The sequence below is a fragment of the Methylobacterium sp. J-059 genome (assembly GCF_022829485.1).
Taxonomy (GTDB): Bacteria; Pseudomonadota; Alphaproteobacteria; order Rhizobiales; family Beijerinckiaceae; genus Methylobacterium.
In genome coordinates this window covers 55,064-107,898 of sequence record NZ_JAKSYA010000101.1, presented here as the reverse complement: position 1 = coordinate 107,898, position 52,835 = coordinate 55,064, and the positions used below count along the sequence as shown (strand labels likewise).

Annotated in this window: 61 protein-coding genes (2 of these 61 running past the window's edge); 28 read left to right on the top strand and 33 right to left on the bottom strand. The window is 72.2% G+C overall.

Translation table 11 applies throughout. The features are described from left to right. On the bottom strand, window positions 1–116 hold the 5' portion of the coding sequence (locus MKK55_RS12150) for a GyrI-like domain-containing protein (protein ID WP_147844140.1). The gene continues 688 nt to the left of window position 1, outside the view; the window shows 116 of its 804 coding nt (coding positions 1–116); its start codon is at window positions 114–116; the stop codon falls past the left edge of the window. Between the two features lie 290 nt (window positions 117–406). On the opposite strand from MKK55_RS12150, the gene dapF reads away from it, so the two are divergent. Both dapF and mtaB read left to right on the top strand, forming a co-directional pair. Further along, a complete protein-coding gene (gene dapF / locus MKK55_RS12145; RefSeq protein WP_147844141.1) occupies window positions 407–1,297 on the top strand; it encodes a diaminopimelate epimerase in 891 nt (296 codons plus the stop codon). Next, on the top strand, window positions 1,297–2,535 hold the full coding sequence (gene mtaB, locus MKK55_RS12140) for a tRNA (N(6)-L-threonylcarbamoyladenosine(37)-C(2))-methylthiotransferase MtaB (protein ID WP_147862866.1): 1,239 nt from the start codon (window positions 1,297–1,299) through the stop codon (window positions 2,533–2,535). The genes dapF and mtaB overlap by 1 nt, the downstream gene beginning before the upstream one ends. 31 nt (window positions 2,536–2,566) lie before the next feature. Here mtaB and MKK55_RS12135 read toward each other — a convergent pair whose 3' ends face one another. Further along, window positions 2,567–3,265: an RluA family pseudouridine synthase gene (locus MKK55_RS12135; RefSeq protein WP_147844766.1), complete on the bottom strand. Its 699-nt coding sequence runs from the start codon at window positions 3,263–3,265 to the stop codon at window positions 2,567–2,569. 42 nt (window positions 3,266–3,307) lie between these two features. Between MKK55_RS12135 and ftsY the strand changes: the two genes are divergently transcribed. Continuing rightward, window positions 3,308–4,690: a signal recognition particle-docking protein FtsY gene (gene ftsY / locus MKK55_RS12130; RefSeq protein WP_243934906.1), complete on the top strand. Its 1,383-nt coding sequence runs from the start codon at window positions 3,308–3,310 to the stop codon at window positions 4,688–4,690. Window positions 4,691–4,797: 107 nt separating this feature from the next. Then, complete coding sequence (locus tag MKK55_RS12125) at window positions 4,798–5,406, top strand: septation protein A (protein ID WP_147842500.1); 609 nt, start codon at window positions 4,798–4,800, stop codon at window positions 5,404–5,406. 72 nt (window positions 5,407–5,478) lie between these two features. Here the strand turns inward: MKK55_RS12125 and MKK55_RS12120 are convergent, their stop codons facing one another. The 9 genes from MKK55_RS12120 to MKK55_RS12080 form a co-directional block, all read right to left on the bottom strand. Next, complete coding sequence (locus MKK55_RS12120) at window positions 5,479–6,072, bottom strand: DsbE family thiol:disulfide interchange protein (RefSeq protein ID WP_243934904.1); 594 nt, start codon at window positions 6,070–6,072, stop codon at window positions 5,479–5,481. Beyond that, window positions 6,069–6,221, bottom strand: coding sequence for a heme exporter protein CcmD (gene ccmD / locus MKK55_RS12115; protein ID WP_243934902.1), 153 nt, complete (start codon window positions 6,219–6,221; stop codon window positions 6,069–6,071). The genes MKK55_RS12120 and ccmD overlap by 4 nt, the downstream gene beginning before the upstream one ends. Before the next feature lie 24 nt (window positions 6,222–6,245). Then, window positions 6,246–6,722, bottom strand: coding sequence for a VOC family protein (locus MKK55_RS12110; RefSeq protein WP_243934900.1), 477 nt, complete (start codon window positions 6,720–6,722; stop codon window positions 6,246–6,248). A gap of 55 nt (window positions 6,723–6,777) precedes the next feature. Then, complete coding sequence (locus MKK55_RS12105) at window positions 6,778–7,578, bottom strand: heme ABC transporter permease (RefSeq protein ID WP_147842502.1); 801 nt, start codon at window positions 7,576–7,578, stop codon at window positions 6,778–6,780. A 214-nt stretch (window positions 7,579–7,792) separates the two neighbouring features. After that, entirely contained in the window at window positions 7,793–8,140 is a 348-nt protein-coding gene (locus MKK55_RS12100) for a DUF4189 domain-containing protein (protein ID WP_147728617.1), read from the bottom strand. 130 nt (window positions 8,141–8,270) lie between these two features. Next, window positions 8,271–8,939: a heme exporter protein CcmB gene (gene ccmB / locus MKK55_RS12095; RefSeq protein ID WP_243934898.1), complete on the bottom strand. Its 669-nt coding sequence runs from the start codon at window positions 8,937–8,939 to the stop codon at window positions 8,271–8,273. Further along, window positions 8,936–9,583: a heme ABC exporter ATP-binding protein CcmA gene (gene ccmA / locus MKK55_RS12090; RefSeq protein ID WP_147842504.1), complete on the bottom strand. Its 648-nt coding sequence runs from the start codon at window positions 9,581–9,583 to the stop codon at window positions 8,936–8,938. Before ccmA ends, ccmB begins: the two co-directional genes overlap by 4 nt. A gap of 35 nt (window positions 9,584–9,618) precedes the next feature. After that, entirely contained in the window at window positions 9,619–9,888 is a 270-nt protein-coding gene (locus tag MKK55_RS12085; RefSeq protein ID WP_243934897.1) for a type II toxin-antitoxin system RelE family toxin, read from the bottom strand. Then, window positions 9,872–10,096: a TraY domain-containing protein gene (locus MKK55_RS12080; RefSeq protein ID WP_147842505.1), complete on the bottom strand. Its 225-nt coding sequence runs from the start codon at window positions 10,094–10,096 to the stop codon at window positions 9,872–9,874. The genes MKK55_RS12085 and MKK55_RS12080 overlap by 17 nt, the downstream gene beginning before the upstream one ends. A 211-nt stretch (window positions 10,097–10,307) precedes the next feature. Between MKK55_RS12080 and MKK55_RS12075 the strand changes: the two genes are divergently transcribed. Next, window positions 10,308–10,514: a hypothetical protein gene (locus MKK55_RS12075; RefSeq protein ID WP_147727329.1), complete on the top strand. Its 207-nt coding sequence runs from the start codon at window positions 10,308–10,310 to the stop codon at window positions 10,512–10,514. Window positions 10,515–10,781: 267 nt separating this feature from the next. Next, window positions 10,782–13,493, top strand: coding sequence for an aconitate hydratase AcnA (gene acnA, locus MKK55_RS12070; protein ID WP_243934896.1), 2,712 nt, complete (start codon window positions 10,782–10,784; stop codon window positions 13,491–13,493). Window positions 13,494–13,599: 106 nt separating this feature from the next. Here acnA and MKK55_RS12065 read toward each other — a convergent pair whose 3' ends face one another. Continuing rightward, window positions 13,600–14,202 carry a glutathione S-transferase family protein gene (locus MKK55_RS12065; protein ID WP_243934895.1) on the bottom strand — a complete coding sequence of 201 codons (603 nt, stop codon included), beginning with the start codon at window positions 14,200–14,202 and terminating at the stop codon, window positions 13,600–13,602. 73 nt (window positions 14,203–14,275) lie between these two features. On the opposite strand from MKK55_RS12065, the gene MKK55_RS12060 reads away from it, so the two are divergent. Both MKK55_RS12060 and MKK55_RS12055 read left to right on the top strand, forming a co-directional pair. Next, window positions 14,276–14,962, top strand: coding sequence for a helix-turn-helix transcriptional regulator (locus tag MKK55_RS12060; protein ID WP_243934894.1), 687 nt, complete (start codon window positions 14,276–14,278; stop codon window positions 14,960–14,962). A gap of 138 nt (window positions 14,963–15,100) precedes the next feature. Further along, window positions 15,101–15,784, top strand: coding sequence for a metal ABC transporter permease (locus tag MKK55_RS12055; protein WP_147727324.1), 684 nt, complete (start codon window positions 15,101–15,103; stop codon window positions 15,782–15,784). Between the two features lie 95 nt (window positions 15,785–15,879). Here the strand turns inward: MKK55_RS12055 and MKK55_RS12050 are convergent, their stop codons facing one another. Then, window positions 15,880–16,983 (bottom strand): AI-2E family transporter, encoded by a 1,104-nt coding sequence (locus tag MKK55_RS12050; protein ID WP_243934893.1) that lies wholly within the window; start codon window positions 16,981–16,983, stop codon window positions 15,880–15,882. A gap of 241 nt (window positions 16,984–17,224) precedes the next feature. Between MKK55_RS12050 and MKK55_RS12045 the strand changes: the two genes are divergently transcribed. From MKK55_RS12045 to MKK55_RS12035, 3 genes are all read left to right on the top strand, one after another. Then, window positions 17,225–17,533, top strand: a complete 309-nt coding sequence (locus MKK55_RS12045) for an acyl carrier protein (RefSeq protein WP_147727326.1) — start codon at window positions 17,225–17,227, stop codon at window positions 17,531–17,533. A 94-nt stretch (window positions 17,534–17,627) separates the two neighbouring features. Then, the gene (locus MKK55_RS12040; protein WP_147727327.1) at window positions 17,628–18,119 is read left to right on the top strand and encodes a 3-hydroxyacyl-ACP dehydratase FabZ family protein; all 492 of its coding nucleotides are present in this window, start codon (window positions 17,628–17,630) and stop codon (window positions 18,117–18,119) included. Beyond that, window positions 18,116–19,243, top strand: a complete 1,128-nt coding sequence (locus MKK55_RS12035; RefSeq protein ID WP_243934891.1) for a beta-ketoacyl-ACP synthase — start codon at window positions 18,116–18,118, stop codon at window positions 19,241–19,243. The genes MKK55_RS12040 and MKK55_RS12035 overlap by 4 nt, the downstream gene beginning before the upstream one ends. Before the next feature lie 223 nt (window positions 19,244–19,466). Here MKK55_RS12035 and MKK55_RS12030 read toward each other — a convergent pair whose 3' ends face one another. Together MKK55_RS12030 and MKK55_RS12025 are read right to left on the bottom strand one after the other, a co-directional pair. Further along, the gene (locus MKK55_RS12030) at window positions 19,467–20,687 is read right to left on the bottom strand and encodes an ABC transporter substrate-binding protein (RefSeq protein ID WP_147728415.1); all 1,221 of its coding nucleotides are present in this window, start codon (window positions 20,685–20,687) and stop codon (window positions 19,467–19,469) included. A 111-nt stretch (window positions 20,688–20,798) separates the two neighbouring features. Beyond that, the gene (locus tag MKK55_RS12025) at window positions 20,799–21,731 is read right to left on the bottom strand and encodes an alpha/beta fold hydrolase (RefSeq protein WP_243934890.1); all 933 of its coding nucleotides are present in this window, start codon (window positions 21,729–21,731) and stop codon (window positions 20,799–20,801) included. Between the two features lie 175 nt (window positions 21,732–21,906). Here MKK55_RS12025 and MKK55_RS12020 point away from each other — a divergent pair, with 175 nt between their 5' ends. From MKK55_RS12020 to MKK55_RS12010, 3 genes are all read left to right on the top strand, one after another. Next, window positions 21,907–24,012, top strand: a complete 2,106-nt coding sequence (locus MKK55_RS12020) for a putative bifunctional diguanylate cyclase/phosphodiesterase (protein WP_243934889.1) — start codon at window positions 21,907–21,909, stop codon at window positions 24,010–24,012. 107 nt (window positions 24,013–24,119) lie between these two features. Then, window positions 24,120–24,560: a TadE/TadG family type IV pilus assembly protein gene (locus tag MKK55_RS12015; RefSeq protein ID WP_243934888.1), complete on the top strand. Its 441-nt coding sequence runs from the start codon at window positions 24,120–24,122 to the stop codon at window positions 24,558–24,560. After that, complete coding sequence (locus MKK55_RS12010; protein ID WP_243934887.1) at window positions 24,557–26,203, top strand: TadG family pilus assembly protein; 1,647 nt, start codon at window positions 24,557–24,559, stop codon at window positions 26,201–26,203. The genes MKK55_RS12015 and MKK55_RS12010 overlap by 4 nt, the downstream gene beginning before the upstream one ends. 117 nt (window positions 26,204–26,320) lie before the next feature. On the opposite strand, the gene MKK55_RS12005 is transcribed toward MKK55_RS12010, so the two are convergent. Further along, window positions 26,321–26,923, bottom strand: a complete 603-nt coding sequence (locus MKK55_RS12005) for a PAS domain-containing protein (RefSeq protein ID WP_147729382.1) — start codon at window positions 26,921–26,923, stop codon at window positions 26,321–26,323. A gap of 270 nt (window positions 26,924–27,193) precedes the next feature. After that, window positions 27,194–27,424 (bottom strand): hypothetical protein, encoded by a 231-nt coding sequence (locus MKK55_RS12000; RefSeq protein ID WP_243934885.1) that lies wholly within the window; start codon window positions 27,422–27,424, stop codon window positions 27,194–27,196. A 93-nt stretch (window positions 27,425–27,517) separates the two neighbouring features. On the opposite strand from MKK55_RS12000, the gene MKK55_RS11995 reads away from it, so the two are divergent. Further along, window positions 27,518–27,742, top strand: coding sequence for a hypothetical protein (locus MKK55_RS11995; RefSeq protein ID WP_243934883.1), 225 nt, complete (start codon window positions 27,518–27,520; stop codon window positions 27,740–27,742). Here MKK55_RS11995 and ureG read toward each other — a convergent pair. From ureG to MKK55_RS11965, 6 genes are read right to left on the bottom strand one after another with little or no spacing between them, the layout of a single operon-like run. Continuing rightward, a complete protein-coding gene (gene ureG / locus MKK55_RS11990) occupies window positions 27,739–28,368 on the bottom strand; it encodes an urease accessory protein UreG (RefSeq protein WP_243934882.1) in 630 nt (209 codons plus the stop codon). The genes MKK55_RS11995 and ureG overlap by 4 nt on opposite strands. Before the next feature lie 22 nt (window positions 28,369–28,390). Further along, window positions 28,391–29,065: an urease accessory protein UreF gene (locus MKK55_RS11985; RefSeq protein WP_243934881.1), complete on the bottom strand. Its 675-nt coding sequence runs from the start codon at window positions 29,063–29,065 to the stop codon at window positions 28,391–28,393. Continuing rightward, a complete protein-coding gene (locus tag MKK55_RS11980; protein ID WP_243934880.1) occupies window positions 29,058–29,591 on the bottom strand; it encodes an urease accessory protein UreE in 534 nt (177 codons plus the stop codon). Before MKK55_RS11980 ends, MKK55_RS11985 begins: the two co-directional genes overlap by 8 nt. Window positions 29,592–29,595: 4 nt before the next feature. Further along, entirely contained in the window at window positions 29,596–30,081 is a 486-nt protein-coding gene (locus MKK55_RS11975; RefSeq protein ID WP_147843752.1) for a DUF29 domain-containing protein, read from the bottom strand. A gap of 31 nt (window positions 30,082–30,112) precedes the next feature. Beyond that, window positions 30,113–31,840: an urease subunit alpha gene (gene ureC, locus MKK55_RS11970; RefSeq protein ID WP_147729309.1), complete on the bottom strand. Its 1,728-nt coding sequence runs from the start codon at window positions 31,838–31,840 to the stop codon at window positions 30,113–30,115. A 1-nt stretch (window position 31,841) separates the two neighbouring features. Then, window positions 31,842–32,462: an urease subunit gamma gene (locus tag MKK55_RS11965; RefSeq protein WP_147729308.1), complete on the bottom strand. Its 621-nt coding sequence runs from the start codon at window positions 32,460–32,462 to the stop codon at window positions 31,842–31,844. A 188-nt stretch (window positions 32,463–32,650) separates the two neighbouring features. Between MKK55_RS11965 and MKK55_RS11960 the strand changes: the two genes are divergently transcribed. Genes MKK55_RS11960 through MKK55_RS11945 form a run of 4 tightly spaced genes read left to right on the top strand, consistent with a single transcriptional unit; the run spans window position 32,651 to window position 36,046 of the window. Then, window positions 32,651–33,802 (top strand): acyl-CoA dehydrogenase family protein, encoded by a 1,152-nt coding sequence (locus tag MKK55_RS11960; protein WP_243934879.1) that lies wholly within the window; start codon window positions 32,651–32,653, stop codon window positions 33,800–33,802. Window positions 33,803–33,858: 56 nt separating this feature from the next. After that, complete coding sequence (locus MKK55_RS11955; protein WP_243934878.1) at window positions 33,859–34,593, top strand: PIG-L deacetylase family protein; 735 nt, start codon at window positions 33,859–33,861, stop codon at window positions 34,591–34,593. Then, the gene (locus MKK55_RS11950) at window positions 34,590–35,201 is read left to right on the top strand and encodes an SAM-dependent methyltransferase (protein ID WP_243934877.1); all 612 of its coding nucleotides are present in this window, start codon (window positions 34,590–34,592) and stop codon (window positions 35,199–35,201) included. The genes MKK55_RS11955 and MKK55_RS11950 overlap by 4 nt, the downstream gene beginning before the upstream one ends. Beyond that, window positions 35,198–36,046: a glycosyltransferase family 2 protein gene (locus tag MKK55_RS11945; protein WP_243934875.1), complete on the top strand. Its 849-nt coding sequence runs from the start codon at window positions 35,198–35,200 to the stop codon at window positions 36,044–36,046. Before MKK55_RS11950 ends, MKK55_RS11945 begins: the two co-directional genes overlap by 4 nt. Before the next feature lie 8 nt (window positions 36,047–36,054). Here the strand turns inward: MKK55_RS11945 and MKK55_RS11940 are convergent, their stop codons facing one another. Genes MKK55_RS11940 through MKK55_RS11930 form a run of 3 tightly spaced genes read right to left on the bottom strand, consistent with a single transcriptional unit; the run spans window position 36,055 to window position 39,313 of the window. Beyond that, on the bottom strand, window positions 36,055–37,125 hold the full coding sequence (locus tag MKK55_RS11940) for a glycosyltransferase (protein WP_243934874.1): 1,071 nt from the start codon (window positions 37,123–37,125) through the stop codon (window positions 36,055–36,057). Next, a complete protein-coding gene (locus MKK55_RS11935) occupies window positions 37,122–38,207 on the bottom strand; it encodes a glycosyltransferase (RefSeq protein ID WP_243934872.1) in 1,086 nt (361 codons plus the stop codon). Before MKK55_RS11935 ends, MKK55_RS11940 begins: the two co-directional genes overlap by 4 nt. Before the next feature lie 2 nt (window positions 38,208–38,209). Further along, a complete protein-coding gene (locus MKK55_RS11930) occupies window positions 38,210–39,313 on the bottom strand; it encodes a glycosyltransferase family 4 protein (RefSeq protein WP_243934870.1) in 1,104 nt (367 codons plus the stop codon). Window positions 39,314–39,600: 287 nt separating this feature from the next. On the opposite strand from MKK55_RS11930, the gene MKK55_RS11925 reads away from it, so the two are divergent. Both MKK55_RS11925 and MKK55_RS11920 read left to right on the top strand, forming a co-directional pair. After that, window positions 39,601–40,314: a cytochrome b/b6 domain-containing protein gene (locus MKK55_RS11925; protein WP_243934868.1), complete on the top strand. Its 714-nt coding sequence runs from the start codon at window positions 39,601–39,603 to the stop codon at window positions 40,312–40,314. Continuing rightward, on the top strand, window positions 40,311–41,057 hold the full coding sequence (locus tag MKK55_RS11920; RefSeq protein ID WP_243934867.1) for a molybdopterin-dependent oxidoreductase: 747 nt from the start codon (window positions 40,311–40,313) through the stop codon (window positions 41,055–41,057). Before MKK55_RS11925 ends, MKK55_RS11920 begins: the two co-directional genes overlap by 4 nt. Before the next feature lie 10 nt (window positions 41,058–41,067). Here the strand turns inward: MKK55_RS11920 and MKK55_RS11915 are convergent, their stop codons facing one another. After that, the gene (locus MKK55_RS11915) at window positions 41,068–42,414 is read right to left on the bottom strand and encodes a PQQ-dependent sugar dehydrogenase (RefSeq protein ID WP_147843155.1); all 1,347 of its coding nucleotides are present in this window, start codon (window positions 42,412–42,414) and stop codon (window positions 41,068–41,070) included. Between the two features lie 230 nt (window positions 42,415–42,644). Here MKK55_RS11915 and MKK55_RS11910 point away from each other — a divergent pair, with 230 nt between their 5' ends. The 3 genes from MKK55_RS11910 (at window position 42,645) to MKK55_RS11900 (ending at window position 45,169) form a co-directional block, all read left to right on the top strand. Next, entirely contained in the window at window positions 42,645–43,619 is a 975-nt protein-coding gene (locus MKK55_RS11910) for a threo-3-hydroxy-L-aspartate ammonia-lyase (RefSeq protein WP_243934866.1), read from the top strand. Window positions 43,620–43,624: 5 nt separating this feature from the next. Next, window positions 43,625–44,368 carry a trypsin-like serine peptidase gene (locus MKK55_RS11905; RefSeq protein ID WP_243934865.1) on the top strand — a complete coding sequence of 248 codons (744 nt, stop codon included), beginning with the start codon at window positions 43,625–43,627 and terminating at the stop codon, window positions 44,366–44,368. A gap of 132 nt (window positions 44,369–44,500) precedes the next feature. Further along, the gene (locus MKK55_RS11900) at window positions 44,501–45,169 is read left to right on the top strand and encodes a cell wall hydrolase (protein ID WP_405042778.1); all 669 of its coding nucleotides are present in this window, start codon (window positions 44,501–44,503) and stop codon (window positions 45,167–45,169) included. A gap of 6 nt (window positions 45,170–45,175) precedes the next feature. Here MKK55_RS11900 and MKK55_RS11895 read toward each other — a convergent pair whose 3' ends face one another. Together MKK55_RS11895 and MKK55_RS11890 are read right to left on the bottom strand one after the other, a co-directional pair. Then, window positions 45,176–45,385, bottom strand: coding sequence for a hypothetical protein (locus tag MKK55_RS11895; protein WP_243934861.1), 210 nt, complete (start codon window positions 45,383–45,385; stop codon window positions 45,176–45,178). Between the two features lie 147 nt (window positions 45,386–45,532). Further along, window positions 45,533–46,042 carry a PRC-barrel domain-containing protein gene (locus MKK55_RS11890; protein WP_147728943.1) on the bottom strand — a complete coding sequence of 170 codons (510 nt, stop codon included), beginning with the start codon at window positions 46,040–46,042 and terminating at the stop codon, window positions 45,533–45,535. A gap of 246 nt (window positions 46,043–46,288) precedes the next feature. Here MKK55_RS11890 and lipA point away from each other — a divergent pair, with 246 nt between their 5' ends. Further along, a complete protein-coding gene (gene lipA, locus MKK55_RS11885; protein WP_147728942.1) occupies window positions 46,289–47,284 on the top strand; it encodes a lipoyl synthase in 996 nt (331 codons plus the stop codon). A gap of 6 nt (window positions 47,285–47,290) precedes the next feature. Beyond that, the gene (locus MKK55_RS11880) at window positions 47,291–47,749 is read left to right on the top strand and encodes a type II toxin-antitoxin system RatA family toxin (RefSeq protein ID WP_147843149.1); all 459 of its coding nucleotides are present in this window, start codon (window positions 47,291–47,293) and stop codon (window positions 47,747–47,749) included. On the opposite strand, the gene MKK55_RS11875 is transcribed toward MKK55_RS11880, so the two are convergent. From MKK55_RS11875 to MKK55_RS11860, 4 genes are all read right to left on the bottom strand, one after another. Then, complete coding sequence (locus MKK55_RS11875) at window positions 47,734–48,093, bottom strand: low molecular weight protein tyrosine phosphatase family protein (RefSeq protein WP_243934859.1); 360 nt, start codon at window positions 48,091–48,093, stop codon at window positions 47,734–47,736. The genes MKK55_RS11880 and MKK55_RS11875 overlap by 16 nt on opposite strands. Then, on the bottom strand, window positions 48,090–49,295 hold the full coding sequence (locus tag MKK55_RS11870; protein ID WP_243934857.1) for an FAD-dependent oxidoreductase: 1,206 nt from the start codon (window positions 49,293–49,295) through the stop codon (window positions 48,090–48,092). The genes MKK55_RS11875 and MKK55_RS11870 overlap by 4 nt, the downstream gene beginning before the upstream one ends. A 69-nt stretch (window positions 49,296–49,364) precedes the next feature. Further along, the gene (locus MKK55_RS11865; RefSeq protein WP_243934855.1) at window positions 49,365–49,856 is read right to left on the bottom strand and encodes a CinA family protein; all 492 of its coding nucleotides are present in this window, start codon (window positions 49,854–49,856) and stop codon (window positions 49,365–49,367) included. 67 nt (window positions 49,857–49,923) lie between these two features. Then, complete coding sequence (locus tag MKK55_RS11860; protein ID WP_243934854.1) at window positions 49,924–51,231, bottom strand: bifunctional 2-C-methyl-D-erythritol 4-phosphate cytidylyltransferase/2-C-methyl-D-erythritol 2,4-cyclodiphosphate synthase; 1,308 nt, start codon at window positions 51,229–51,231, stop codon at window positions 49,924–49,926. Window positions 51,232–51,408: 177 nt separating this feature from the next. On the opposite strand from MKK55_RS11860, the gene dusB reads away from it, so the two are divergent. Further along, window positions 51,409–52,413 (top strand): tRNA dihydrouridine synthase DusB, encoded by a 1,005-nt coding sequence (dusB, locus tag MKK55_RS11855; RefSeq protein ID WP_243934852.1) that lies wholly within the window; start codon window positions 51,409–51,411, stop codon window positions 52,411–52,413. Window positions 52,414–52,493: 80 nt separating this feature from the next. After that, on the top strand, window positions 52,494–52,835 hold the start of the coding sequence (locus MKK55_RS11850; protein WP_147728393.1) for a two-component system sensor histidine kinase NtrB. It continues 762 nt past the right edge of the window; the window shows 342 of its 1,104 coding nt (coding positions 1–342); its start codon is at window positions 52,494–52,496; its stop codon lies beyond the right edge, outside the window.

Genomic DNA, 52,835 nt, shown 5'->3' with positions numbered 1-52,835 from the left:
GAGGGCGCCGTCGAGGCCGGCGGCGGGGGCTGCTCGGCCAGGACCGGCAAGGCCAGGACGGGAAGGACGGCGGCGCCGAGAAGGCCGGCGGCGAGCGTGAGGCGAGGGCGGGTCAAGGCAGCGCTCCGGCAAAGGCATCGAGGCGACGACCGAAGGCCGCCGCGGACCGAATTGGCACGGTCCCGTCACGCCCGAACGTAGTGACGAACATCGGTCTTCGCGAGGCCGTCGATGCAGGTTCCCGAAGCGCGGCGTGCGGGCGCGGCGGATCTGCCACGCTCCGGCGCGCGCGGAGCCGCCCCTCGCGTCGGACGCCGGCCTTGCCATATACGGGGCCTCGACGACGGGCCGTTCGGAGGCCCGACCCCGCATCCCGCGACGACGCAGCTCGAACCACCATGGCCGCATGAGCGCACTCGCCCACAGACGCTTCCTGAAGATGCACGGCGCCGGCAACGCGATCGTGGTGCTGGATCTGCGCGGCAGCGGCGTCCGCGTCGCCGCCGCCGAGGCGCGCGCCATCGCGGCCGACCCGTCCTCGAGCTTCGACCAGCTGATGGTGCTGCACGATCCGCGAAGCCGCGGCACCGACGCGTTCATGCGGATCTACAACACCGACGGCTCGGAATCGGGCGCCTGCGGCAACGGCACCCGCTGCGTCGCCTACGCGATGCTCGACGACCCGGCCATGGCGCGCCCCGTCGAGACCGGGCGGCTGGTCCTGGAGACCGATGCCGGCCGCGTCGAGGTGAAGCGCGTCGCCGAGCGCTCCTTCACCGTCGACATGGGCCGCCCCCGGCTCGCCTGGAACGAGATCCCGCTGCGCGACCCCTTTCCCGACACGCGGCGGATCGAGCTGCAGATCGGGCCGATCGACGACCCGATCCTGCATTCGCCGGGCGCGGTGAACATGGGCAACCCGCACGCGGTGTTCTTCACCGACCGCGACCCGGACACGTTCGACCTCGGGCAGATCGGCCCGATGCTGGAGAACCACCCGATCTTCCCCGAGCGCGCCAACATCTCGATCGCGCAGGTCCGGGGGCGGGAAGCGATCAAGCTCCGGGTCTGGGAGCGCGGCGCCGGGCTGACGCTCGCCTGCGGGACGGCCGCCTGCGCCGCCGTGGTCGCCGCCTCGCGCCTGCGGATGATCGGCCGGCAGGCCACCGTGAGCCTGCCCGGCGGCGAGCTGTTCGTGGAGTGGCGCGCCGACGACCACGTGCTGATGACCGGCCCGGTCTGCCTCGTCGCCGAAGGCCGCTTCGCCCCCGAATTGTTCGCGCAGGACGCCGCCTGATGGCGGTCGAGACGCTGACCTTCGGCTGCCGGCTGAACACCGTCGAGGCCGAGGTGATGCGCGGCCATGCCGAGGCGGCATCGCGCGACCGCGACCTCGTCGTGGTCAACACCTGCGCCGTCACCACGGAAGCCGGGCGGCAGGCGCGCAAGGCGATCCGCCGCCTGCACCGCGAGCGGCCGGGCGCCGAGATCGTCGTCACCGGCTGCGGCGCGCAGATCGAGACCGCGGCCTACGCCGCGATGCCCGAGGTCGCCCGCCTCGTCGGCAACGGCGACAAGCTCTCCCCCGCCGCATGGGGGCCGGACCCCGACCGTCCGCGCGATGCCGTGGGCGACGTGTTCGCCGCCCGCCACGCCGCGCCGACGCGGATCGCGGGCGTGGCCGGGCACACCCGCGCCTTCGTCCCCGTGCAGAACGGCTGCGACCACCGCTGCACCTTCTGCGTCATCCCGTTCGGGCGCGGGCACTCGCGCTCGGTGGCGCCCGCGGCGGTGATCGATCAGGTGGCGCGCATCGTCGCCCATGGCGGCCGCGAGGTCGTGCTCACCGGCGTCGACCTCACCGCCTACGGCCGCGACCTCGCCGGCGCGTCCGAAAGCCTCGGCACGCTGGTGCTGGCGATCCTCGCCGCGGTGCCGGACCTCGCGCGCCTGCGCCTGTCCTCGATCGACTCGATCGAGGCCGACGACGCCCTGATGCGCGCGCTCGCCGACGAGCCCCGGCTGATGCCGCACCTGCACCTGTCGCTGCAGGCCGGCGACGACCTCGTGCTGAAGCGGATGAAGCGGCGCCATGCGCGGTCCGACGCGATCCGCTTCTGCCGGGAGGTGCGGCGGTTGCGGCCGGACGCGGTGTTCGGCGCCGACCTGATCGCCGGCTTCCCGACCGAGACCGAGGACCAGTTCGCCCGCTCCCTCGACCTCGTCGCGGAATGCGGCCTGACGCATCTCCACGTCTTCCCGTATTCGCCCCGGCCGGGCACCCCGGCCGCGCGGATGCCGCCCGTGGCCCCCGAGATCGTCCGGGGGCGCGCCGCCCGCCTGCGCGCGGCGGGCGCGGCGGCCCTCGTCCGCCACCTCGACGGCGAGGTCGGGCGCTCGCACCGGGTGCTGGCCGAGCGCGGCGGCATCGGCCGCACGGAAGGCTTCACGCCGGTGCGGCTCACGGCGGAGCCGGGCACGATCCGGACGGTAGCGATCCTGGGCCACGACGGCCGGGCGCTGCTCGCCGCTTGATCGCAGGCCGTCGGCTGCGCACCCCGCCCGCTCAGGCGGTCCAGCCGCAGGCGAGGAGCCCGCTCCGCATGTGCTCCGGCGCCGGCGCCTCGGCGACGACCGGCGGCTTCTTCGGGTAGAGCGGCAGGGCGAGCTGCCGGGCATGGAGCTGCAGGCCGGGTCCGCCGTGGCGCGGCGCGGTGCCGTAGATCGGGTCCCCGACGATCGGAAACCCCGATGCGGCGCAGTGGACGCGAAGCTGATGGGTGCGGCCGGTGACCGGCACAAGCTCGAGCCAGGCCTGGCTCCCGGACCGGCCGAGCACGCGCCAATGCGTCAGCGACGGATCGCCGGCGGGATCCGCCTTCATCCACCACGAGCGCGGATCGCTCGAGCGCCGGGCGAGCGGCAGGTCGACGCTGCCGGTCTCCTCCGTCGGGCCGCCCTCGACCAAGGCCCAGTACGCCTTCCGGGCCCGCCCGTCGGCGAACAGCTTGTTCAGGCGGGCGAGCGCCTGCGCGTGGCGCCCGAGCGCGAGGCAGCCGGAGGTGTCGCGGTCGAGCCGGTGCGCGGCCTCCGGGCGCCGCGGCAGGCCGAAGCGCAGCCCGTCGAGGTGGTCGGTCAGGGTCTCGCCGCCCTTCGGCCCCGGATGCACCGGCAAACCCGCAGGCTTGTCGATGACGAGGACCAGGGCATCGCGGTAGAGCAGGCGCGCGCCTATGTCAGGGTGGATAGCGGCGGGCGACGACATGCCTCCCGGCTAACGGTGCCGGGGCGCGGGAGCAAGGACGACATGAGTCAAGACGAGAAGCCGGGCTGGTTCGGCCGCCTGTTCGGGCGCAAGGGCGCGACCGAAGCCCCCGAGCCGCCGGCGGACTCGCCCGCCTCGCCGGCGGAGGGCCAGCCGGACTTCGCCACCGGCGCCGACGACGTGGCGCACGTGCCGTTGCCGCCGGCCGAGCCGTCGCCGGTCGACCCCGACCGCAACGCGGTGCCCGACGCGACCGAGGGCGCCGACCTGCAGCCGATCGAGGGCGAGCCCGAGACGCCGCCGGCGGGCACCGCGGGCGACGACCCGGCCCACGGCGCGGGGCCGGCCGACGCCACCACCGTCGCCCGGGAACCGGCGACCGGGACCGAGACCGAGACCGGTGCGGCGGCCAGCGCGCCCGACATCCAGCCGGTCGACGTCGCCGCCTCCCTCGCCCACGACGCCGTCAACGACGCGGCGCCGGCCGAGGCGGAGCCGGAGAAGCGCGGCTGGTGGACCCGGCTGACCTCGGGCATGAAGCGGACCTCCTCGGCCCTGTCCGACCGTGTCACCGGGTTGTTCACCAAGCGCAAGCTCGACGCCAACACCCTGGAGGACCTGGAGGACGCGCTGATCCAGGCGGATTTCGGCGTCGAGACCGCGACGCGGATCTCGGAGGCCGTCGGCAAGGGCCGCTACGAGAAGGGCATCTCCCCCGACGAGGTCCGGGCGATCCTGGCGACCGAGGTCGAGCGCGCGCTGGAGCCGGTGGCCAAGCCCCTGGTGATCGACGCCGCCAAGAAGCCGTTCGTGGTCCTGATGATCGGCGTGAACGGCGCCGGCAAGACCACGACGCTGGGCAAGCTTTCCCTCAGCCTCAAGGCGGAAGGGCGCTCGGTGATGCTTGCGGCGGGCGACACCTTCCGCGCGGCCGCGATCGAGCAGCTCAAGGTCTGGGGTGCGCGCACCGGCACGCCGGTGGTGAGCGGGGCGCAGGGCGCGGACGCGGCGGGCCTGGCCTTCGACGCCCTGAAGCGCGCCAAGGCCGAGGGCACCGACGTGCTCCTGATCGACACCGCCGGCCGGCTCCAGAACAAGGCCGGCCTGATGGCGGAGCTCGAGAAGATCATCCGCGTGCTGCGCAAGAGCGACCCGGAAGCGCCGCACGCCACGCTGCTGGTGCTCGACGCCACCGTCGGCCAGAACGCGCTGTCGCAGGTCGAGCTGTTCTCCAAGGCCGCGCCGGTCTCGGGCCTGGTGATGACCAAGCTCGACGGCACCGCGCGCGGCGGCATCCTGATCGCGCTCGCCGCGAAGTTCGGCCTTCCGGTCCACTTCATCGGCGTCGGCGAGGGCGTCGACGACTTGGAGCCGTTCGCGGCACGGGACTTCGCGCGGGCGATCGCGGGGTTGGAGAAGGGCTGAGGCCGATCGCCTCCGGTAGACCTCACCATTCCCCGTCGGTAGAGACGCCCTCACGTGACGGACCGTTCGGGGACGTGACGGACCGCTCTGATTCCGTGGCCAGACGCATGCAGATCGAATCCGTCCCCCCGCACCGCCACCTGCCGCCGGCCCTGAAGCTCGCCCTGGAGATGGGGCCGCTGGTGATCTTCTTCCTCGGCAACGCCTATGCCGAGCGCTTCGGCGTCGCCGCCGATCAGAAGCTGTTCGTGGCGACCGGGGTGTTCATCGCGGCGACGGTGCTGGCGCTCGCCGTGCACTTCGCCCTGGTGCGCCGGCTGCCGATCATGCCGATGGTCTCGGGCGTGGTGGTGGTCGTGTTCGGCGGGTTGACCCTCTATCTGCAGGACAAGACCTTCATCATGGTGAAGCCCACCATCGTGAACACCCTGTTCGGCCTGGTGCTGCTCGGCGGGCTCGCCTTCGGCAAGTCCCTGCTCTCGGTGGTGCTCGACTCGGTGTTCTCGCTCACCGAGGAGGGATGGCGGAAGCTGACCTTCCGCTGGGGCCTGTTCTTCCTCGCGCTGGCACTGATCAACGAGGTGGTGTGGCGGACCCAAAGCGAGGATTTCTGGGTGAACTTCAAGGTCTTCGGCATCATGCCGCTGACCGTGGTGTTCGCGCTGGCCCAGACGCCCCTGCTCACGCGCTACGAGCGCAAGAAGACCGACGCGTGAATCGGGCGCAAGCCGAACCGGCGCCGCCGGCTCGGCGGACGGCCCGCCCGGGCCGGTGCGGACCGTCCCTTCCTACTTCGCGACCACCTTCCCGGCCGCCCGGATCTTGGCGATCACGTCCGCGAGGTTCTCCGGCGTGACGATGCCGACGAGCTTGTCGCGGATCACGCCGTCCGGGCCGATGATGAAGGTCTCGGGCACGCCGTAGACCCCGAAATCGATGCCGACGCGGCCGGTTTCGTCGTGGCCCACCGCCTGGAACGGGACGCCGTTCTTGGCGAGGAAGCGGCGCCCGTTCTCGGCCGCGTCCTTGTAGTCGATCCCGACGAGCCGGATGCCGGGCTCGCGCGCCAGCCGCATCAGCATCGGATGCTCGACCTGGCACGGCGCGCACCACGAGGCCCAGACGTTGAGCACCGTGACGCCGCCCTTCAGGTCGGCGCTCGACAGGCCCGGCACCGGCTTGCCGTCCGCGGTCAGGCCGGGCACCGCCGGGAGCGCGAAGCTCGGCACCGGCTTGCCGATCAGCGCGGAGGGGAGGGCGGCCGGATCGACGCCGGAGCGCAGGCGCAGGAAGAACACGCCGGCCAGCACCGCGAAGGCCAGCACCGGGACGACGACGAGGAGCGAGCGGCGGACCGGCTCCGGAGGGGCCTCGACGCTCACCGGCGATCCTCCGCCTGGAGCTGGGCCAGCGCCCGCCTCTGCGCCCGCCGGTCGCGGATCGCGTTGAGGACGAGGGCCGCCATCACCAGGGCGGTGAACGCGTAGGAGGCGAGGATGAAGCCGCCGTGGCTGCCGAGGTCGAAGGTCATGGGTTCAGGCGATCCGGATCGGTTTCATGCGTGGGCCGCCCGCTCGAGGGCGGCGACGTCCAGCTTGATCATGCCCTGCATGGCCGAGAAGACCCGGGCCGACACGGCGGCGTCCGGGTCGGCCAGGAGGCGGGGAAGCACCTCCGGCACGACCTGCCAGGGAATGCCCCAGCGGTCGCGGAGCCAGCCGCACATGATCGCGGAGCCGCCGTCGGCGGTCAGGCCCGCCCAGAGCCGGTCGACCTCGGCCTGATCGGCGCAGGAGACGGAGATCGACGCCGCCGTGCCGTACTCGACCGGCGTGCCGCCGTTCAGCGCCTGGAAGCTCTGGCCGCCGAGGGTGAACGCGACGAGGATCACGTCGCCCGCGGCGCCACCCGGCCACGCGCTCGGCGCGCGCGGGATGTGATCGATGCGGGAATCGGGCACGAGCCCGACATAGCGGCGCACCGCCGCCTCCGCATCGGTGCCGAACCAGAGGCAGGTTCTCACCGTCTTCATGGGCCGCGTCTCCTTCCGGGATGCGGGGCGCGCCGCACGCGGACGCGTCTCGCGATCAGACGGCCTGGCCGAGCGGCAGGTCGCGCCCGGCGTCCGAGGTCGTCACGGTCGACCCGGCATCGAGGCGCTCGGCCTCGCGGATCGTCAGGGTCCGCACGCGTCGGCGCATGATCTCGGTCCGCATGGCATAGAGGTGCAGGGTGGTGCCGCCGAGGGTGGCGGCGCCGATCATCACCAGCAACGGGTAGAGCATCGACGGGTCGATGGTCGAGCCGCCCATGCGCAGGATCGAGGCCGGCTGGTGCAGGGTCGACCACCAGTTCACCGAGAACTTGATGATCGGCAGGTTGATCGCGCCGACGAGCGTCAGGATCGCGACGGAGCGGGCGGCCCGGTTCGGGTCCTCCATCGTCCGCCACAGGGCGATGATGCCGCAGTAGATCAGGAACAGGATCAGCATCGAGGTGAGCCGCGCGTCCCAGACCCAGTAGGTGCCCCACATCGGCTTGCCCCAGAGCGAGCCGGTGACGAGGCAGATCAGGGTGAAGGCCGCCCCGATCGGCGCGGCGGCGCGCTGCGCCACGTCGGCGAGCGGATGGCGCCAGACCAGGGTGCCGACCGCCGACAGGCTCATCGACGCGTAGAAGAACACCCCGAGCCAGGCCGCCGGCACGTGGATGAACATGATCCGCACGGTCTCGCCCTGCTGGTAGTCGGGCGGGGCGACGAACCAGGACAGGTAGAGCCCGAGCGCGAGGATCGCGGTCGAGATCGCGGCGAGCCACGGCACCAGCGTGCCGGACCAGCGCATGAAGTGACTCGGGTTGGACAGGCGCGTCCACAGGGGCGTCGACATGGGCGATGTCTTAGCCCGGGGTGCGGTGCAGCGGCAATGCGCACGTCTGGCGCAGCCTCGCTGGGCGCGGGCACCGGCGGCATGAGCCCTTGACGCGCGCAGGCGTTGATGTCGCCGCGTGCGCCGTCCGGTGAGCCCGGTCGGCCGACGCGGCGGAAAATCGATCACCTCGGCAAGCCGCCGATCCGTCGTGCGGCGTCGCAGGGTGGAACGGTCACTCGCACTCGGAGAGGACGAGCTTGCAGCTGGGGCACTTGTCGAAGGCCATCTCCTTGGCGGCGGCCTCGGTCCGGCCCCAGCCCACGCCGTAGGTGGTGCGATTGGAGACGTAGGCGCCGCAGGCGTCGAAGCGGGCGACGACCTTGCAGTTGTCGTTGCCCATCTTGGCGCATTGGCGCATCGCGGCGGCGCCCGCGGCCTCGCGCGAATCGCCCCAGCCGATGCCGTAGCCCTCGTCGCCGGCCTTCTGGCCCTCCTCGGTGTCCACGGCGAAGGCGCCGGCCGCGGCGGCGGGAGCGGTCGCGAGGAGCGCCAGGAGCAGCGCGGACATCAGGGTCTTCATCGTTACGTCCCCATCGAGCTTGACAGGGCGGCCGAACCCTTCGCGCCGCCGCTGCCAGCCGTCTGATAAGGCAGGGCGGCGCAAAGGAAATTGCACGACCGTTCCGATCTCTTGCGCGAGCGTCCCGCCCTCATTCCGACCAGCGCAGGGCCGCCGCCGCCGCGAAGGTGCCGACCAGCGCGGCGATCAGGCTGAGGCCGGACAGGATCATCAGCGGGGTGGCGAAGGGGACGGTGCCGCCGAGGGCCGACTGCGCGGCCGAGACGCCGAAGATCAGCGTCGGGATCATCAAGGGCAGCACCAGCACGGCGAGGATTAGGCCGCCCCGGCGGATCGAGGCGGTGAGCGCCGCGCCGACCGCGCCGACGAAGGTCAGCGCCGGCGTGCCGACGAGCAGCGTCAGGGCGGTCGCGGCCATGGCGGTCCCGTCGAGCGCGACGAGCAGGCCGAACAGCGGCGAGGCCAGCGCCAGGGGCAGCCCGGTGGTGATCCAGTGCGCGATCACCTTGGCCAGCACCACGAGCTCGAGCGGCATCGGCGCGGCGGTCATCAGGTCCAGCGAGCCGTCCTCCTCGTCGGCCTGAAACAGCCGGTCGAGGCCGATCAGCGTCGCCAGCACCGCCGAGAGCCAGAGGATGGCCGGGCCGATCCGCGAAAGCAGGTTGAGGTCCGGCCCGAGGGCGAACGGCACCAGCGCCACGATCATCAGGAAGAAGACCAGCGACAGCATGCCCGACCCGCCGACGCGGGAGGCCAGCGTCAGGTCGCGGGCGACGAGGGCTGCGAGGATGCGGATCACGCCCACGCCTCCTCCGCGTCGTCCGCCGGCTCGGGCGCCCGCGGGGCGGCCTGCGCGATGTGGAGGTTGCGCGCGTCCTCGAGCCCGAGGGCCTGGTGGGTGGCGGCGATGACGAGGCCGCCGGCCGCCCGGTGCTCGGCCATCAGACCGGCGAGCACGCCCTGCGAGGCGGTATCGAGGGCGGCCGTCGGCTCGTCGAGGAGCCAGAGCGGGCGCGCGCAGACGAGGAGCCGCGCCAGCGCCACCCGCCGCCGCTGCCCGGCGGACAGGTAGGCGACCGGCAGGTCGAGCGCGTGGGCGAGGCCGAGCCGGTCGAGCGCCGCCCGCGGGCTCAGCCGCTTCGTCCCGAGAAGGCTTTGCGCGAAGGCGAGGTTCTCGGCCGCCGTCAGGCTGCTCTTCAGCCCGTCGCGATGGCCGACGGCGTGCAGGCACTCGGGCAGGGCCGCCTCGCCCATGTCGTGGACGGTGAGCCGGCCCGAATCCGGCCGCAGCCGCCCGGACAGGATCGCGAGCAGGCTCGACTTGCCCGCGCCGTTGCGGCCGGTGACGGTGATCGCCTCGCCCGGGCCGATGGCGAAGGTCAGCCCGGAGAAGATTTTTCGCCCCGAGCGGCGGCAGCAGAGGGCATCGACGGTCAGCCGCACGAAGGTTGCCTGTTCAGAGAATGAAACGCTTCGATCTACCGGTAGATCGCGCGCCAGTGGCCGATCCGTACCACGACGACCCTGACGGTCGCGTCGTCGATCGCAGCGATGATCCGGTAATCGCCGACCCGATATTTCCAGAGGCCGCCCAGCCGCGAACCTTTGAGCGCCTCACCGAGGCTTCTCGGATCGTCCAGGGGCGACAGGCGATCCCGCAGGAAACGGAGAATCCGCGCGGCGGCCTCACGATCGAGCCTATCGAGTTCGCGTTCCGCGGACCGTTCGAACTCAATCCGACAAGCCATGCCGATCCATCACCGCCTGCAGCGTGACGGTCCGGCTCTCGCCGCTTTTCAGGGCTGCGACCCGGCTCTCCGCGAGCTCGACGTCCTCGATCTCGTCGAGGTGGTCTTGGATCGCCTCACGCACGTGATCGTCCGCGCTGCGGCCGGTGCGTCGGGCCAGGGCGTCGAGGCGGCGTTCGATCTCCGGCGGCAGGTCGAGGGCGAGCATGGAAGTCTCCGAGGCGCGTCAGGCTTACGATGGCGGCGCGCATCCGTCCATTCTCGGCACCAAGCCCTCTTGCACGACGAGCCCACGGCACCCGCGCCGCCTTGCCCGATTGCGCAAGACGAAGGAGCCGCGCAACCTCACCGTCATCGGGCAAGCGGCGTTCCGCGATCGTGGGACGCCGGGACGCACCGCCGACACGGAGGATGTCGCCATGACCAAGCCGTCGCAATCCGCGAAGCTGCGCGTGAACGACCCGCGGGTCCGCACCGAAGCCGAGATGGCCCGGGATCCCGACGCGCTCGCCGGCCGCGCGATGGTGGAGGCGCGGGTCGCGCGCTGCACCGCGGACGAGCAGGCCGCGTTCTGGGCGGCGGTGCGGCGCTGCTTCGGCGGCCCGGCGCCGGAAGCCGCCGCCTGAGCCGGACGGGACCGAGGACGCGGGCGGACAGCCTCGCGGCACTGTCACCCGCGACCCGGTAGCGGGCAGATTCGAATCGTTCTATACGGTCCCCAGGCTGCGCCGCGCGACCTTCGAGCGTCCAATTCGCTCCTCGCGCACCCTCCTGCCCGGGCACCCCCGGGGCGGCGCGCGCTCCCTGCGAGCGCAGTCAGGCCGAACACCGGTTTCGTGGCGCGGGTTATGCCTGCGCGTGTTCGACAAACGCCAGCGAGGATCAGACCAGCCGTGGCTTCCATCGACAGCTTCAAGTCCCGACAGACGCTTCAGGCGGCGGGCAAGACCTACACCTACTACTCGATCCCCGAGGCCGAGAAGAACGGGCTCGCCAACTCCACGGCCCTGCCGTTCTCGATGAAGGTGATCCTCGAGAACCTCCTGCGCTACGAGGACGACCGTTCGGTCAGGAAGGGCGACATCGAGGCGACGGTCGCCTGGGTCGGCAACCGCGGCAAGACCGAGACCGAGATCGCCTTCCGCCCCTCCCGCGTGCTGATGCAGGACTTCACCGGCGTGCCCGCCGTCGTCGACCTCGCCGCGATGCGCGACGCGATGGTGGCCCTCGGCGGCGACCCGCAGAAGATCAACCCGCTGGTGCCGGTCGACCTCGTGATCGACCATTCGGTGATCGTCGACGAGTTCGGCACGCCGAAGGCGCTGGCCGACAACGTCGCGCTGGAATACGAGCGCAACGGCGAGCGCTACACCTTCCTCAAGTGGGGCCAGTCGGCGTTCGACAACTTCTCCGTGGTCCCGCCCGGCACCGGCATCTGCCACCAGGTCAACCTCGAGTACCTGTCGCAGACCGTGTGGACGAAGCGGGACCCCGACGCCTCGGACGGCTCCGAGATCGCCTATCCCGACTCGCTCGTCGGCACCGATTCGCACACCACCATGGTCAACGGCATGGCCGTGCTCGGCTGGGGCGTCGGCGGCATCGAGGCGGAAGCCGCGATGCTCGGCCAGCCGCTGTCCATGCTGATCCCCGAGGTCGTCGGCTTCAAGCTCTCCGGCAAGCTGCCCGAGGGCACCACCGCCACGGACCTCGTGCTCACCGTCACGCAGATGCTGCGCAAGAAGGGCGTGGTCGGCAAGTTCGTGGAGTTCTACGGCCCCGGCCTCGACGAGATGGCGGTGGCCGACCGCGCCACGATCTCGAACATGGCGCCCGAATACGGCGCGACCTGCGGCTTCTTCCCGATCGACCGCAAGACCATCGACTTCCTGAAGGTCACCGGCCGCACCGACGAGCGCATCGCGCTGGTCGAGGCCTACGCCAAGGCGCAGGGCATGTGGCGCGACGCCCAGACCCCCGACCCGGTCTTCACCGACACGCTCGCGCTCGACATGGGCGACGTGCGGCCCTCGCTCGCCGGCCCCAAGCGCCCGCAGGACCGGGTGCTGCTCGACGCCGCCAAGCCCGGCTTCGCCGGCTCGATGGAGACCGAGTTCCGCAAGGCGGCCGACATCGCCAAGCGCTACCCGGTGGAGGGCGCGAACTACGACATCGGCCACGGCGACGTGGTGATCGCGGCGATCACGAGCTGCACCAACACCTCGAACCCGTCGGTGATGATCGGCGCCGGGCTGCTGGCCCGCAACGCGGTGGCCAAGGGCCTGCGCTCGAAGCCCTGGGTGAAGACTTCGCTGGCGCCGGGCTCGCAGGTCGTCGCCGAGTACCTCGAGAAGGCCGGGCTGCAGCAGCCGCTCGATGCGCTGGGCTTCAACCTCGTCGGCTTCGGCTGCACCACCTGCATCGGCAATTCCGGCCCGCTGCCGGCCGCGATCTCGAAGGCGATCAACGACAACGACGTCGTGGCCGCGGCGGTGCTCTCGGGCAACCGCAACTTCGAGGGCCGCGTGAACCCCGACGTGCGGGCGAACTACCTCGCCTCGCCGCCGCTCGTCGTCGCCTACGCCCTCGCCGGCTCGATGCAGATCGACATCACCACCGAGCCGCTCGGCACCGGCTCGGACGGCCAGCCGGTCTACCTCAAGGACATCTGGCCGACGACGGCCGAGGTGGCGCAGTTCATCGAGGCGAACATCACCTCGGCGCTGTTCAAGTCGCGCTACGCCGACGTCTTCACCGGCGACGCGAACTGGCAGGGGGTCGAGGTCACCGAGGCCGAGACCTTCGCCTGGAACGGCGGCTCCACCTACGTGCAGAACCCGCCCTACTTCGAGGGGATGCAGAAGGAGCCGGCGCCGATCACCGACATCCAGGACGCCCGCATCCTCGGCCTGTTCCTCGACTCGATCACCACCGATCACATCTCGCCGGCCGGCAACATCCGCGCGGCCTCGCCCGCCGGCGCCTACCTGCAGGAGCATCAGGTCCGGGTGCAGGACTTCAACCAGTACGGCACCCGCCGCGGCAACCACCAGGTGATGATGCGCGGCACCTTCGCCAACATCCGCATCAAGAACCAGATGGTGCGCGATCCCGCCGGCCAGGTGGTCGAGGGCGGCTGGACCCTGTTCCAGCCCTCGGGCGAGCAGATGTACATCTACGACGCGGCGCAGAGATACGCCGAAGCCGGCACCCCGCTCGTGGTCTTCGCGGGCAAGGAGTACGGCACCGGCTCGTCGCGCGACTGGGCGGCCAAGGGCACGAAGCTGCTCGGCGTGCGCGCGGTCGTGGCCGAGAGCTTCGAGCGCATCCACCGCTCGAACCTCGTCGGCATGGGCGTGGTGCCGCTGGTGTTCCAGGGCGAGACCTCGTGGGCCTCGCTCGGGCTCAAGGGCGACGAGACCGTCACGATCAAGGGCCTCGCCGGCGAGTTGAAGCCGCGCCAGACCCTGACGGCCGAGATCACCGCGGCCGACGGCACCAAGCAGGAGGTGCCGCTGACCTGCCGCATCGATACGCTGGACGAGCTGGAATACTTCCGCAACGGCGGGATCCTGCCCTACGTGCTGCGCTCGCTCGCAGCCTGAAGCTCGGGTCGGGCGGCCCTCGGGTCGCCCGGCCTCACGACCCGTCGTCGAGCCGCCGCGGGTCCGTCCCGCGGCGGCTCTTTTCATGCGGTGCGTGCCGGTCGGATCAGGCGGCCGCCTGCGCCGCGTCGAACGCCGCCGCGAAGGTGGCGCCGGGCCGCGCGGTGCAACGATCGACCCAGGCATCAATGGCCGGCACGCCGGGCTTGCCGAACCACGCGAAGGGCGAGTGCAGCAGCAGGTCGACCGCGGTGAAGCGGTCCCCGAGCAGGAACGGGCCGCCGGCGAGTGCGGAGGCCAGGCGTGCCCTGGCCTCCGCGCCGTTCCGGAACGTCTGCGTCAGGAACGGGTGATCCAGCCCGGCGGCCTCGACGACCAGAACCGGCTCCAGCACGCCCGCGTACCAGGCGAGCCACCCGAGATAGGCGCCGCGCTGCCTATGCCCGTGGGGGACGGCGAGCCCGGACTTCGGGAACAGCTCGGCGAGGTACTGCACGATGGCGCTCGATTCGCGGACCAGCGTGCCGTCGTGGTCGAGCATCGGCACCTTGCCCTCGGGATGCGGGTTGCCGGGATCGCGGATCCCCGACCCGTCCCTGCGCGGGATGGTCACCCGCTCGATCCGGACGTCGTCGAGGGCGTCGAGCTCCTTGAGCAGGGCGACGATGCGGGTCGAGCGGCTGTTGGGGGAATGGTAGAGCGTGATCACGGCGATCTCCTGCTGGCGGGTCGGCAGGGGATGGTCTAGCCAAGGTCTCCTGCCAGTTTCCGTCAGTTGCACGATGGCCCGAGCCGACCGGCTGCTCCGACTGCTGCATGCGATGCGCGTCCTGCCGGCGCCGGTGACGGCGGCCCGGCTGGCCGAGGAGACCGGGGTGTCGTTGCGATCGATCTATCGCGACATCGACAGCCTGCGCACGGCCGGCGCCGGGATCGAGGGCGAGCGCGGCTACGGCTATCGCCTCGTCGAGGACGTCGCGCTGCCGCCGCAGACCTTCGACCGGATCGAGATCGAGGCCCTGGTGCTGGGTCTCGGTAAGGTCCGCCACATGGGCGACCCGGCGCTCGCGGAGGCCGCCGCCTCGGTGCTGGCGAAGGTCGCGGCAACGCTGTCCGACCGGCGCGAGCAGCACCTGCTCCACGCGGTGTCGCAAGTCCGCCGCTTCGGGACGCGCTACCCGGCGACCTTCGACATGACGACGATCCGCACCGGGTGCTGGCGCGAGGAGGCGGTGACCATCCGCTATGCCGACAAGGACGGAGCAACGACCGTGCGGACGATCCTGCCGCTCTCCATCGTCTACCTCGACGACAAGATGACGGTGCTGGCCTGGTGCTGCCTGCGCGCGGCGTTCCGCATGTTCCGCGCCGACCGCATCGCGGCGGCGGAACCGGCCGGCACCAGCTTCCGCCCGCGACGGGTGGCGTTGCTGCGCAGCTACGTCGCCGAGCTCGGCCGCCGCGGATGATGCGGGCCGGGCCCGCCGGCCGGGCGATGCGCGTCTGAGCCAGAAATAAGAGCCAGCGACCGCGAATAGATTGTGCGCAAGGGTGTTTTGCGGCCGCCGCCGCCCCATAACCTCCCGACCACAACCGGGAGATGCCCTATGAAGACCCTGAATGTCCTCGCCCTTGCCGGCCTGATGACCCTGTCCGGTGCCGCCCTCTCGGCCCAGGCGCTGGAGCGCGTCCGCGGCACGATCGAGAAGGCCGACGGCGGCATGGTGACGATCAAGACCGTCGACGGCGCGACCGAGACCGTCGACGTCGGCGGCGCCAAGTTCGCCTGGGTGGTGAAGTCGAGCCTCGATCAGATCAAGGACGGCGTCTTCATCGGCACCGCGACCAAGGGCGAGAACCCGATGACGGCGCTCGAGGTGGTGCTGTTCCCCGAGTCGATGCGCGGCACCGGCGAGGGCCATTACGGCTGGGATTCGATCACCGATCACACCGCCGCGGGCGGCACGGCGGTGAAGAGCTCGATGACCAACGGCACCGTCAAGGCCGAGTCGGGCACGCCGCGCGTCAAGAGCGCGATGACCAACGGCACGGTGAAGGCCGACACGGCCGGCGCCTCCGGCACCAAGACGCTGACCGTCGGCTACGGCAAGGACGGTGCGGCCAAGACCATCGAGGTGCCGCCGACCGCACCGATCGTCGCCTTCGAGCCGGCCGACAAGGCGATCCTGATGCCCGGATCGAAGATCTTCGCCGTGGTCGACAAGGCCGGATCGAAGATCGAGGGCAAGCTGATCGCCGTCGGCAAGGACGGCCTCACCCCGCCGATGTGATCCCGGGCGCCGGCGGCACGCGGGTCCGTGCCGCCGCGCCTGACTGGTCATGTCCGAACGGCCGCGGGATCTCGGATCCCGCGGCCGTTCGCATGTCAGGGGGCCTTCGCGTCCGCGCCGACCGTGAACTCGCGCCACAGCAGCATCAGCGCCGCCATCACCGCCGGGCCGAGGAACAGACCGAGCAGGTGGAAGGTCTCGACCCCGCCGAGGATGCCGAGCAGCACCCACAGGAACGGCAGCTTGGTCGTGCCGCCGATGAGCGCCGGGCGCACGAAGTGGTCGGCCACGAACGTCACGACGAAGCCGGCCACGGCCACGATCACCGCCGCCTTCACCGAGCCGGCGGCCACCAGCAGCAGCGCCGCGATGGCGATGGCGAGCGCGGCGCCGAACGGGATCATCGCGGCGACCGCGGTGAACGCGCCGAGCAGCACCGGGTGCGGCACGCCGGCGAAGTAGTAGACGATGCCCAGCACGACGCCCTCGCCGAGGCCGACGAGGACGAGGCCGTCGACCGTGCCGTGCACCGAGGCGACCATCTGCCGGCCGACCCGCTCGCCGCGCGGCCCGAACAGGCGGTTGCAGGCGACGAGGACCTGATCGCGGATGGTGCGGCCGTCGCGGAACAGGAAGAACAGCGCGACCAGGCTGAAGCCGAACAGCACGACGCGGTGCACGACCTCCTTGCCGACGTTGCGCGACACCCCGATCACCGAATCGTTGTCGAGCCTGCGCAGCATGTCGGAGCCGGCATCCGGATGGCTGAGGTTGGCGCTCCACCACGCCGAGGCCTGCGCCGCGCCGTAGGGCAGGTGGTTGACGACGTCCGGCACCGGAATGCCGTCCTTCTCGGCCGCGCGCACGAAGTCGAGGACGTCGTGGGCCTCGCGCGCCGCCTGGATGCCGAGGACGACGAGCGGCGCGAGGAAGACGAGGGCGACAAGGAGCGTCGCGACGAGCGGAAGCACGACGTTGTGTCCGCCCGGCGGGAAGCGCCGCTCGACGCGCACGTAGAGCGGCCACAGCGCGATCGCGAGCACCACCGCCCAGGCCAGCGCCGGCAGGAAGCCGGACAGGATCCAGAGCCCGAGGGCGGCGAGCGCCAGCACCAGCACGACGCGGGCGACGCCCTGGCCCCTGGCCTTCTCCACCGGCGGAAGCGGCGGCGCGTGTTCGGTGCGAAGCGTCTGGTCCATCAGGCGGGTCCTCCGGCGCGATCCGCCGCGCGCTCATGTAGGCCGCCGCGGGACCTTTGCCATACGCGGAATCCGGGCCCCGGGGGCGGCACGGTTGCCGGGCCGGACCCCCTCGTGTAGAGGTCGCGGCCACATGACGGGGCGGCGCGCGGCGCCCTCCGCCACTGGGCCGTGCGGATGGGGGCGCCGCGTCGAGCACCGGCGGCGGCCCGTCGCACCAATCCCGATTCGGCGAGAACGCATGTCAGACCAGCCCAGCACCGGCACCGCCACCTTCGAGCGCGTGGCCGACATCATCGCCGACACCGCCGACATCCCGCGCGAGAAGATCACGCCCGAGAGCCACGCGATCGACGATCTCGGCATCGACAGCCTCGCCTTCCTCGACATCGCGTTCGCCGTCGACAAGGCCTTCGGGATCAAGCTGCCGCTCGAGCGCTGGACCCAGGAAGTCAACGAGGGCAAGGTCCCGGCCGAGGAGTACTTCGTGCTGAAGAACCTCTGCGCCCGCATCGACGCGCTGGTCGCGGAGAAGGCCGCCAAGGTCTGATCCCGGGGTCTCGGCACCGAGACCGGCACCGGCAAGACCCGGGCGGCGACGCCCGGACCGAACGACCCTCCGAAAGCCTGCGGATCGGCAGCCCATGCGCCTCGAATATTTCGAGATGATCGATTCCGTGGTGAGCCTCGACCGCGCCGCCGGCCGGATCGAGGCCCTGGCCCAGGTGCCGATGGAGAGCCCGGTCTTCGAAGGGCACTTCCCCGGCCATCCGCTGGTTCCTGGCGTGCTGCTCACCGAGACGATGGCGCAGGCCTCGGGCTACCTCGTGCTCGCGCACCTGAACTTCGCGCAGATGCCGTTCCTGATGGCGGTGGACAAGGCGCGCTTCCGCTCCTTCGTCGGCCCCGGGGCGACGCTCAGCGTCACCGCGAGCCTGGAGCATGACGGCTCGGGCTACGCCGTGACCAAGGCCGCGATCCGCCACGACGGCAAGCTCCTGGCCGATGCCGAGCTTCGCTTCCGCACCATGCCGTTCCCGGACGGGCTCGACGCGCTGATGCGCGCGCGCACCGCGAAGATCGGCCTGGTGATGGACGGGGATCCGGCGGAGGCCCCGGCAGGAGAACCCGCATGAGCCGCGCCGTCGTCGTCACCGGGATCGGCCTCGTCTCCTGTGCCGGCGAGGGCTTGGCCGCCCATCTCGACGCGCTCGCGGCTGGCACGCCGCCGCGGACCGACGCGACGACGTTCGCGCCCTATCCCGTCCACCCGGCGCCGGCGCTCGCCTGGGACGGTCAGATCCCGAAGAAGTCCGACCAGCGGCAGATGGAGGCGTGGCAGCGCCTCGGCGTCTACGCCGCCGGGCTCGCCCTCGACTCGGCCGGCGTGAAGGACGACGCCGCCTTCAAGCAGGCGCTCCACCTCGTGGTCGCGGCCGGCGGCGGCGAGCGCGACTACGCGGTCGACGGGGCGATCCTCACCGGCCTGCGCGATGCCGCCGATCCCGGCGCCTATCTCAACGAACGGTTGCAGAACGACCTGCGGCCGACGCTATTCCTGGCGCAGCTCTCGAACCTGCTCGCCGGCAACATCGCCATCGTCCACGGCGTCAGCGGCGCGTCGCGCACCTTCATGGGCGAGGAGGCGGCCGGCGTGGACGCGCTGCGCATCGGCCAGGCGCGGATCGCCTCCGGCCAGATCGACGCGATGCTGGTCGGCGGGTCCTACAGCGCCGAGCGGCCGGACGTGATGGTCGTCCACGAGATGGGCGGCTTCCTGCGCAAGCCCGACTACGCGGCGGTCTTCGCCCGCGAGGACGCACCCGGGTTCATCCTGGGCAGCTGCGCGGCCTTCCTGATGCTCGAAGCCGCCGAGACCGCCGCGGCCCGTGGGGCGCGGGCGCTCGCCCGCCTCGGGCCGGTCGCGAGCGATCGCACCCGGCGCGCGCCCGGCAGCGTCTCGACCAGCCTCGACGCCCTGTGGCGGCAGGCCGGGATCGGGCAGGCGCAAGCGGTCGTCTCCGGCGCCACCGGCGTCGCGGCGATCACCGGCGAGGAGCACGCGCGCCTGTCCGCCCTGGCGCCCGACCGGCCGGTCCATGCGCTGGGCGACCTGATCGGCCACGGCCTCGAGGTGACGGCGCCGTTCGGGGCCGCCCTGGCCGCCGGGCTCGTGGCCGATCGCCGCCTGTCGGAGGTCGCGGTCACCGCCGTGGGCCACCGCCGCGGCGAGGGCGTTCTGCGCCTGATGGCCGTCTGAGCGGCGGCCGTCGCGACAGTCTCCCCGATGCGCCTTCGGCAAGGGTCACTCCCACCCGCCGCCTCATCCTGAGGCGCCCGCCTCGGCGGCCCTCGAAGGGGGCCTCCCCCCGACGCGCGATCCCTCAAGGTCTCCTTCGCGGCGGCTCGCGCCGCACCTCAGGATCAGGGGGGGATGGGAGTCGGCCGCCACGGGTCGGCCGCTTCGTCACTGCTTTCCGGTCCTACTTCGCCGCCGTCGTCAGCGGGCAGCCGCTGGCCTCGGCGGTGGCGAAGGCCTCCGGTCCGGGCACGGTGGCGAGCTTCCTGTAGAGGTCCCACTCGCCCTTGGATTCGGCGGGCTTCTTGACCTCGAACAGGTACATGTCGTGGACCATGCGCCCGTTCGGCAGCACCTTGCCGCCCTTGGCGAAGACGTCGTCGACCGGCATCGTGTGCAGCAGCGTGTTGACCGCCTCGGTCTCGTCGGTCCCGGCGGCCTTCACCGCCTTGAGGTATTGCAGCACCGCCGAATAGGTGCCGACGTGGATCATGTTGGGCATCTTGCCGGTGCGCTTCATGAAGCGCTGCCCGAAGGCGCGGGTCTCGTCGGTGAGGTCCCAGTACCAGCCCTCGGTGAGCGTCAGGCCCTGCGCGACCTTGAGGCCGAGGCCCTTCACCTCCGCCAGGGTGAACAGCAGCGCCGCGAGCCGCTGCCCGCCCTCGACGATGCCGAACTCGGCGGCCTGCTTGATGCTGTTGGAGGTGTCGAGGCCGGCATTGGCCAGCCCGATCACCTTGGCGCCAGAGCCCTGCGCCTGCAGCAGGAACGAGGAGAAGTCCTGCGCCGAGAGCGGATGGCGGACGTTGCCCAGCACCTTGCCGCCCTTCGAGGTGACGTAGCGGGCGATCTCGGCTTCCAGCGAGTAGCCGAAGGCGTAGTCGGCGGTCAGCATGAACCAGGTGTCGCCGCCCTGCTGCACCAGGGCGCCGCCGGTGCCGACCGCGAGCGCGTGGGTGTCGTAGGCCCAGTGATAGCCGTAGGGCGTGCAGGCCTTGCCGGTGAGGTCGGCGGTGGCCGCGCCGGTGGTGATGGTGATCTTGCGCTTGTCCTTCGACAGGCCCTGGACCGCGAGCGCCACCGACGAGGTCGTCAGCTCCATGATCGCGTCGACGTTGTCGCGGTCGTACCATTGCCGCGCGATGCCCGACGCGATGTCGGGCTTGTTCTGGTGGTCGGCGGAGACGAGCTCGATCGGCGTCCCGTTCATCGAGCCGCCGAAATCCTCGACCGCCATCCGAGCCGCCTCGATCGAGGAGCGGCCGCCGAACTCGGCGTAGGTGCCGGACTGGTCGTTGAGGATGCCGATCTTCACGACCCCGTCCGAGAAGCCCTGCGCGGCGGCGGGTGCGGCGAGCGCGGCGAGCGCGACCGCCAGCGCGAGACGGACCTGTCCCTTGGTCATGCGTATCCTCCCGGAAGACGTGATCTTGTCGATCGGCCGCCGTTCTGGCGGTCCGGGGCGCATGCTAGGCGAAGGGCGGCCGCGCAACCACGGCGGGCGTCGCCCTCCGTGTTACGCTTTGCGCGGAGCTTCATTCTCGAGGAAGGGGCGGAGCGCCGCGAGGGTCGCGGCCGGGTTCTCCTCGGCCAGGAAGTGGCCGGACTCGATCTCGGCGCCGACCGCGTTCGGCGCCAGAGTCCGCCGCCACGCCGCGAGCGCCGTCTCCGGCTTGTCGCGATCCAGGTAGCGGCTGCTGGCGAGAACGAGGACCGGCATCGCCAAGGTCCGCCCGGCGGCGATGTCGGCCCGGTCGGCCGCGCGGTCGGGGCCGGCGCCCGCGCGGTAATCCTCGCACATCGCATGGATGCGCTCGGGCACCGACCAGGCCTGGGCGTAGAGGTCGAGCGCGCGCGGGTCGAACGCCGAGAGGTCCTTGGCCGCCGTCCAGCCGGCGATCAGCGTCCGGAAATAACCGTCGGGATCCCTGCCGATCGCGGTCTCCGGGTTCGGGGCCGGCTCGGCGAGGAACGGCCAGTGCGGGTTGGCGCCCGGCGCGGCCTCGATCCGCTCCCACTGGACCGCCGTCGGCACGACGTCGAGCAGCGCGAGCGTCGAGACGCGGGCGGGCTGGTCCAGGGCGAGACGGTAGGCCACCCGCGCGCCGCGATCGTGCCCGGCGAGCGCGAAGCGGACATGGCCGATCCGCTCCATCAGCGCGACGATGGCCCCGCCGATCCGGCGCTTGGAGTAGCCGTCGTGGGCCAGATCGCCCTCTGGAGCGGCCGACCAGCCGTAGCCCGGCAGGTCGAGGCAGATCACGCGGTGGTCGCGGGCGAGGTCGGGGGCGATGCGGTGCCAGAGCGCGTGGCTCTGCGGGAAGCCGTGGAGCAGCAGGAGCGGCGGCGCATCCGCCGGGCCGCCGACGCGGGCGAAGGCCTTGCCCCAGGCGGCCTCGGTCCACAGCGCCTCGAACCCGGGAAACAGATCGTCGCCACCGCTCGACATGGGCCTTGCTCCAACCTTCGCCGATCGCGACCCGCGGGTGGCGGCGTCGCGCGCCAGCGTCAAACGCGCTCAGGGGCGTCGGGCTCCGGCGGCGATGCGCCCACGCGCGGCAGGGAATGCGAATAAAATCTTAATCCCTGTCGTGGAGGGTCGCATCACGACTGATGGTGCCCGAATGCCCGTTCAAACCCTGGAAGAGCTCGCGAGGATCGACTCCGACTGGGTCTGGCAGACCGATGCCGCGCAGAACTTCACCTATCTGTCTCCCGAGGTGGAACGCTTCCTCGGCCGAACCGCCGGCGCGCTGACCGGCACGTCGCGGATGACGATCGCCGCGAACGGCGGCGACGGCAGCTTCTGGGAGCCCTACTTCACGGCGCTCGACCGGCGGCAGGCCTTCACCGGCTTCATCTATCCCTACGCCCATCCCGACGGCCACGTGCGCTGGTTCCGCATCAGCGGCGAGCCCGTCGTCGCGCCGGACGGGACCTTCTGCGGCTATCGCGGCACCGGCACCGACATCAGCTCCGAGGGCCAGGCGCGCAGTGCCCTCGCCGACGCGCTCGCGGAGCTGCGCACCTCGCACGCCAGCCTGGTGGAGCAGAACAAGCGCTTCGAGGCGGCGCTGAGCAACATGACCCAGGGCCTGTGCCTGTTCGACGAGGCGGCGCGCCTCGTCGTCTACAACCAGCGCTATTGCGAGATCTTCGGCCTGGCACCGGAGGCCCTGCGGATCGGGATGTCCCAGCGCGAGATCTGCACGATGCTGGTGGCGGCCGGCTGCTATCGCGGAGGCACCACCGTCGACGCCCTGTGCGAGGGCACGCGCCAGGCCCTGCTCGACCCGGACCCGAAGCCGATCCAGCGCGAGCTCGCCGACGGCCGGATCCTCGCCGTGTGCTATCCGACGATCGAGGACGGCGGCTGGGTCTCGACCTTCGAGGACATCACCGAGCGCCGCCGCAACGAAGCGCGGATCGCGCACATGGCGCGCCACGACGCGCTCACCGACCTGCCCAACCGCACGGCGTTGCGCGAGCACGGCCTCAGCATGCTCGGCAAGCCGCGGCGTGCGGGCGAGACCACGCGGCTCGCGATCCTCTGCCTCGACCTCGACCGGTTCAAGGCGGTCAACGACATGCACGGGCACGGCGCGGGCGACGCGCTCCTGCGCGCGGTGTCCGAACGGCTCTGCGCGCGGGTCCGCACCGGCGACCTGGTGGCGCGCCTCGGCGGGGACGAGTTCGCGGTGCTGCACCGCGTCGCCGACGCGGCCGGCGCACTGGCCCTGGCCGAGCGGATGATCGAGCTGGTGAGCACGCCCTACGATCTCGACGGCTACACCGTCGAGATCGGCATGAGCGTCGGTATCGCCATCGCCGACGAGGCGGCCGACGACATCGACCGCCTGCTCAAGAACGCCGACGAGGCGCTCTACCACGCCAAGGGCAAGGGCCGCGGCACCGCCTGCCTGTTCGAGGCGGCGATGGACGAGACCGCCGAGGTCCGCCGCGCGATCGAGCGCGACCTCGCCGACGCCCTGAAGCTCGGGATGTTCGAGGTGCACTACCAGCCGCTGGTCAACCTCGACAGCAACCGGGTCACCGGCCTGGAGGCCCTGGTCCGCTGGCGCCATCCGGAGCGCGGCCTGATCCCGCCCGCCACCTTCATCCCGGTGGCCGAGGAGACCGGGCTGATCGTCGCCCTCGGGGAATGGGTGCTGAACCGGGCCTGCCGCGACGCCGTCGCCTGGCCGAGCGGGATCAGCGTCGCCGTCAACGTCTCGGCCGTGCAGCTACGACACCGCACCTTCGCGCAGACGGTGCTGCTCGCCCTGGCCGAGAGCGGGTTGCGGTCCGACCGGCTGGAGCTCGAAATCACCGAGAGCGTCCTGCTCGACGACACCGAGGCCAACCTCGAGACGCTGCACCTGCTGCGCCGGACCGGCATCCGCATCTCGATGGACGATTTCGGGACGGGCTATTCGAGCCTGACCTACCTGCGCCGGTTCCCCTTCGACAAGATCAAGATCGACCGGTCCTTCGTCCAGGATGCCGGGAAGGCGACCGAGGCCGGGGCGATCATCCGCGCCCTGGTGAGCCTCGGCAGCAGCCTCGGCATCACCACGCTGGTCGAGGGCATCGAGACCGCGGAACAGCTCGCCGCCGTCCGGGCCGAGGGCTGCCAGGAGATGCAGGGCTTCCTGTTCAGCCGGCCGCGCACGGCCGACGAGATCACGGCGATGCTGACGGCCGCGCGCGACGAAGCCGCCGCAGCCTGAGACCAGCATATACAACTCCGGATTGTATTTACATCTTTCCTTAAGCCGAAACTCATACGGTAGGTTGCATAGCCGGTTTGCGATGCAAGCTCATGGGATCGCGTGCGATGGGAACGAGGGCGGGACGCGGGGGCGGAAGGCTGGCGGCCTGCCGCGGCGGAAACGCGGCGGTCGAGTTCGCGCTGGTCACGCCGCTCCTGCTGCTGCTGTTCGCCGGCATCTCCGCCTTCGGCATCTATCTCGGCGCCGCGCACACCCTGCGCGAGATCGCGGCGGAGGCGGCACGCGCCTCGGTCGCCGGCGTCAGCGACGGCGAGCGCGCCTCCCTCGCCCAGGCGGTGGTGCAGCGCAGCCTCGCCGCCAGCGCGATGTTCAAGGCCGGCAGCGTCGGGGTCTCGGTCGGCACCAGCCCGAGCGACGCCACCGTCTACACGGTCACGCTCACCTACGATTCCTCCGGGCTCGGGCTGAAGTCCCTCGGCAAGCTGGTCCCGCTGCCGCCGGACATCTTCACCAGCACGGTCAGCGTGCGCCGGGGCGGGCTGTGAGCCGCCGGGCGCGCGACCTGCGATCGGCCCGGGGCGGCTCGGTCGCGGTTCTGGTGGCGCTCGGGGCCACCGCGCTGATGGGCGCGGCCGCGGTCGGGATCGATCTCGGCATGGTGGTGCAGGCCAAGCGCAAGGCGCAGGGTGCCGTCGACATCGCCGCGATGCTGGCCGCCGCCGGCGGCGGCGGGGCCGACGCGCTCGCCCGCCGCTCGCTGGCCGACAACGGCTACGCCGCCGCCACGGTGACGGTCTCGCCCGGGAGCTACGCCGGCAACGCCAGGATCGCGCCCGCCAGCCGGTTCCAGGCGGGCGCCAGCCCCGCCAATGCCGTCCGCGTCGGGCTGCGGACGGGGGTGCCGGTGCATTTCGCCCAGGTGCTCGGCCTGCCCAGGACCGTGCCGATCCAGGTGACGGGCACGGCCGCGAGCGCGCAGTTCGCCGCCATCTCGATCGGCTCCGGCGTGGCCGCGCTCGATGGCGGCATCGCCAACGCCCTGCTCGGGGCGATGCTGGGGACGAAGCTCTCGCTCTCCGTCCTCGACTACAACGCGCTGCTGTCGATGCAGGTCGACGCCTTCCGCTTCCTCGACGCGCTGGCGACCAACCTGAACCTCCAGGCGGCGGACTACACCGACCTCGTCGCCGCCAACGCCAGCGTCGGGCAGCTCACCGCCGCCCTCAAGGTCGCGGCACAGGGCACGTCGGGGGCGGGCGCCGCGGTGACGGCGCTAACGAAGCTGATGGGCGCGCTGCCCAACGCCGGCGCGCTGATCCCCGTGGCGCAGGTCGTCGACCTCGGGGATGCGGCCGCCCTGTCCCCGGCGCGGGGCGCGGCCGGCCCCCTCGTCGGCCTGATGGACGTGATCTCCGACATCGCCGCCAACGCCAACGGCCAGAACCAGATCGCGCTCGACCTCGGCGCGACGGTCCCGGGCCTGCTCAACACGCGGCTGACGCTGGCGATCGGCGAGCGGCGCCAGGATTCCGGCTACGTCCAGCCGGGCACGCCGAACGCGACGGTCCACACCGCGCAGGTGCGGATGCTGCTCGAGACGACGCTGACCGCGCCGCTCGGCCTCGGAACCGTGACCCTGCCGATCTATCTCGAGGCGGCGCAGGCCTCGGCGACCCTGCGCGGGGTCGCCTGCCCCTGGACCGCCTCGACCCGGCGGCAGGCGACGGTGGATGCGCAGCCCGGACTCGCGACCCTCGCCGTCGCCAACGTCCCGCGCAGCAGCATCGCGGTCGGCGCCGGCACGCCCGACCTGAGCCGGTTCGCGAACCTCATCGCGCTGCCGCTGCTGACGGTGCAGGGAACGGCGCGGACGACCATCGCCAGCCCGGCGCCGCAGACCCTGATCTTCTCCGACGACGAGATCACGCGGCAGGTCACCAAGACCGTGTCCACCACCGGCCTGACGCAATCGCTGACCGGAAGCCTGGTCCAGGGCCTGTCGCTCTCGATCAACGGGTTGATCGTGCCGCCCCTGCTCGGGCCGCTGCTGTCGACCGCGCTGATGGCGGTGACCCCGGCCCTCGACATGGTGCTCGACACGACGCTGCGCATCCTGGGGCTGCGCCTCGGCTACGCCGACGTCACCGTCGACGGCACGATGTGCAACCAGGCCGTGCTGGTACAGTAGCACGCCGCCGCTTCGGCCCGGCGCCTGCCGGACGCCCGGCCCGGCACGATCGATGTGCCGAAGCCCGGCCTCACCGGCGGCGCGGCGGCACGCGCGCCGCACCGGCCGGTTCGACGATCAGTGCCCGCGCCCCGGCCCGCGCGACAGGGCGGCGATCTGCTGGCCGAGGCTGAGGAGCAGCACGTCGACGAGAAGACGCAACTCCGAGTTGTCGAGCTGATCGATCGTCTCGCGGCAGGCCAAGGCGTGAGCGGCGGCGGTGTCGAGGATCGCCGAGGGGTCCTTCCGCTCGATCTCGGCGAAGGCGCCGAGGTCGAGATCGCCCTCGGTGACGTCGATGATGATCCCGTGGCCGTGCAGCACGGTCCCCGACTCGTTGCGGACGAGCCGGCCGCGATCGAGGATCCGGCGGACGCGGCCGGCGGTCGAGACGGTGCGGTATTCCGCGACGAACAGGCCCCCGCTGCGGCGCAGGCGCTTGAAGTGGCGCGACAGCTTCGGCAAGTCGTCGGGATGGACGCGAGCCTTGGCCCGCTCGAACGGCACGGGCAGCCCGGCGATCGCATGGTCTCCCGCCAGAACGTCGGCGGCCCCGGCATCCAGAATACAGCGGTCGGGCTGGGCCGACCAGGCCCAGGTTCCGACCACGCCGGAGGCCGACAGGGCCGCCGTCAGGTCGACGGGCCGCGAGCGGGACCGGTCGATCGTTTCTGAGCGCATGGAGGACCTCCACGGTTCGGTTGCAGTTTCGCTTGGGAACCGCCGATATACAACCCAAGATGGAATTAACAACGCGTTAATTCAACACTCGGATCAGGCTCGACACCGCTGCATTCTACCGATTCCTGGGGGATGCAGGGCTATCCGATGCTGGGAATGCTGTTCGAGCCCAGTGCAGGCGCGCAGGCCCGGCCGACGAGGCCGAGACGTCGCCCGGTTCGATTCCCGACATCGCTCGGGCGAGGCCCGAGACCGGACGAGGGGGGACGATCAGCCGATCTGGCTGAAGAGGGTCACGGCCCCGAAGATCAGAACGGATACGACCACGACGGCGATCAGGATCAGGGCCGCACGCGATTCCTGCAATTCCGGCGACATGCCCGCTCCATCACAGCCGGCGGACACGATGCCTCCGGCCGGCGCTATCCCGAACGAAACCTTGCATCGATCGATCCGGCTGTCGAGATGCGCGCGGTCGCCGGACGCGGTGCGACAGCGCACAGCTTGGCCGCACGTTCACCCCTACGTTGAAGTCCTGCCGAAGGCCGACCCGTGCTCGCGCGTGAACGGCCGAGCCGGCATGGAGTGATGATCATGACATCGTCCCTGCGCATCGCCGCCCTCGTCCTCGCCGCCCTGCCGATCGCCTCGGCTCACGCCGGCGACATCCGGTCGAAGCCGCTGAGCCCGCGCGACCGCGCCGCCCTCGAGACCGCCCAGAAGTTCTCCGCCCGCATGAGCCGCCTCGATGCGCTGATGGGCGGCGTCCCGCAGAGCCCGCGGACGGCCCGCTCCCGCTCGGCCAACGCCGAGCACTAACGCGACGGCATCTCACCGAGGCCGCCGGCCTCGACGACGAAGCGTGCGACCGCGTCGGCTCCCGCGCCCTCCCGCAGGGATGCGAACACGTAGGGCCGCGGCCCCCGCATGCGCCGGGTATCCGCCTCCATCACCCCGAGATCGGCGCCGACCAGCGGCGCGAGGTCGGTCTTGTTGACGATGAGCAGGTCCGAGCGGGTGATGCCGGGGCCGCCCTTGCGCGGGATCTTCTCGCCGCCTGCCACGTCGATGACGTAGAGGGTGATGTCGGCGAGCTCCGGCGAGAAGGTCGCCGCGAGGTTGTCGCCGCCCGACTCGATCAGGATCAGGTCGAGCTTCGGGAAGCGCCGGCGCATTTCGGCCACCGCCGCCAGGTTGATCGAGGCGTCCTCGCGGATCGCCGTATGCGGGCAGCCCCCGGTCTCGACCCCCATGATCCGCTCCTCGGGGAGCGCGCCGGCCACCGTGAGGATGCGGGCATCCTCCTTGGTGTAGATGTCGTTGGTGATGGCGCAGATCTCGTAGGTGTCGCGGAAGCGCTTGCAGAGCTGCTCCATCAGCGCGGTCTTGCCCGAGCCGACGGGCCCGCCGATGCCGACGCGCAAGGGTCCATTGTTCGATGCCATGCGGGCAAGCTCCGTCAGAGGATCACGAGCGGAAGATCCGCGAATACTGGGTCTCGTGCCGGAACGAGCCGAGATCGAGGCGAAGCGTCGCCGAGCCGAGGTCGTCGAGGCTGCAGGCCTCCGCCTGCTCGGCGAGCGCGGCGATGCGCGGGCTCAGGCCGGCGATGATCCGCGTGCCCGCGGCCTGCCCGATCGGCGCGGCGCGCAACGCGGCCGAGACGAGACTCTGGACGAAGGCGAGTCCGTAGGCGGCCAGCATCCCCGGCCGGTCCATGCCGTGCGCGCCCGCGGCGGCCCCGACCGCGACCGGGTAGGCGACCGCCCCCGGCAGCGCCCCGGCGACCCCGTCGAGGGGTGGGCACGGCCAAGCCGCCAGGGTCGCGTCGAGGAAGCTGCGGCCCTGCTGGCTCGTCTCGAGGTGAAGCTCGCGCGACGGCGCCAGCGCCAGGGCGAGATCGTTGATCCCGGCGAGGTCCGGCAGAGCCGCCGCCGCCGCGGCGCGGTGGGCGTGGGCCGCCAGGATCAGGTCGTTGCGGCCGGCCCCGTGCTCCATCACGTCGCCGAGCCAGCCGGCGATGCCCGCCTCGTCGGCGACGTCACCTGCCTCCACCGCCCATTCGAGCCCGTGCGAGTAGGCGTAGGCGCCGACCGGGTAGGTCGGCGACAGCCACGCCATCAGCCGGATGCGCTCAATCATGGGTGTGGTAGCGCCCGTCGCCGTGATGATGGGCGCGGCCGCCCGCGGGCTCGCCAGGGTTGCCGACATCATGGCCATGCGCCTGGGCGTGGCCGCCGGCATAGGCGCCCCCTTCCGGCCGGAACGGGCGCTCGACCGGCTCGGCGCTGCCGCCGAGGCCCCGCACCATCTCGGCCAGCACATGGTCGAAGGCGATGAACACCGCGTCCGCGGTGATCTCGGCCGGGATGTGCCGGTTGCCGATATGCCAGATCAGCCGCTTCAGGGCGAGGTCCGACCCGGCCCGGACCTCCAGCAGGCGCTCGGGCGCGGCCTCGACCCAGACGAGCCGCCCATCCTCCAGCGCCAGCGCGTCGCCGTCGTCGAGCACCATGGGCTCGGGCAGGTCGAGCAGGAAGGCGAGCCCGCCGACGCCGCGCATCGCCATGCGGCGGCGATGCCGGTCGCCGTGGTCGAGCACAATGCGGTCGACGATCTCGGCTCCGGCGAGAACGTCGGCGCGGATGACGCGGGTGGCGCGGATCATGGGGTCAGGACTGATCCAGCAGGTCGGGCTCCTTGGGCAGGTAGTCGAGGTCGAGCGCCTGAACGACCGTGAACGGCGGCACCTCGGGAAACAGCGTGAAGTCGATGCCGGTCTCCTTCGACGCCAGCAGGCGGCCGGACAGGTAACACGCGTCGAAGACATCCGCCGGGTAGCGCTTGAGGCTGGGGCTGGCGCGCAGAACACGGCCGATCCGGGTCCGCTGCTCGAAGATCGTGGCCGTCCAGCTGTTGTTGCGCAATCCCGGCTGGTACTTCCACTTGAGGAGATGGCCGAGAAGAACGTCCAGGCGGCTTTCGATCTGGTGCTTCTCGCTGCCGCCCACGCTCCTCACCTCGTCGATCAGATTCCTCAGGTCGAGCTCGTCGAACCGGCGTGCCCGCAGCAGCTCGGCCTGGGCCTGCGTCCAGAGATAGAAGTCCGTCTCATAGGGATCGGCCGCCGGAGGCGGTCTCAGCGCGGCGTTCGACATCGTGGCTCTCCTCGAACGTGCCGATCCTACCTCAAAACAAAAAGTACCGCTGCGCCATCGGCAGAACGTCGGCCGGCTCGCAGACCAGCAGCTCGCCGTCGGCGCGCACGTCGTAGGTCTCGGGGTCGACCTCGATCTCGGGCGTCGCGTCGTTGAGGATCATGCTCTTCTTCGAGATGCCGCCGCGCACGTTCTCCACCGCGACGAGCTGCTTCTGGACACCCAGGCGCTCGCGCAGGCCGTCCGCGATCGCGGCCTTCGAGACGAAGGTCAGCGCGGTCGCGAACGGCGCGCGGCCGTAGGCGCCGAACATCGGACGGTAATGCACCGGCTGCGGCGTCGGAATCGAGGCGTTGGGATCGCCCATCGGCGCCACCGCGATCATGCCGCCCTTGATCACGAGGTCGGGCTTCACCCCGAAGAAGGCCGGCGACCACAGCACGAGGTCGGCGAGCTTGCCCGGCTCGACCGAGCCGATATGGGCCGACACGCCGTGCGCGATCGCCGGGTTGATCGTGTATTTCGCGATGTAGCGCCGCGCCCGCAGGTTGTCGTTGCCCGAGGCGTCGCCGGGGAGGGCGCCGCGCTGACGCTTCATCTTGTCCGCCGTCTGCCAGGTGCGGATCGCGACCTCGCCGACCCGGCCCATGGCCTGGCTGTCCGACGACATCATCGAGAGCGCGCCGATGTCGTGCAGGATGTCCTCGGCCGCGATCGTCTCCTTGCGGATGCGGCTCTCGGCGAAGGCGAGATCCTCCGGGATCGACGGGTCGAGGTGGTGGCACACCATCAGCATGTCGAGATGCTCGTCGATAGTGTTTTTCGTGTAGGGCCGCGTCGGGTTGGTGGACGAGGGCAGCACGTGCGCAAGCCCCGCCACCTTGATGATGTCGGGCGCGTGCCCGCCGCCGGCGCCCTCGGTGTGGAAGGCGTGGATGGTGCGGCCGGCGAACGCCGCGATCGTGTCCTCGACGAAGCCCGACTCGTTCAGCGTGTCGGTGTGGATCATCACCTGCACGTCGTGCTGGTCGGCGACCGTCAGGCAGGTGTCGATCGCCTTCGGCGTGGTGCCCCAATCCTCGTGCAGCTTGAGCGCGCAGGCGCCGGCCCGCACCATCTCGACGAGAGCGTCGGGGCGCGAGGCGTTGCCCTTGCCGGCAAACGCCAGGTTCATCGGAAAGCTGTCGGCCGCCTCGATCATCCGGGCGATGTGCCAGGGGCCCGGCGTGCAGGTGGTGGCGAAGGTGCCGTGCGCCGGCCCGGTGCCGCCGCCGAGCATGGTGGTGATCCCCGAGCACAAGGCCTCGTCGATCTGCTGCGGGCAGATGAAGTGGATGTGGCTGTCGAAGCCGCCGGCGGTGAGGATCTTGCCCTCCCCGGCGATCACCTCGGTGCCCGGGCCGACGACGATGTCGACGCCCGGCTGGATGTCCGGGTTGCCGGCCTTGCCGAGCCGGACGATCCGCCCCTTCACGATCCCGACGTCGCACTTCACCACGCCCCAATGGTCGAGCACGACTGCGTTGGTGATCACCGTGTCCACCGCGCCGTCGGCGTTGGTGACCTGGCTCTGCCCCATCCCGTCGCGGATCACCTTGCCGCCGCCGAACTTCACCTCCTCGCCGTAGGTGGTGAAGTCGCGCTCGACCTCGATCTCCAGGCAGGTGTCGGCGAGCCGGATGCGGTCGCCGGTCGTGGGCCCGAACATGTCGGCATAGGCGGCGCGGGGGAGGGCGGCGCGGGGGGGCGTGTTGGCCATGCTAGAGCGCCCCCATCACGTCGCCGCGGAAGCCGTACACCGTCCGCCCGCCGGACAGCGGCACCAGGGCCACCTCCCGCGTCGAGCCGGGCTCGAACCGCACCGCCGTGCCCGGCGCGATGTCGAGGCGCCGGCCGCGGGCCTTCTCCCGGTCGAAGCGCAACCCCGGGTTGACCTCGAAGAAATGGTAATGCGAGCCGACCTGGATCGGCCGGTCGCCGACATTGGCGACCTCGACCACGGTGCGCTCGCAGCCTTCGTTGAACACGATCTCGCCCGGCAGCGTGGTGACGGCGCCCGGCACGTCGGGGGAGGGCGCGCCGCGCACCGGATGGTGCACGGTGACGAGCTTGGTGCCGTCGGGGAAGGTCGCCTCGACCTGGATGTCGTGGATCATCTCGGCGATGCCCGGCATCACCTGGTCCGTGGTGAGCACGTTGGCGCCCGCCTGCATCAGCTCGGCGACCGAGCGCCCGTCGCGGGCGCCCTCGACCACGACGTCGGTGATCAGCGCGATCGCCTCCGGGTGGTTGAGCTTGACGCCGCGGGCGAGGCGGTTCCGCGCGACCTGAGCGGCCATGGCCACGAGGAGCTTGTCTTTTTCGCGAGGCGTCAGCAGCACGAGGAGCCCTCTCGGATTTCGGCCGGTCCGGACTCATTTCGGCCGGTTCGGACCTGGAGCAAGGATCATGCTGGTGCGACGGTCAAGCCTTCCGCGCGACCGGAACGTGCCGCGCCTACCGCTGATTGAACCTTCGCGCGTCCGTACATGGCGCGTTCACGCGCACGCGTCATTCTGCGGATCCAAACATGACGATTCCCCTCCCCATCGCGCTCGTGAACGCGCGCCCCGTCGGCATCGCCGAGCTCGCCGCCTCCGCGGTGGCGCGCGCGCCGGCGCCCGATCGGCACGGCACCTTCCCCGTCGAGGCGATCGCGGCGCTGCGCGGCGCCGGGCTGCTCGTCGCGCCGCTGCCCGAGGCGTTGGGCGGAGCGGGCTTGTGCACGCCCGGCGGCGCCGACCGCCTGCGCGACGTGCTGCGCGGAATCGGGCGCGGCAACCTCGCGGTCGGGCGGATCTACGAGGGCCACGTCAACGCGCTGGCGCTGGTGCTGCGCTACGGCAGCGATCCGGTGCGCGCGCGCTTCGCGGCCGATGCCCGTGCCGGGCACCTGTTCGGCGTGTGGAACACCGAGCCGGCGGAGCCGGGTGGTCTCGCGCTCGGCACGGAGGCGGATCCGGCGGTGCTGACCGGCGCGAAGTCCTACGCCTCGGGGGCCGGGCACGTCACGCGCCCGCTGGTGACCGCGCGGCTTCCGGACGGGCGCCGCCAGATGCTCGTGGTGCCGCTCGATCCGGAAGCCCGCGCCGAGCTCGCCGACTGGCGCGCCCACGGGATGCGCGCCTCCGCGACCGGCACCGTCGACTTCTCCGGCCTGCGGATCGAGCCCCTGGACCGCATCGGCGCCCCGGACGACTATTATCGCCAGCCGTTCTTCGCCGCCGGGGCGTGGCGCTTCCTCGCGGTCCAGTGCGGCGGCATCGAAGCGGTGCTGGAGGCGCATCGCGGCCACCTGACCGCGACCGGCCGCAGCGGCGATCCGCACCAGCGCGCCCGCCTCGGGCAGGCGGCCACGGCCGCCGAGACCGCGCGCCTATTCGTGGAGCATGCCGCCCGGCTGGCGACGACGGAGCCCGTCGAGGGCGACCGGGCGGTCGCCTACGTCGCCCTCGCCCGCGGCGCGGTCGAGCGGGCGGGCCTCGACGCGATCGAGCTGGCTCAGCGCTCGGTCGGCCTCTCCGGCTTCCTCGAAGCCCACCCGCTCGAGCGGCTGGTGCGCGACCTCGCGACCTACCTGCGCCAGCCGGCCCCCGACGGCGCCCTCGTCAGCGCGGCGGCCTACGTCGCCGGGGCCGACGCCCCGGTCCACGCGCTCTGGCACGACCCCGAACCGACCTGACAGCCGCATCGACGCACGACCCCGTCGCGCCGAGCCCTGCGAACCGCCGAGACCCGATGCGCGCCGACGCCTTCCTGCCCCTCCTCGACACCCTGCCCGTCGCCGACCTCTCGGCGATGGCGACGCGCGGCCTCGTCGTGGTCGCCCCCCATCCCGACGACGAGAGCCTCGGCTGCGGCGGCCTGATCGCCGAGGCACGGGCGCGCGGCCTGCCCGTCCGGCTCGTCGTCGTCAGCGACGGCTGCGGCTCGCACCCGAATTCCCGCCTGTACCCGCCCGAGCGGCTGCGCGGCTTGCGCGAGGACGAGACCCGCCGGGCGGTCGGCGAGCTCGGCTTGGCGCCCGAGCACGTCGCCTTCCTGCGCCTGCCCGACGCGCACGTGCCGAGCACCGGCGCGACGGCGCAGGCCGCGGCCGAGGTAATCGCGGACGCCGTGCGCGAGAGCGGGGCCGATGCGGTGTTCGTCACCTGGCGCCACGACCCGCATTGCGATCACACCGCGGCGGCCGACATCGTCGGGCTCGCCCGCCCGCTGATCCCCGGCATCCGCGCCTACGCCTACCCGGTCTGGGGCTGGACCCTGCCGCCGGAGCGCGAGGTCGGGCCGGCGCCGACCGGATTCCGGCTCGACGTCGAGGCGCACCGCCCCGCCAAGCGCCGGGCGGTCGCGGCGCACGCCTCGCAGACGACGCGGCTGATCGCCGACGATCCGGACGGCTTCCGCCTATCGGAGGCGATGGTCGAGCGCCTGTGCGGCCCCTACGAACGCTTCGTGGAGCTGCCGCGATGAGCCGCCGCGCCGACTCGCTGACGCCGGATTACTTCGCCGGGCTCTACGGCGCCGACCCCGATCCCGATCCGTGGGGCTTCACCACCAGCGCCTACGAGGCCGCCAAGTACGCCGCGACGCTCGAAGCCCTGCCGCGCGAGCGCTACGCCTCGGGCCTCGAGATCGGCTGCTCGATCGGCGTCCTCACCCACCGGCTCGCGCCGCGCTGCGCGGCGCTGCTCGGCATCGACGTGGTCGAGACCGCGCTCGCCGCCGCCCGCGCCCGCAACGCCGCGACGCCGTGGGTGCGCTTCGAGGCCTGCGCGATCCCGGATGCCTGGCCGGCGGGCCGGTTCGACCTGATCGTGCTGTCGGAGGTGGCGTACTTCTTCTCGCGCGCGGACGTCGCGCGGATCGCGGCGCGGATCGGGTCGTCGATCCTGCCCGGCGGCGACATCGTGCTGGTGCACTGGCTCGGCGAGACCGACTATCCGCTCTCGGGCGACGCCGCGGCCGAGGCCCTGATCGCGGATGCGCGCTTCGCGCGGCCGGTGCATCGGGTCCGCACCGCCGAGTACCGCCTCGACGTGCTGCACGTGGACGGGGTCGCGGCCGAGGTCTCGGCGTGAGCGTCAGCGTCGTCACCCTGAACAAGGGCCGCGGGCACCATCTCGCGCGCCTGCTCGAAGGCCTCGGGCGCGGCGTGCCGCCGGCGGAGGCCGTGATCGTCGAGATGGGCGGCGACGACGGCCCGCTGCCGAATCTCGGCTTCCCGGTGCGGCGCACGCATCTGCGGCGCGACGGCCTGCCCCTCGCCGCGGCCCGCAACGCCGGACGCCGCGCGGCGTCCGGCGACGTCCTAGTCTACCTCGACGTCGATTGCATCCCGTCGGCGACCCTGGTGTCCGGGCTCGCCGCATCCGTCGCCGAGCACGACGGGCTGATCTGCTGCGAAATCCGCTACCTTCCGGGCGCTGTGGTCTCCGACGGCTGGACCGAAGCCGGCCTCGACCGGGTCGGCCACCGCCATCCGGCGCGCCGCTTCCCGGAGGCCGGCGTGATCCCGGCGCCGCAACCGGGCCTGTTCTGGTCGCTCGCCTTCGCGGTGCGGGCCGCCACCTACGACCGCATCGGCGGCTTCGACGAGGGCTTCACGGGCTACGGCGCCGAGGACACCGACCTCGCCTTCCGCGCGGCGCAGGCCGGGGTGCCGGTGCTGTTCGCCGGCGGGATGCACGCCTTCCACCAGCACCACCTGTCCTGCGACCCGCCGCTGCAGCACTTCACCGACATCGTCGCCAACGCCCGGCGCTTCCACCGACGCCACGGGATCTGGCCGATGGACGGCTGGCTCGACGCCTTCGCCGGGCTCGGGCTGGTGGCGGCCGACCGCGCCGGCGGCCTCGCCGTGCTGCGTTCCCCGACCGAGGCCGAGATCGCGGCGGCGCAGGTCCCCGCCGACCGGCCGTTCTGAGCGCGGGCTCAGCCCGCGTCGAGGCCGGCGGCGATCCGCTCGATCGTCGCGGCCAGCCGCGGCACGGCGTCGGGATCGTGCAGGGCGGACATCGCCGCGGGGTCGAGGGCGAGGCCGGCCGCGACGACGCCGGGCCAGGCGGACGCCTCCGGCCAGGACGGGCGCACCACGGCGGCGCCGAGGCGCTCGAGCGCCGCCGCCTTCTCGGTCTGCTCGCCGAAGGCCCGCGGTTCGGGCAGGCAGACGAAGCGGCGTCCCGCAGCCGCCACCGCCGCGACCACGCCGTCGCCGCCGCCCCCGACGACCAGGGCGGCGCGGGCGAGATGCGGGCCGATCTCGGCGACCCATCCGTGCAGGTGCAGGTTCGGGGGCGGATCGGCGACCATGCCCGCGACCGGACCGAGGACGTGCCAGGCGCGATCCGGCACCGCGCGCGCCGCGGCGGCAAGCTCGGTGGCGTCGCCGCCCGCGCCGCCGCGGCCGAACACCACGACGATCGGGCCGTCGGGGTCCGGGGCGGGGCCGGGGCGGGCGGCCGCGCCGAGGAAGCCGGCGTAATGGGTCCTGTCGCGCACCCAAGCCGGGACGGACGCACCGTCGAGGGCGCGCGGGAACGGTGCGATCAGGCGCTCGGCGCTGCGGAAGGCCTCGAGATGGGGTGGATCGGTCCGGGTGCCGGCGAGCCGCACCATCAGCACCGGCACCGACATCAGGCGCGCGAACAGCGCGACCTCGACCGAGACGTCGACCACGATCAGGGCGGGGTCCTCCCGCGCGATCCAGGCCGCGATCGCCGCCATGCGGTCGCGCAGGCCCGCCAGCCCGAGGGGCGCGTAGTGGAAGGCCTCGGGGCGCGTCGCCGCCCCGTCACGGCCGTCGAAAGCGGCCTCGGGCGAACGGGCCTCGGGCAAGCGGTCGTCGGGCAGGTCGAGCACGCTGCCCGGCGCCGCGTCGCGATCGAGGCCGGCCAGCGTGCCGATCAGGGTGCAGGGCCGGTCGAGGTGCCGGGCGATCGCGCAGGCGCGCTGCCAATGGCCGGCGCCCTGATGGTGGACGTAGTAGCCGACCGGCCGCTTCACGCGGCCGCGCTCGGGCGGAGGATCGTGTCGAAGGCGGCGAGCGCGGCGTCGAGCTCCATCTCCGGAGCCGGTCCGTCGGCGGCCTCGCACAGCGGGCCCGCCCGCTCGACGAAGGCGATGTCGTTGACGCAGGCATCTGGGCTGATGGATGCGAGGTCCGCGGCGGTGAGGCCGAACGCCGCGAGGGCGGCAAGGCGCTTGGGTCCGGCCGTGCCGCGGAAGACGCTGCGCAGCGCCGCGCGCCGCGCGATCACGGCTTCCCAGTGGCTCGGTGCGGGCAGGCGGTAGGGGAGGCCGGCGCGGGCGGTGACGGCGCGCCGGACCATCTCGGTGGCCATGCCGCCTTGCGCCCGGCCGGCGGCGCGGTCGGAGACCATCACCGACACCTCGGGACAGTGGCGCAGGCGTCCGCCGGCCTCGCGGACGCGGGCGACGAGGGCGTTGTCCTCGCCGCGCGGCAGGGCCGGCAGGCCGCCGACGCTGCGATATAGCGCGGCGCGCAGCGCGAGGCTCGCGCCGGTATGGTCGCCGTGGTGGGGGGCGGGATCGTGCGGCGGCGCATCGAGCGCGTCCTCGATCCGGCGGACGGCGGCCCAGTAGCGCTCGATCCGGTCATGCAGGTCGGCGAGCGCCGGATCGGTCTCTTGTTCCGGGTCGATCACGAGACGGCCGCCGACGATCTCGGCGCCCTCCAGCGCCCGGAGGTTGGCGGCGAGCCAGGTCCGCGGCACCCGCGCGTCGGCGTCGGTGGTGAGCAGGATGCCGTCGGGATGCCCGTCGGCGTCGAGCCAGGCGGCGCCGGCATCGAGCGCCATCCGCCGCGCGGTGCCGACATGGGCCTCCGCCGGCTCGAGATGCACCTCGATCACCCGGATCGCGAGCGCGGGCGCCTCGCCCGCCGCCTCCATCGCGCGCACGGCGGCGACCGTGCCGTCGGTGCAGTTGTTGGCCACGATCAGGACGCGCAGGGGCGTCCCGGCCGAGAGGCCGTCCTGTGCGGCCAGCGAGCGGAGGAGGCGCGGCAGGCAGCGCACCTCGTCGCGGGCGGGCACGCAGACGACCGCCTGTTCGGACGGGCGCATGGTCAGGCCTGCGCGCCGGCGACGCGGCGCAGGCGCGGCACCGGCAGCAGCGAGAGGTCGTGCGCGGCGAGCGCCGCGTCGTAGAGCGCCTCGTAGCCGGCGGTCATCGCGTCGGCGTCGAACAGGTCCTCGGCACGCTGCCGGCAGGCGCGGCGGTCGAGGGCGACGGCGCGGACGATCGCATCCGACAGGCTCGCGACGTCGTCGGGCGCCGCCAGCGCGCCGCAGGTGGCATCGAGGATGTCGGGGAGCGCGCCGCGGCGGAAGCCGGCGACCGGCGTGCCGCAGGCCAGCGCCTCGGCGACCACCAGCCCGAACGGCTCCTCCCAGCGCGGGGTGACCAGGGCCGCCCGCGCACCGCCGAGGTGACGCGCGAGCTCGGCATGGCCGAGATGGCCGAGATCGACGAGGTCGTCCCCGAGGCGCGGGGCGATCCACTCCGCCCAGTAGGCGGGATTGGGCCGCGGGCCGGCGAAGTGCAGCGAGAGGCCGGCGGCGCGCGCGGCGTCGATCGCCAGGTGCAGCCCCTTCTCCGGCACGATCCGGCCGGACCAGAACACGTAGGGCACCGGGTCCGGCGCCGGGCGGTAGACGAAGACCGTGAGCTCGACGCCGTTGCCGATGACGACCGGTTCGGCGACGATCTCGCGCCACGCGTCGGCCGTGTGGTCCGAGACGGCGGCGAACGGCATGCCGGCGGGGGCGGCGCGCACGCCCGCCTCCAGAGAGTCGAACGGGGGCGTGTGAAGCGCCGTCACCATCGGCACCGCGAGGTCCCGGCTCCGGCGCAGCGGCAGGTCGTGAAGACTGTTGTTGTGCACGATGTCGAAGTCGCCGGCCCGCACCATCTCCATGATCCGCGCATAGGCCGCGTTCTCGGCGCGATCGATGGACGCATGACGCAGTGGATCGCCGAGCCCGTCACCGGTCGGCGGGCAGACGCAGACCGGCGCAAGTGTCGGATCCGAACCCTCCGAGGCGAACAACGTCACGTCGTGCCCGCGTCGCATCAGGGCGCCGGCGAGGAGATGCGTGTGCATCTCCAGACCGCCCGGATACGGCTGCGCGATGGGGAACTTCAGGTGGGCGATGAGAGCGATCTTCACGGAAGCTCGTTTTCCAGCGACGGAGGCCGTGGTCGCACATCGCATATCCTGTCTGTGTGCAGGATGAACGGATGCAACATTGCTGATTCACCGACCATCCCGGAAGCCGAGGATGACCGCAACGGTTCCCGCGTCGACGCAAGGTGCTGGGGACAGCGGGCCGCCATCGTATGCGCCCCGGCGGCACGGGTCTCGCGCCGCCGGGGCCGCGGCGGACTTTCACATTGGATCGATCGAGGGGCCGTGCGATCCTGCGCTATGATGCAGGACCATCCGATCGGCGCACGATGACGGGACGCGAGGACGGCCGGATCCGCCATCCCGCCTGGGTGCGGGCGACGCACTGGATCAACGCCGCCGCGTTCGTCGCGCTCGCGGTCAGCGGCACGGCGATCCTGCTGGCGCTGCCGCGGCTGTTCTGGGGCGAGACGGGCGCGCTCGATGCCCCGGCATGGATCGCCCTGCCGTTGCCGGTGAACCTCGAGCAGACCGGCTGGGGCCGCAACATCCACTTCCTCGCCGCCTGGATCTTCGTCCTCAACGGGCTGCTCTATCTCGCCTGGAGCCTCGCGACGCGCCACCTGTCCCGCCGGCTGCTGCCGGATGCGGACCAGGTCCACCCGGCGCACATCGCCGGCACGGTGCGCGAGCACCTGCACCTGCGCGGCCCGGGGCCGACGCAGACCCGCTACAACGTGCTGCAGAAGCTCGCCTACCTGGCGGTCGTCCTGGTGCTGTCGCCGCTGATGCTGCTCACCGGCCTGACGATGTCGCCCGGGGTCACGACGGCGATCCCCGAGCTGTTCGACCTGTTCGGCGGACGGCAGTCGGCCCGGACCCTGCACTTCCTGTGCGCGTCCCTGCTGGTGGCGTTCCTCGCCGTGCACGTCTGGCAGGTCCTGGCCAACGGCCCGGCGGCGCTGATGCGCGGGATGACCATCGGGCGCCGGGCGCCGGCCGCGGAACCCGCGCGGCGGCACGAGCGCGAGGCGAAGCGATGAGCGGCATCTCCCGGCGCAAGCTGATCCTCGGCGCCTCGGCTCTCGGCGGCACCGGGCTGCTCGCCGGCTGCGAGAGGATCGGGGAGGGCGGCCCGAGCCGCGGCGGCCTCTACGGGATCAGCGAGCGCCTGAGCTTCACCGTGCAGCGCTTCCTGCTGCGCCATCAGCCGCTGGTGCGCGAGTTCTCCCCGGACGCGATCTCGGCGGTCTTCCCGACGATCAACACCACCGACCCCGACGACGTTGCCTACCGCCGCTCGAAGGAGATCGGCTTCTCGGACTGGCGCCTGCCGGTGCGCGGGCTGGTGGCAAACCCGGCCGCATTCTCGCTCGCCGACCTGAAGGCGATGCCCGCCCGCACCCAGATCACGCTGCATTCCTGCGAGCAGGGCTGGTCGGCGATCGGCGGATGGACCGGGGTTCCGCTGGCCCACGTCCTGGCCGTCGCCGGCCTGAAGCCGGAAGCGCGCTTCATCGTGATCCGCACCGTCGACGGCTGGTGGGACACCTACGACCTGTTCGACGCGCTGCACCCGCAGACGATCCTCGCCTACGGCATGAACGGCGGCGTGCTGCCGATCGCGCACGGCGCGCCGGTGCGGCTCCGGGTCGAGCGGCAGCTCGGCTACAAGTCGTTGAAGTACCTCGCCTCGATCGAGGCCGTCGATCGCGTGGACGGTCTCGGCCAGGGCCGCGGCAGCATGGTCTCCGAACTCGGCTTCAGCTGGTACGCGGGGATCTGAGGCGTCCGCCTCACTGCGAGGCGGCCGCCCCCGTCACCCGCCAGACCGCGTTGCCGACGTCGTCCGAGACGAGCAGCGCCCCGGTCTTGTCGAAGGCCACGTCCACAGGGCGCCCCTGCGCCTTCTCGTCGGCGTCGAGGAAGCCGGCCAGCACGTCCACCGGCTTGCCCGCGGGCCGGCCGTCGGCGAACGGCACGTAGATCACCTTGTAGCCGCTCTTCGGACGACGGTTCCACGAGCCGTGCTGGGCGACGAACAGGCCGCTGGTCCAGGCCGGGGGCAGGTTCGCGCCCCGCGAGAACGCGATGCCGAGCGAGGCCGTGTGGGGACCGAGGGCGTAGTCCGGCACGATCGCCTTGGCGACGAGGTCCGGGCGCTGCGGGGTGACGCGCTCGTCGACGTGCGGGCCGTAATAGCTGTAGGGCCAGCCGTAGAACCCGCCCTCCTTCACCGCGGTGACGTAGTCCGGCACGAGGTCGCTGCCGATCTCGTCGCGCTCGTTGACCGCGGCCCAGAGCGCGCCGGTCTCGGGCTCGAAGCCCAACCCGTTCGGATTGCGCAGGCCGGTGGCGTATTCGCGGAAGGTCTTTGTCGCGATCGTGTATTCCCAAATCGCGGCGCGGCCCTTCTCGGCCTCGAGCCCGTTCTCGGCCACGTTGCTGTTCGAGCCGACGGTGATGAACAGCTTGGCGCCGTCGGGGCTCGCGACCACGTTCTTGGTCCAATGGTGGTTGATCCCGGCCGGCAGGTCGACGACCTTCTCGGGCGTCGCGCCGTTCTCGGTCCCGCCGGCCTCGTAGGGCACCCGCACCAGCGCGTCGGCGTTGGCGACGTAGAGGTCGCTGCCGACCAGCGCCATGCCGAACGGCGAGGTCAGGCCCTTCAGATAGACCGTCTTCACCTCGGCGACCCCGTCCCCGTCGCCGTCGCGGAGCAGCACGATCCGGTCCGGGCTCTTCACGCCGGCGCCGGCCCGATCCATGATCTTGCCCGCGATCCAGGCCTTCACGCCGGGAAACGTGCCGTCGGAGGGCGGGGTGTTGCTCTCGGCGACGAGCACGTCGCCGTTCGGGAGGGTGTAGAGCCAGCGCGGATGGTCGAGCCCCTCGGCGAAGGCTGCGACCGAGAGGCCGGCGGCCGGCGCGGGCTTGGCGCCCTTCGCCCAGCCGGTGGCGGGCGCGATGTTGACGGTGGGCAGCGGCGTCGCGTTCGGGGCGGGCAGCGTTGGGCTCGCCCCCTGGCCGTCGGCGAGCGGGAGCGACGCGCTCTCGGGATAGACCGCGAAGCGCACGAAGGCCGCCCCGCCGAGGAGGACCACGGCCAGCGCCGCGAGCCCGAGTTTTGCCGATGTCCGCATGTCGTTCCGTGAATCCGTCGTTCGTCCGGCGGCCTGCCCCGCCGATCGGACGGGACCGGCCCTGCCGGATGATGATCTTGTCCGAGGATAAGAACCGAGCGGGCAATTGGCTCCGTTCGCACGCCGAGGGTGCCGGCGGCGCCCGGGGACGCGTATAGGACGGTGCGTGGGTCCCTCGCCGAAGGGTCGCGCTCCGGGCGCGAGCGGCGCGGGCGCCGAGCGAGCCCTCGATGACCGATGCGACCCCAGGCCAGCCGACCTTCGCCGACGTGGCGCGCGCCGCCGAGCGCATCGCCGGCGTGGCCCACCGCACCCCGGTGCTCACGTCGCGCACCGCCGACGAACGCGCCGGGGCGAGCCTGTTCTTCAAGGCGGAGAACCTGCAGCGCGCCGGCGCCTTCAAGTTCCGCGGCGCCTACAACGCGATCGCGGCGCTCGCCGGCGACGCGCGGGCGCGCGGAGTCATCGCCTACTCCTCGGGCAACCACGCCCAGGCGATCGCCCTCGCGAGCCGGCTGCTGAACGTGCCGGCCACCATCGTGATGCCGCAGGACGCGCCGGCGATGAAGGTCGCGGCGACGCAAGGCTACGGCGCCGAGGTGGTGCGCTACGACCGCTACACCCAGGACCGCGTCGCCCTCGGCCGCGAACTCGCGGAGGCGCGCGGCCTCACCCTGATCCCGCCCTACGACCATCCGGACGTGATCGCCGGCCAGGGAACGCTCGCCCTCGAGCTAATCGCCGAGACCGGGCCGCTCGACATGCTCGTCGTCTGCCTCGGCGGCGGCGGCATGCTGTCGGGCTGCGCCCTCGTCGCCGCCGAGCGCTCGCCCGGCTGCGCCGTGATCGGCGTCGAGCCGGAGGCCGGCAACGACGGGCAACGCTCGCTCCGCGAGGGGCGGATCGTCACGATCCCGGTGCCGCGCACCATCGCCGACGGCGCGCAGACGACGTTCCTCGGATCGCTGACCTTCCCGATCATCCAGGAGCGGGTCGCCGACATCGTGACGGTGACGGACGCCGAGCTCGTCGCCACGATGCGCTTCTTCGCCGAGCGGATGAAGCTCGTGGTCGAGCCGACCGGCTGCCTCGCGGCGGCGGCGGTGATGCACGGCCGCCTCGACGTGCGGGGCAGGCGCGTCGGCGTGGTGATCAGCGGCGGCAACATCGACCTCGCATCGTTCGCCCGGCACGTCGCGGGCTGAGGAAGGTGCGCGCCCTGGTCCTCGTCGGCGCATGCCTGTGGGCCGGCGCGGCGCGTGCGGAGGACATGGCCTTCGATGCCGAGGCATGGCCCTACAGCGCGATCGGCAAGCTCAACGTGGTGCTCGGCACCAACCGCCTCCAATCCTGCACCGCGACCCTGATCGGTCCGCGGCTCGCGCTCACCGCCGCGCACTGCCTGTGGGACGAGCCGCGCAAGCGCTGGGTCAACCCGGGCGTCGTCCACTTCGTGGCCGGGTACCGCCAGGGCGCGTATCGCGCGCACAGCCTGGCCGCCGCCTACCGCAAGCCGGACGACTACGCCTTCGCCTACGGCACCGCGCGGCCGAACATGCAGGGCGACTGGGCCCTGGTCGAGCTCGCCGACCCGATCCCCGGCACGCCGCTGACGCTGGAGGATCCCGGTGCCGAAGCCGACCCGGCCGCGATCCGCCGCGAGATCCGGCGGGCGGGCTACAGCCGGCTCAAGCCCCAGCTGATGACCGCGCAGGGCGGTTGCAGCGCGTGGCGGGACCCCGGCCCGGCGCCCCTGCTGCTGCACGATTGCCGGGCGGTGCCCGGAGAATCGGGCTCGGCGCTGCTGCAGGTCGAGGCGGGCGGCCCCGTGGTGATCGGCGTGCTGGTGGCGGGCAGCCGGGAGGAGGGGCGGGCTCCGTCCGTCGCCGTGCCGACCGCCGCATTCCGCGAGACCGCGGCGGCGATGCGGAAAGCGCAGGCGACGACGCGCTGACGCAACCGTCGGTTCACCATGATGCCACAAAATCCGCACCTTTCGGGCCGAGCTTGGCCGGAACGCATCGCATCGGCGAGGCAATGGGCTGGGAGGCCGGGCGGCATGCAGGGTATCGGGACGAGATTGACGGTGCCGGCCCTGTCGGTCCTCCTGCTCGGACCAAGTCTCGGCGCCTGCAACACCAGCGCAAACACCGCTCTCAGCACCGGCTCGACGCGCGGCAAGCCGATGGTGGTGTCGGATACCGAGCGCGATTGCCTCGGCCGCGCGATGTACTTCGAATCGAACCGCAGCGATTCCGAAGGCCTGCTCGCGGTCGGGACCGTGGTGATGAACCGCCTGGAGAACGCCGCCTTCCCGAACGGCGGCATCTGCTCGGTGGTCGGCCAGCCGCGGCAGTTCGCGACCGGCGTGCTGACCAAGCCGATGGCCGAGAAGGACCTGCAGAAGGTCGCCGACGCCGCCGACGCAATCCTTGCCGGCGAGCGCCATCCCAAGGTCGGCCGGGCGATGTACTTCCACACCGCCGGCCGGAAATACCCGTACGACAACATGCACTACGTGGCGGTGGCCGGCGGCAACGCCTTCTACGAGAAGCGCAAGGCCGGGAGCCAGGCCCAGACCCCGCCGCCCGCCTCGACCGCGATGGCCTACGCCGAGGCGATCCCGCCGGCAGCGACCATCGCCCCGGCCGGCCCGGCGCAGACCGAGGTCGCGGCCGCGCAGACGGTGCTGGCCGAACCCGCCCGCGACATCTGCCAGGTGGCGGGCCTCGGCGCGCTTCCGGGCGGCGGCTGAGGCGGCTCAGCCCTCCGGCTCTTCCCTGCCGCGCGCTCGACGCGCGGCCTGCGCCATCGCGATCAGCTCGCGGGCGGTGAGGCGGTGCGCCGTGTTCGTGCCGCGGTCGGCGGTGCCGACCGGCGGCGTGCGGGCGCAGCCGCTAGTTCCGATCCGCAGGTCGCGCGAGCGCCGCGTCGCCCGCAACCGGATCGCCTTCCGCAAGGCCTCGACCATCACCGTTCCCACCGAAAATCCCGTGGACATCGCCATAGCCAAGCTTGACCGCAAGCGACATTCTTGAAGGCGGATTTCCCTGCCCTAGCGCGGCCGGGATCGGCGTGGCCGACGACGCATCGCCGCCTGCCACACGCTGATGCCGCGTCAGTTCTGCGGCTTGTACTTGCTGTACTTGAAGTCCGGCGCGGCCCCGAGCTGCTCCTTGCTCATGTCGAGCGTGGCGGCGTAGCGCTCGCCGCCCGGGGACAGGATCAGCGCGGCCGGCTGCACCGCGACGTAGCGCGTGCCGACGCCGAGGAACCCGCCGATGTCGAGCACCACGGCCGTCAGGGTGCGCCCGTCCTCCATCACGAGGTCGACCACCGTGCCGAGCGCGTTGCCGGCATTGTCCGAGACCTTGATCCCGATCACGTCGGTGGTGAGGAAGCCGGCGGGGCTGAGCTTGTTGCGGCCCTCGGCATCCGCCTTCGATCCGGCGCGCTTGATCCCGACATCGGACGGGCTGCCGCCCGCGCTGGTGCCCGGGCCGGTGCCCTGCACCACCATGCCGTCGCTCTGCGCCGGCTTGTCCTCCGGGCCGACGCCGGCGAGCGCCGGGAACACGAGCGCGAGCATCACGGGTGCGGCGAGCGCGCGGCGCAGGATCCGGGTCAAGCGATCTTCCTTCCGGTGAGGGCCGTGCGGCGGCCGTTGACCCCAAGGAACCGGATCCGTCACGCCGGGTTCCGGGCGGGCGTTGCGGCGGATCGCGCGGGCCCGCCGGCCATGACGAATCCGCGCGCCCTGTCTCGGGATCGTGGGCGACCTGCGGTCGCGCCGGTTTGCGGCGCGGGGCCGGACGTCTTAAGTCGCAGGTGCTCCCCGATACCCGCACCGCGGGTGCCTCGCACGCGGTGTGTCATGGCGACCGTCCTCGATCTCCTGAAGAACGATCCGCGGCCACCGCTTCCGGCCCGCATCCGCCACCCGGAGAAGGCGCACCGGCCGGACCAGCCGGTGCAGCTGCGCAAGCCCGACTGGATCCGCGTGAAGGCGCCGGGCTCCCCGGCCTGGGCCGAGACCCGGGCGATCGTGCGCGAGCACGGCCTCGTCACGGTCTGCGAGGAGGCCGGGTGCCCCAACATCGGCGAGTGCTGGGAGAAGCGCCACGCCACCTTCATGATCATGGGCGACACCTGCACGCGGGCCTGCGCCTTCTGCAACGTGCGCACCGGCCTGCCCAACGCCCTGGATCAGCACGAGCCCGACAAGATCGCGGACTCGGTGGCCAAGCTCGGCCTGCACCACGTCGTCGTCACCTCTGTGGACCGCGACGACCTCGCCGACGGCGGTGCCGAGCATTTCGCCCGCACCATCGCGGCGATCCGGCGGCTCAGCCCCGGCACCACCATCGAGATCCTGACGCCGGACTTCTTGCGCAAGGACGGCGCGCTCGAGGCGGTCGTGGCCGCCAAGCCCGACGTGTTCAACCACAACCTCGAGACGGTGCCCGGCAACTACCTCACGGTCCGCCCCGGCGCCCGCTACTTCCACTCGGTGCGCCTGCTGCAGCGGGTCAAGGAGCTCGACCCCACGATCTTCACCAAGTCCGGCATCATGGTCGGCCTCGGCGAGGAGCGGAACGAGGTCGTGCAGCTGATGGACGACCTGCGCTCGGCCGACGTCGACTTCCTCACCATCGGCCAGTACCTGCAGCCGACCAAGAAGCACCACGAGGTCGTCCGCTTCGTGCCGCCGGACGAGTTCAAGGCGTTCGAGACCACCGCCTACGCCAAGGGCTTCCTGCTGGTCTCGGCGACGCCGCTGACCCGCTCGTCGCACCATGCCGGCGAGGATTTCTCGCGGCTCCAGGCCGCCCGCAACGCGCGGCTCGCCCCCGACACCCTCTCAGCCTGAGTCGTCATGCCATCCTTCCGGATCACCCGCTGGGTGCGTCACTCGCCCCAGCAGATGTACGACCTCGTCGCCGACGTGGAGCACTATCCCGAGTTCCTGCCGCTGTGCGAATCGCTGCGCGTGCTGCGCCGCCAGCCCGGCACCGGGGAGGGGACCGAGGTGCTCGTGGCCGAGATGGGCGTCGGCTACAAGGCGATCCGCGAGCGCTTCACCACCCGGGTCGGCCTCGACCGCCCGAACCTCAAGATCACGGCCGAGTACATCGACGGCCCGTTCCGGCATCTCGAGAACCGCTGGGCGTTCAAGCCCGGCCGCGACGGCGGCTGCGACGTCGACTTCTTCATCACCTACGAGTTCAAGAGCTTCGCCCTCGGCCTGCTGATGGGCAAGATGTTCGATCGCGCCTTCCGCAAGTTCACCGACGCGTTCGAGAGCCGGGCAGACCGGGTCTACGGCAGGGCCTGAGGCCGGCCGCGCGCCAGCAACGGCGGCACCTTGGCTTCTAGCAGCCGCACGAGATCGGGATCCATGAAGCCGTAGCGGTCCGGAATGTCGAGGCAGACTAGGCGCGCGTCCCACAAGGCCACTCGGAAGCGGCGCTGGATCTTGCTCCGGTGCCCGCGCTCCATGACCACGATCAGGTCGGCCCAGGCGACATGCTCGGCGGTGACGGGCTCGTCCGCATCCGCGGAGACGCCGGCACAGGCGACCTCCAACCCGGGATATCCGGAGAAGACCTGCTCGGCCGTCGGGCTGCGGAGCCGGGCGCGACCGCAGACGAAGAGGACGCGCTGGATCGTGCGCCTCACCGCGGATGCTCCGGGCGGAAGCCGAGGCCGACGATCCGGGCCGGGATGCGCTGAAGCCACGGCAGGCGGTCGAGCAGCCGGAGCGCGAGCGGCGGGCTGAGGCGCGCGTCCCCGTGGTCGAGCACCGGGGCGATGATCCGATCCTGGATCAGGCGCTGGACCCGTTGCGTCAGCCGCGTCGGAAGGCTCCGGCGGGCCTGGACCCGCGCGAGGTCGGCCTCGGCGAGGCGTCCGGCCCGCAACGGCCCGGCGAGCAGGTTGGCGGCGGCGACCGCATCCTGGATCGCGAGGTTGATGCCGACGCCGCCGACCGGCGACATCGCATGCGCCGCGTCGCCGATGCAGAGCAGCCCCGGACGGTGCCAGCGCTCCAGCCGGTCCACGGTCACCGTCAGCGTCCTCACCGCCTCGAAGGTCCCGATCTCGCCGGTGCGGTCGGCCAGGAACGGCGCGAGGTCGGCGATGCCGGCGCGGAACGCCGCGAGGCCGCGCGTGCGGATCGCCTCGTCGCCGCCCTTCGGCACGATTGCGGCGCATTGCCAGTAATCGCCGCGATCGATCGTAATCAGGATGCGGCCCGCCCCGAAGCGACCGGCCGCGGCCTCGGGGTCTCCGGGGCGGCGCGACAGGCGGAACCACAGCACGTCGATCGGCGCCGCGAAGTCGCGCGGCACGAAGCCGGCCCGACGTCGCATCGCGGAATGCCGGCCGTCGGCGCATAGGACGAGGTCGGCGGCGATCGCGATCGCACCGTCGGGGCCGGCGGCACGAACCCCGGCGATCCGGCCATCCGTCTCGATCAGCGACTGCCCCTCGGTCGCCATCAGCAGCCGGAAGCCGGGCAGCTTCCTCGCCTCGCGGCCGAGGAAGTCGAGGAAATCCCATTGCGGCATCAGCGCGATGAAGCGGTTCCGCGTCGCGAGCCGGCGGAAATCGGCGACGCGGAACGTCCGGCCGCCCATCACCGCCGATAACGTCTCGACCCGGCGCTGCGGCAGGGCGCGGAAGGCGTCGCCGAGGCCGAGATCGTCCATCACGGCCAGGGTCGAGGGATGGATGGTGTCGCCGCGGAAATCGCTCAGGAAGTCGTTGTGCTTCTCGAGCACCACGACCGAGACGCCCGCGCGGGCGAACAGCAGGCCCGCCATCATCCCCGCCGGTCCACCGCCGACGATGCAGATTTGTGCCGACAGGCTGTCCATGGAACCGCGCCTCCGGTTCGGCGGCGTTCGCCGCAGGACCGCTCCGATCAGGAGAACCGAGCGCCCCGATCAGGAAACGAGCGCCGCCTCCAACAGGTCCAACGCATCGACGACGGCGCGACGTCGGATCTCGGCACGGCCGAGATCGCCGTAGCGCCGCTCCAGGTGGCGGACGCCGCCGCCGGTCGCCAGACCGAAATGCACGAGGCCGACGGGCTTGCCCGGGCTGCCGCCGCCGGGGCCGGCGATCCCGGTGATCGCCACCGCCACGTCGGCCCGCGACGCCGCCAGCGCGCCGCCCGCCATCGCGCGGGCGACCGCCTCGCTGACCGCGCCGTGCGCGCCGATGAGTGCGGCGGGCACCCCGATCGCTTCGGACTTGGCCTCGTTCGAGTAGGTGACGAAGCCGCGCTCGACGACCGCCGACGAGCCGGGCACCGCCGTCAGCAACCCGGCGACGAGCCCTCCGGTGCAGGATTCGGCCGTCGCGATCCGGGTGCCGGCCTCGGCGTAGGCCCCGACCAGGGCGGCGGCGCGGGCGAGGAGGGCGTCGTCGAACATCGCGCGAATCCCTTTTTCGTTCGAAGCGGCCTTCGGATGATGCAGCGGACGCGCGTCCGCCCAACCGTCAGCCCTGGCGCATGGCCGTCTCGGCCTGGGCGTCCACCGGGCTCGTCTCCACCTCCTCCGGCAGGCGGATGGTCGCGGCGGCCTGGGCCGCGAGGCCTTCCGCGCGGCCGACGAAGCCGAGCTTCTCCGTGGTCGTCGCCTTGATCGACACCGCGGTCAGCGGCACGGCGCAGATCTCGGCGATGCGGGCGCGGATCGTCTCGCGGTGGGCGCCGATGCGGGGCGCTTCCGCCAGCACCGTGATGTCGAGATGGTCGATGCGGCCGCCGCGGTCGCGCACCAGCTTGCAGGCATGGGCCAGGAACCGGTCCGACGACGCCCCGCGCCACTGCTCGTCCGAGGGCGGGAAATGGGTGCCGATGTCGCCGTCGGCGATGGCGCCGAGCAGCGCGTCGGTGAGGGCATGCAGCGCGACGTCGCCGTCCGAATGGGCGAGCACCCCGCGGTCGGCCGGGATCTTCACCCCGCCGAGCCAGACATGGTCGCCGTCGGTGAAGGCGTGCACGTCGAATCCGGTGCCGAGGCGGGTCACGTAGGTCGTCATGGCGATGTCCTTCGCACTGTCCTTCGCCGTCTCCTCGCCCGAGCCGGAAAAGGCCCGGTCGGCCTCGATCAGGTCGGAGGGTTGGGTGATCTTGCGGTTCTTCGGGTCGCCGGCGAACACCACCACGGCGAGGCCGGCCCATTCGGCGAGGGCGCCGTCGTCGGTGAAGCCGTGCAGGCCCTCGGCGGCGGCGGCGCGGTGCGCGTCGCGCAAGGTCCCGAAGGCGAAGGCCTGCGGCGTCTGCACCGCGCGCAGGTGCTCGCGGGCCGGCGTCTCGCGCACGCGGCCGATGCCGCCCTGCTCGTCCACGAGCTTGATCGTGTCGGCGACGGCCACGCCCGGCACCGCCGCGCCGTGGTCGCGCCCGGCGGCGACGGCGCGGGCGATCAGCCCGGCATCGACGAAGGGCCGGGCCGCGTCGTGGACGAGGACCACGTCCGGCGCGCCCGCCGCCGCGAGCGCTTCGAGCCCGGCTCGGACCGAGTCCTGGCGCGTCGCCCCGCCCTCGACCGGCGGCAGCAGCTTGTCGGCGATGGCGGGCGCGAGCTCGGTGCGGCAGGTGTCGTAGAACGCGACCGCGTCGGCGGCGATCACCACCTGGATCCGGCCGATCACGGGGTCGCGGCCGAGGGCGTCGAGGGTGCGGGTGAGGACCGCCTGCCCGCCGACGCGACGGTACTGCTTGGGCATCCCGCCGCCGATGCGGATGCCGCGACCGGCCGCCACGACGACGGCGGCGACGCTCGATCCGGGTTCGGACATGCCTGGGGGTTTCCGTCGTGCCGGGGCCGAGACCGCCTGCCATGCGGCCGGTTCGGGTCCTCAAAAATCTGCCTGTCGTTTATGCGGGGGATGAAGCGAAATCAAATCGCGCGGTTCCCCGCCCAACCCTCGCCCGGGGGCTTGCGCCGGGCTGGTTTTGTCTATTTGTTGTGCAGAATGATGGCTGATCATTATTTGAGCGTCCTGCGAGGGGAGCGCTCGGTCGATCCGGTGGCGCTGCTGGCGCCGCTGTCGGGCGTCACCGACCTGCACATGCGCCGCATCGCGCAGGGTGCCGGCGCGAGCGCGGTGGTGTCGGAGATGGTGGCGGCGGCCGAGTTCGCGCGCGGTTCGGAGGAGGCGCGGCTCAGGGCGGAAGGGTCGGGCATCGCGCTGCACATCGTCCAGCTCGCCGGCTGCGCCCCCGAGCCGATGGCCGAGGCCGCCCGGATCGCCGCCGCGAACGGCGCCGACGTGATCGACGTCAACATGGGCTGCCCGGCCAAGATCGTCACCGGCGTCGCCTCGGGCTCCGCGCTGATGCGCGACCTCGACCATGCGGCCCGCCTCCTCGGCGCCGTGCGCGAGGCGGTGTCGATCCCGGTGACGGTGAAGATGCGCCTCGGCTGGGACCACCACGGCCTGAACGCCGCGGAGCTCGCCCGCCGGGCCCAGGCGCTGGGGCTGAACGCGGTCACCGTCCACGGTCGCACCCGGCAGCAATTCTACAAGGGCAGCGCCGACTGGGACGCGATCCGGCCGGTCGTCGCGGCGGTGTCGATCCCCGTCATCGCCAACGGCGACGTGACGGACCTTTCCAGCGCCCGGGCGTGCCTGGCGGCCTCGGGTGCTGCCGGCATCATGGTCGGCCGCGCGGCGGTCGGGCGGCCCTGGCTCGTCGGCGCCCTCGCCGCGGGGCTGGCCGGGCGCCCGGTGCCGACGCTGTCGCGATCGGCCCGGGCGGGGCTGGCGGCGGCGCATTATGCCGGGCTGATCGCGCTCTACGGCCCAGCGATGGGCGTGCGTCATGCCCGCAAGCATCTGGCGGCCTATGCCGACGCGGCGGGCGGCCTCGATGCGGCCGACCGCACGCGGCTCCTGACCACCACCGACCCGGAGGTGGCGGACCGGCTCCTGCGCGCCGCCTTCGAGGCCGCCCCGGCGATCGCGGAGGCCGCATGAGCGACGGGGAACCCAGGGACGAGGCGAGGCCGATCGGTCTCGACCCCGCCGCCAAGGAGCCCGCGGCGAAACCCCGCGGCATGCCGAGCGCCGAGGCGGTGATCAACGCCCTGCCGTTGCCGGTGCTGACCATCGGCGCGGACGACCGCATCATGCACTGCAACCACGCGGCCGAGACGTTCTTCGACTATTCCGCCCGGCTGATGCAGCGGCGCCGGCTTCGCGACATCATCCCCTTCGCCTCGCCGATCATCGCGCTGGTGGCGGAGGTGCGCCGGCGCGGGTCCAGCGTCAGCGAGTACCGGGTCGAGCTGACGCAGCCGCGCTCGGGCGCGGAGCGCAGCGTCGACGTGTTCGCCACCGCGCTCGGCGACGACGGCGAGGCGGTGGTGCTGATGCTCCAGGAGCGCACCATCGCCGAC

What these genes read in the sequence shown, in the direction of transcription:
- ureC (WP_147729309.1), bottom strand. Translation starts at nt 31,840, where the DNA reads ATGGCCAACACGCCCCCCCGCGCCGCCCTCCCCCGCGCCGCCTATGCC.
- MKK55_RS12035 (WP_243934891.1), top strand. Translation starts at nt 18,116, where the DNA reads ATGAGCCGCGCCGTCGTCGTCACCGGGATCGGCCTCGTCTCCTGTGCC.
- MKK55_RS11880 (WP_147843149.1), top strand. Translation starts at nt 47,291, where the DNA reads ATGCCATCCTTCCGGATCACCCGCTGGGTGCGTCACTCGCCCCAGCAG.
- MKK55_RS12125 (WP_147842500.1), top strand. Translation starts at nt 4,798, where the DNA reads ATGCAGATCGAATCCGTCCCCCCGCACCGCCACCTGCCGCCGGCCCTG.
- ccmD (WP_243934902.1), bottom strand. Translation starts at nt 6,221, where the DNA reads ATGACCTTCGACCTCGGCAGCCACGGCGGCTTCATCCTCGCCTCCTAC.
- MKK55_RS12025 (WP_243934890.1), bottom strand. Translation starts at nt 21,731, where the DNA reads ATGTCGAGCGGTGGCGACGATCTGTTTCCCGGGTTCGAGGCGCTGTGG.
- MKK55_RS11895 (WP_243934861.1), bottom strand. Translation starts at nt 45,385, where the DNA reads ATGGTCGAGGCCTTGCGGAAGGCGATCCGGTTGCGGGCGACGCGGCGC.
- MKK55_RS12040 (WP_147727327.1), top strand. Translation starts at nt 17,628, where the DNA reads ATGCGCCTCGAATATTTCGAGATGATCGATTCCGTGGTGAGCCTCGAC.
- MKK55_RS11915 (WP_147843155.1), bottom strand. Translation starts at nt 42,414, where the DNA reads ATGCGGACATCGGCAAAACTCGGGCTCGCGGCGCTGGCCGTGGTCCTC.
- MKK55_RS12015 (WP_243934888.1), top strand. Translation starts at nt 24,120, where the DNA reads ATGGGAACGAGGGCGGGACGCGGGGGCGGAAGGCTGGCGGCCTGCCGC.
- MKK55_RS12060 (WP_243934894.1), top strand. Translation starts at nt 14,276, where the DNA reads ATGGCCCGAGCCGACCGGCTGCTCCGACTGCTGCATGCGATGCGCGTC.
- MKK55_RS12105 (WP_147842502.1), bottom strand. Translation starts at nt 7,578, where the DNA reads ATGTCGACGCCCCTGTGGACGCGCCTGTCCAACCCGAGTCACTTCATG.
- MKK55_RS11935 (WP_243934872.1), bottom strand. Translation starts at nt 38,207, where the DNA reads ATGCGCCCGTCCGAACAGGCGGTCGTCTGCGTGCCCGCCCGCGACGAG.
- MKK55_RS12075 (WP_147727329.1), top strand. Translation starts at nt 10,308, where the DNA reads ATGACCAAGCCGTCGCAATCCGCGAAGCTGCGCGTGAACGACCCGCGG.
- MKK55_RS12030 (WP_147728415.1), bottom strand. Translation starts at nt 20,687, where the DNA reads ATGACCAAGGGACAGGTCCGTCTCGCGCTGGCGGTCGCGCTCGCCGCG.
- MKK55_RS12085 (WP_243934897.1), bottom strand. Translation starts at nt 9,888, where the DNA reads ATGGCTTGTCGGATTGAGTTCGAACGGTCCGCGGAACGCGAACTCGAT.
- MKK55_RS11925 (WP_243934868.1), top strand. Translation starts at nt 39,601, where the DNA reads ATGACGGGACGCGAGGACGGCCGGATCCGCCATCCCGCCTGGGTGCGG.
- MKK55_RS11985 (WP_243934881.1), bottom strand. Translation starts at nt 29,065, where the DNA reads ATGATTGAGCGCATCCGGCTGATGGCGTGGCTGTCGCCGACCTACCCG.
- MKK55_RS12020 (WP_243934889.1), top strand. Translation starts at nt 21,907, where the DNA reads ATGCCCGTTCAAACCCTGGAAGAGCTCGCGAGGATCGACTCCGACTGG.
- MKK55_RS12110 (WP_243934900.1), bottom strand. Translation starts at nt 6,722, where the DNA reads ATGAAGACGGTGAGAACCTGCCTCTGGTTCGGCACCGATGCGGAGGCG.
- MKK55_RS12005 (WP_147729382.1), bottom strand. Translation starts at nt 26,923, where the DNA reads ATGCGCTCAGAAACGATCGACCGGTCCCGCTCGCGGCCCGTCGACCTG.
- MKK55_RS11950 (WP_243934877.1), top strand. Translation starts at nt 34,590, where the DNA reads ATGAGCCGCCGCGCCGACTCGCTGACGCCGGATTACTTCGCCGGGCTC.
- ftsY (WP_243934906.1), top strand. Translation starts at nt 3,308, where the DNA reads ATGAGTCAAGACGAGAAGCCGGGCTGGTTCGGCCGCCTGTTCGGGCGC.
- MKK55_RS11995 (WP_243934883.1), top strand. Translation starts at nt 27,518, where the DNA reads ATGACATCGTCCCTGCGCATCGCCGCCCTCGTCCTCGCCGCCCTGCCG.
- dapF (WP_147844141.1), top strand. Translation starts at nt 407, where the DNA reads ATGAGCGCACTCGCCCACAGACGCTTCCTGAAGATGCACGGCGCCGGC.
- MKK55_RS11955 (WP_243934878.1), top strand. Translation starts at nt 33,859, where the DNA reads ATGCGCGCCGACGCCTTCCTGCCCCTCCTCGACACCCTGCCCGTCGCC.
- lipA (WP_147728942.1), top strand. Translation starts at nt 46,289, where the DNA reads ATGGCGACCGTCCTCGATCTCCTGAAGAACGATCCGCGGCCACCGCTT.
- MKK55_RS11920 (WP_243934867.1), top strand. Translation starts at nt 40,311, where the DNA reads ATGAGCGGCATCTCCCGGCGCAAGCTGATCCTCGGCGCCTCGGCTCTC.
- ureG (WP_243934882.1), bottom strand. Translation starts at nt 28,368, where the DNA reads ATGGCATCGAACAATGGACCCTTGCGCGTCGGCATCGGCGGGCCCGTC.
- MKK55_RS11975 (WP_147843752.1), bottom strand. Translation starts at nt 30,081, where the DNA reads ATGTCGAACGCCGCGCTGAGACCGCCTCCGGCGGCCGATCCCTATGAG.
- MKK55_RS11870 (WP_243934857.1), bottom strand. Translation starts at nt 49,295, where the DNA reads ATGGACAGCCTGTCGGCACAAATCTGCATCGTCGGCGGTGGACCGGCG.
- MKK55_RS12135 (WP_147844766.1), bottom strand. Translation starts at nt 3,265, where the DNA reads ATGTCGTCGCCCGCCGCTATCCACCCTGACATAGGCGCGCGCCTGCTC.
- MKK55_RS11865 (WP_243934855.1), bottom strand. Translation starts at nt 49,856, where the DNA reads ATGTTCGACGACGCCCTCCTCGCCCGCGCCGCCGCCCTGGTCGGGGCC.
- MKK55_RS12100 (WP_147728617.1), bottom strand. Translation starts at nt 8,140, where the DNA reads ATGAAGACCCTGATGTCCGCGCTGCTCCTGGCGCTCCTCGCGACCGCT.
- MKK55_RS11910 (WP_243934866.1), top strand. Translation starts at nt 42,645, where the DNA reads ATGACCGATGCGACCCCAGGCCAGCCGACCTTCGCCGACGTGGCGCGC.
- MKK55_RS12080 (WP_147842505.1), bottom strand. Translation starts at nt 10,096, where the DNA reads ATGCTCGCCCTCGACCTGCCGCCGGAGATCGAACGCCGCCTCGACGCC.
- MKK55_RS11980 (WP_243934880.1), bottom strand. Translation starts at nt 29,591, where the DNA reads ATGATCCGCGCCACCCGCGTCATCCGCGCCGACGTTCTCGCCGGAGCC.
- MKK55_RS11960 (WP_243934879.1), top strand. Translation starts at nt 32,651, where the DNA reads ATGACGATTCCCCTCCCCATCGCGCTCGTGAACGCGCGCCCCGTCGGC.
- mtaB (WP_147862866.1), top strand. Translation starts at nt 1,297, where the DNA reads ATGGCGGTCGAGACGCTGACCTTCGGCTGCCGGCTGAACACCGTCGAG.
- dusB (WP_243934852.1), top strand. Translation starts at nt 51,409, where the DNA reads ATGATGGCTGATCATTATTTGAGCGTCCTGCGAGGGGAGCGCTCGGTC.
- MKK55_RS12055 (WP_147727324.1), top strand. Translation starts at nt 15,101, where the DNA reads ATGAAGACCCTGAATGTCCTCGCCCTTGCCGGCCTGATGACCCTGTCC.
- MKK55_RS12050 (WP_243934893.1), bottom strand. Translation starts at nt 16,983, where the DNA reads ATGGACCAGACGCTTCGCACCGAACACGCGCCGCCGCTTCCGCCGGTG.
- MKK55_RS12045 (WP_147727326.1), top strand. Translation starts at nt 17,225, where the DNA reads ATGTCAGACCAGCCCAGCACCGGCACCGCCACCTTCGAGCGCGTGGCC.
- MKK55_RS11860 (WP_243934854.1), bottom strand. Translation starts at nt 51,231, where the DNA reads ATGTCCGAACCCGGATCGAGCGTCGCCGCCGTCGTCGTGGCGGCCGGT.